Here is a 41,687-nt window from a genome sequence, read left to right as displayed (position 1 = left end):
AAAAACAATTATCAGTTGCAAATAAAACACAGATAACTTATTTAAGCGATGAGGGATAAACAAAGGTAAGTGCCGTGCGAAGAAATAGATGCTTTAAGATGATTTTTACGCCAGCAACTTATGGTGAAATGCAGATTTTTACTGCAAAAATTTAAATATATGGTTAAAAGAGAGAGGGTTAAGATAGTCATTGACCACTACATTGAGCTTTATATAAGGAAGGTTTCTGAATACACGACCCCTCATAACAGTTTTTCCATGGGAGAAAAGAAATGGTTGCCAGTGTAAATGCAGTAGGGTCGCTAACAATACAATACAAAAGGCTATGTCACCGTTAATTGTGGAAGCCTTAAATGACATGGCTTTGAGTAAAAGCCACAATCCGCTTTAAATAAGGTTTTGCGCCGAAAATAAAAATTTTTCAATAATTAACAGCGGCATAGCCAAACAAAAAGACCGTAGACGAACGCTAGAAATTGTCAGCAGCTTTCGATATTGAATGCTGTTGGCTAGTAGGAAGGGTAAGATAAGCGGTAGCCATTGAGACCACCGCTTGCTTAGCAAATAAAATATCTGCTTATATGCAGGTTCTGGCAGCCATTCGGTAAATATCCGGCTGGGTTAATGGCGTAAAATCAATTGTCAATCCAAATTAATTCGACCCGACGGTTTGCGGAGCGCCCGCCCTCTGTGCTGTTATCGGCAACCGGACGACTTTCGCCAAAACCTATCGCCCGCAATTTGTTGCTGACACCTTTACCCTTTAGGTAACTTACTACCGACTCTGCCCGCCGTTGTGACAATTTCATATTATGGGTATCAGAGCCTTCGCTGCTGGCGTGGCCTTGCACTTCAATAGCATTTTTTTGCGGATATAGGTTCAGGCTGGTCGCGACTTCATCAAGCAGTTGCCGAGCCTTAAACGTCAGCTCGGCCGAGTCAAAATTGAAATGTTCATTTTTCAGGATAAGCCTAATAGGGCAACCTGCATCGTCGACCTTACTGCTGGCAGGGGTGTTTGGGCAGCTATCCTGGCAGTTGTTAACGCCGTCCCCGTCAGCGTCAAGTGTCCTGCAGTCGGGAACGGGCGAGGCACTTACGATGGGGGGAGCGACTTGGGCGACTTGAGTGGGTTTTGCCCCCAGCGGAATGACAAAACCGAAATTAACGACCACGTCATGAAATTGGTCTAAACCCGATGAAGATGATACAGAGGGATTATTATTGTAGCGGTAACGCACGTCGCTACGCAGTAAAAAGTTATCGCTCATCTCGTAAGTGAAACCGGCGCCTAGCTCGGCAATGAAGCCTTTTGCCTCACTCCCGGAAGGAAAGTGCCTTATCATACCACCCAAACCAACTACCGTATAAGGAGCGAATTTGTTGCGGTTAAAGAAATACTGGGCATCGACTGTGCCGCCGCCCAGTTGCCAGTCACCGATATAGTGACCGCTTGGATTATAACTGCCAAACGCTTGGTAAAATCCTTTCACCTCGACATTAAAATGTTCATTGAGTGTCTTGCCGATACCCAGACCGCCGCCCCAACCATCTGCGGTGTTATGACCGCCTTCCGTCCTGACAAAAGAGCCGAACGGAGCGATATACCAACGTTTATCTAAAAATTCATCGGCAGCGTTGGCTAGCGGTAAAAAACCTAGGCCAGTCAATACGGCAATAGTGAGAGTGTTATGTTTCAACATAATAGTTACCTTCGGTGAAATAAAAAATAGAACTTCATAAAAGTGCATTATTGCGCCGCCTAAGCCGGACGCATCTGATGTGTTACCTGTCTAAAATCTTACCAATACCGACATCCTCATGCCCTGCTAAACAATTAATTTTTTCAATCAGTTGAAAAATAACCGCATTATTTGTTAAACGACAGGAAGACATGATCAGAAAAATGTCTATCTGTGAACGTAATACCTGAACAATCTGACCATAGCTTAAATCATAACAATAACGGGAAGCTTAAGTCCAATCCTCATGGCTAAAAATGCGGAATTTCTACAAAAAAGTGCTACAGTGATTGTCGGCCTAGTTTAACAACTCACCAGAAGAAGCAAGCAATGCTATTGAACTTAAATTCTGGATAAGAAACCAATACTGCGGACATAGGGACGAGCCCTGAGGTTGACGGTATTATGTAATGGGGGTATGTTTACTTTGACATAACTGATGGTTAACCAAAGGATGCGCCATCTAAGGTGTGCAACTGTTACGGCCATCAAAAGAAAAAGGAGGTTGTGCTGGGCCGCTTCGTTAGCCGATGCGATCGAAACATCTGATGTCACTGACGTTAGGCGGCAACATGCCTTACTTCCGTTTGCCTGCCGAATACCGCAAGCTTTGTCAGGATCAGCCAAGGGTGCGGCAAGGTGCGCACCCAAAGGGCATAAATACCCAAAGGGCATAAAGACAGGAAACCCTCTCTGACGAAACTCGAGGGGTATAAGAAGAAGCGGCAATCGGGCCGTGTAAATAGGCATGGTTATATCTAATAATAAGATAACTACATAACAATTTATCACTACCAAAAACCTATTAGACTGTTAGAGTAAGCACACAAGCTACCCGAAGACACCAATAAGGAAAGGCAAAAGCTATGGAAAGCCTATTCTCACTTACTTAACAATTGCACGATAGGTTATGTCAATTATGGATCATTATAAGTCCAAAAGCACCAGCAGCCCTGTTGCCGATTTTTACGGCGAACCGCTGATCACCTTACCGAACCCCGATGCCCACGCAACCTCCATCCGTGCCACGGCTTTGGTGTTTGCCGACCCAGTTTCCGTGCGTTTGCTGGAATATATCGCCAGGATTGCCCCTAGTGACGCGACGGTATTGATTATTGGCGAAACCGGTACGGGTAAGGAATTGGTGGCGCGGCAAGTGCATAAGCTCAGCCATCGCAAAGACGCACCTTTTGTCGCCTTAAATTGCGGGGCATTTTCCGAGTCACTGGTCGAAAGCGAACTGTTTGGGCATGAGCGCGGTGCGTTTACCGGCGCCTTAAACGCCCGTGGCGGCTGGTTTGAGGCCGCCAACGGCGGCACCTTGTTCCTTGATGAAATCGGCGACCTGCCCATCTCCACGCAAGTGAAGATTTTACGCGTTTTACAAGAACATGAGGTAGTGCGTATCGGTTCCAGAACTCCCATCCCTATTGATGTGCGGCTGGTGGCCGCCACCAATGTCAATTTGGCGGAAGCCGTCCAAGCGGGGCGGTTCCGTGAAGACCTCTATTACCGTCTGAATGTCGCCGCTTTGGATCTGCTGCCCTTACGCGAGCGTCCGGGCGATATTTTGCCCTTGGCAAAGCATTTTATGCAGCGCTATGGCATACGTTTAAAACTAAATAGTTTGGAATTGGCTAAAGATGCCGAACGCGCCCTATTACGCTATGGTTGGCCGGGCAATATCCGTGAATTGCAAAATGTCATCCATCATGCTTTATTGGTCTGCAAAGACGGGCGGGTAGGCCTTGAGGATTTACATCTTAATCCCCATTTTGGCAGTTCCTACAGTAATGCCAGCACAAGCGTTGCGGCTCCCGCTTCGCTGACATCATTAGAAAACGCCTTAGCGGCCTTATATGAACATCCGGCGGACAATCTGTTCGATACGTTGGAAGAAACGATTATCCGCACTGCTTATGACTATTGCGAGAACAACCAAGTACAAACGGCCCGTTTGCTGGGTATCAGCCGGAATATCCTGCGTCATCGGCTAAAACGCTATGGTTATTTGGTCTAACTACCATAATCCAACTGGCGGCATAATTCCCCTCCCCTACCACAATGATGATAGCCTAAATCTACTATAATTTTCTACCCTATCCGATAGGTTGGACGCTGGCAAGCTTCCATGCTAAATTGTGCAGATAAACTTTGCTAAAGCCTATTCCGGCCTGAAAACGATAAAATGGATTCATCTGCATATTGCTTGCACTTCGCGGCAGAATGCCTTTAAAACTATCGGTTTTCAGCCAGAAGGGGTTGACAAAGAATCATAAGCCCTCATTGTAGGAACGCGTCACAATGGCAGCAGTAGAACAAACGATATTGATTGTGGACGATGCCCCTGAGAACCTCACGGTTCTCAGCGAGCTGTTGCAACCTATCTATCGTGTACGGGTTGCCAAATCAGGCGAAAAAGCCCTGCATATCGCAGGTACTGAGCCATATCCCAACTTAATCCTGCTAGATGTCATGATGCCCGGCATGGATGGCTATCAGGTCTTTGCCAAACTGCGTGCCAATCCTGACACAGCGGATATTCCGGTTATCTTTGTCACCGCCATGGACAGTTCTGAGGCCGAACTGTATGGCTTAGACATGGGAGCCGTCGATTACCTGAGCAAACCCATTAAACCGCCGATACTGCTGGCCCGTGTCCGTATCCAATTGGAACTGAAACAGGCCCGTGATTGGCTACGCGACCAAAACACCTATCTGGAAGCGGAGATTGCCAAGCGTATGGCAGAAAATGAACTTATCCAAGAAGTAAGCATCCGCGCCTTAGCGCATCTGGCGGAAATCCGTGACCCCGAAACGGGCAACCACATCCTACGCACCCAAGGCTACGTTCACCAACTAGGACTTCTGTTACGCGCCCATCCTCGCTTCACTACCACTTTAAGCGAGAGGTATGTCAAGCTGCTGGCACGTTCTGCGCCATTACACGATATAGGCAAAGTCGGCATTCCCGATGCCATTTTGCGCAAACCGGGCGCATTCAGCCCCGAAGAATGGGAGATCATGAAAACCCATGCCAAAATGGGCAGCGATGCTATCGAAAAGGCGGAACAGGATACCGAGCAAACCGTGGAGTTTCTTCGTTTGGCAAAAGAAATTGCCCATCACCATCACGAAAAATGGAACGGCAGCGGCTATCCCGATGGCCTGAGCGGCGATGCTATTCCGCTGTCTGCGCGTATCATGGCCTTAGCCGATGTTTTCGATGCTCTGATTTCCCGGCGGGTTTATAAAGAGCCGATGCCTTACGACAAAGTTAGGGCCATTATTACCGACGGACGCGGGCAACATTTTGACCCCGATATAGTGGATACTTTCTTAACGCATTTCGAAATTTTTTGCGGCATTGCCGAGCGTTATAAAGACCCGCCCGCAGAGGTGACAGAGTAGGGCAAGCCTAAGGGTAAAATAGTAAAAAATGGATAAACCCCATATAACCTATTAATTTATATTTTTAATTATCTTTCCGGCCACTTGCCGACGTTAACCCACCCCTGCATTTACTTGTAAAGTCATTGGCAAAGCCGTTAACTCGTACATGCCAATTGGACAGCCTGCATTCTACAATGCTATTGATCATTTAAATTAAAAACATACACTACTATCGCAATGGTCACGCTTTCATCAAAACCTACCGCTCCAGTGAGATAGTTTTATAAAAAGTACGGACACCAGATATTCACTTAAAGACAAGAAGAAAGCCTGGAACACTATAGATAATCCAGCAGTAAAAGGCGCATTATGACGTTACTCGGCAAAGAGTTATTGCCTATTCTGACCCCAGATATGAACACCCAACCCACGCTCTGGCTACGCGTTGCGCAGTATGGCATGGCGGTGGCACTCACTCTTGCCACCTGCTTCCTGCGTGAGCATATCGCCGTCTCCTTCGGCCAACGGCCTTTGTTGATCTTATTTATGCTGCCCATCATTATCAGTGCCTTACTGGGCGGCTTAGGATCAGGCTTGCTGGCCACGCTGACGGCAGGCCTCTGTACCGCTTGGCTGATCCCACCTGCCGACAGCTTGGCCATAGCAGCCAGCTACGATATTTTGCAATGGGGAATGCTCCTGATCAACGGAATATTGGTCAGTTTGCTTAGCGGCTCCCTGCACCATATAAGACGGCAGGAATTGAGAAAATGGCAACAATTGGACGCTGTCCGGCAGGAATTGCAACAAAGCCAAGCTTTTTTAATATCGGCTTTTGAAGAGGCTGGCGTAGGCATGGCCTTAGTGGCCTTGGACGGGCATTGGTTAAAAGTTAACCCTAAACTTTGCGACATCCTAGGCTATAGCGCCGAAGAACTGTTGGGGCAGACTTTTCAAGACATTACCCATCCTGATGATTTGGCAAGCGATCAGCAGAACATGGCACAGCTCTTGGCCGGGGATATCCAAACCTATACCATCGAAAAGCGTTATATCCGTCCAAGCCAACGCTTACTATGGGTTAACCTCACCGTTGTGCTGGCCCGACACCCTAACGGTTTGGGCAATTATTTTGTCTGCGTTATCGAAGATATACAAGCCCGCAAACAAGCCGAATTGGCCTTATTTGCCAGCGAACACAATTATCGCTCCTTGTTCGATAATATGCTGAACGGTTACGCCTATTGCCGTATAGTGTACGACAATGGTCACCCCTGCGATTTTATGTATCTCAATGTTAACAAAGCCTTTACACACCTGACCGGACTCAGCAATGTCTTAGGGCGAAAAGTTAGCGAAGTCATTCCTACACTACATAAAACCTCTCCTGAACTGCTGACCGCGTTTAATCGGGTGGCTTTAGGCGCTCCCCCTGAATGCTTTGAGAGCTATGTCGAGACTTTGAAAATATGGTTTTCGCTTTCAGTTTACAGCCCGCAAAGGGAACACTTTGTGGTGATATTTGATGTCATTACCGAACGTAAACAAGCCGAATTGGCGCTACGCCAAAACGAGGCTTTCAAACGCGCCATTTTAGATTCTGTCAACGCGCAAATTGCCGTGCTTGACCTGCAAGGTATTATTGTCGCCGCCAATAGACCTTGGTTACAATTTGCCGAAACCAGTCGCCTGTTACCTGAAAAACCCATTAAATACGGCCAAATTGGCGACGACTATTTAGCGGCATGCCATCAAGGCACGGCTTATTATCAAGAATGCACCCCTAAAATACTGGGTGGCATCCAAGCGGTGCTAGATGGCCATATAAACTATTGCCATTTCGAATGCCCGTTCGGCTCAAACCCAGAGCAGCATTGGTTCTCGGTGACGGTGACACCGCTAGGCGACGCTAGGCAGGGCGTGGTCATTACCCATACCGACATTTCCGAACGTAAACAGGCCGAAGCAGCCTTAAATCAACTAACCGACGATTTATCGTCTACCCTGCAAGCTATTCCTGATTTGCTTTTCGAAATTGATGAAACAGGACGCTATATAAAAGTCAAAGCCACCCAAGAAAAGCTCTTAATAGCCCCCCCCTCGCATTTGCTGGGGCGAACGGTTAACGATGCCCTACCTTCCGAAGCGGCACAAACTGTCCTACAAGCTTTAGCGTCGGCAACCCAAACAGGTTTTGATTACGGACGTACCATTACCTTGCCCCTAATGGATGCCGAGCATTGCTTCGAACTGTCGGTAGCCCGCAAATCGGGACACGGCGGACAGCCGCAACAGTTTGTGGTCTTATCGCGCGATATTACTGAACGTAAGGCCGCCGAGGCTTCCTTACAACAAAAAACCCAAGAATTGTTGGAACGCAATACCGAACTGCAACGCTTTAATGATGCGATGGTGGGGCGCGAGCTGGATATGATCGCCTTAAAGCAACAGGTGAACGCCTTTGCCAGTCAACTCGGCCAAGACCCACCCTATCCGCTGGCCTTTTTGGCTCTGCCAGAATTCCAAGAGCCTTACCGCAAATGAAGCCCCCCCTATTATTATGGGCTATCCTGTTACCTTTTTTGACCTTGGCGGTACAATGGCTGCTATGGCCTTGGCTAAATCCCTATGTGTGGCTACTGTTCATACCAACGGTGTGCCTCAGTGCCAGGCTCGGCGGCTTTTGGGGCGGCTTGCTCAGTACCGCAATCAGTGCCGCCTTGGGCTGGTATGGCTTTATTTACCCACAAAATTTCAGCCCTCCCCTCAATTCGGCAACCGTCTCCACGGTTTTGTTTTTGCTCATCGGTTACATGGTTAGCTACACCCATGAACGCTTGCGGCGTAGCCAACAACAATTGGCGGCCTCTTTACAACAAATACGCCATGACAGCGAAATGCAATTGCAACGCTATGCCCAGATTGTCGCCACGTCCGGCGATATGTTGGCCTTTGTCGATACCGATTTGCGCTATTATGTGGTTAATCCGGCTTATGCGCGGTTGTTTGGGGCAACCCCAGAGGCATTACAGTATCGGCAAGTCGCCGAGGTTGTCGGCGCTGAGATCTATTCTTTCATCGCCCCTTATCTGGAACGGGCTTTAGCGGGCGAACCCCAACGTTTTACCACCCAACCGCTCTGCCCTGATGGCCAACAGCGGATATTTGATGTCGAATACCAACCGTTCCGCCAAAATGGGCTAATCTGCGGTATTGTGTGCAGTCTGAGGGACATCACCATCCTGAAGGCTTCGGAAGCTAAACTTAAAGCCAGTGAGGTCACTTTACGCGAAGCCCAACATTTAAGCAAAATCGGTAATTGGCAGTGGGATCTAACCACCAACAGCCACTATTGGTCAGAGGAAGTTTCGCGCATTTATGGGCTTGACCCGCTGTTGCCCGCTGTGGCTTATCCGCAAATCCGCCGTTTTTTTACCCCGGAAAGCTGGGGCCGCTTAGCGGTTTGCATAGAAAAGTGCTTGGTCAGCGGCATCCCTTATGAATGTGATGCCCAAGTGCTGCGCCCTGACGGCAACCCGTGTTGGGTTATTGCCAGAGGCGTGGCAATACGCGCGGCTGATGGCAGCATCAGCAAACTGCACGGCACGATACAAGACATTACCCAACGCAAACAAGCCGAAGAATGGCTGCGGGAAAGTGAAGAAAAATTCCGTAACGCCTTTGCCAATGCCGCCATTGGTTTTTCAATGACCACGATTGAAGGCGGCTTTATGGATGCCAACCCTGCCTACTGCACTATTACAGGCTATACTTTAGACGAACTGCGGACACTGAAATTTAGCGAAATTATCCATCCCGATGACGTAAAAGCGAATATGGCGTTGCTTGAGCGGATGTTAGCTGGCCAAATCAGCGATTTTGTTGTCGAAAACCGCTATCGCCGTAAAGATGGCGAAGCCATCTGGGTGCGTAAAAGCATTGCCTTAGTGTGTAAAGCGAACGGCGACTCACAATGGTATATCGCCTTAGTAGAAAACATCAGCAACCGTAAACAGGCCGAAGCACAACTACAACAACTGAATGCCGATTTGGAACGGCGGGTACTGGAGCGGACGGCGGCATTGACCACCGCTAACCGTGAACTCGATAGCTTTGTCTATGCGGTCTCCCATGATTTGCGGGCTCCCCTGCGTGCTATGAGTGGCTTTAGCGAGGCATTGCTGGATGATTATGCACGGCAACTCCCTGACACCGCTAAGGATTATTTGCAACACATCCGCCTGGCCAGCCAAAAAATGTCCGGTCTGATTGACGGCTTACTGAATTTATCGCGCTGCATACGCCGGGAACTACACCAAGACACGGTCTATATCAGCGCGGTCGCTGAGCAGGTATTGGCGGAACTACAGCATAATGATCCCGAACGGCAGGTCTCCATAAGCATAGAAGCGGGGTTACAGGTACGCGCGGATGCGCGGATGCTTGAAGCCGTGATGCGTAACCTTTTAGGCAATGCCTGGAAATATACCGCCTACACAGCGGCTGCCAACATCCGCGTCTATAGCCAAAACCAAGATGGCAGAATCTATGTTTGTGTCGCCGATAATGGCGCAGGTTTTGATATGGCCAATGCCCAGCACTTGTTCCAACCTTTTCAACGCCTGCATAGCGAAGAGGAATTTGCCGGTCTCGGCATTGGTTTGGCGACAGTACAACGCATTATCGATCGGCACGGCGGGGTAATTGATGGCCAAGGCGAGCCCGGCAAAGGGGCGGTGTTCCGGTTTAGCTTAAATGTTGGCTCTGACAATAGGCCGCCGCCCTTAAATGGAACAGAAAATAATGGCTAAGCCGATGCGGTTGCGGACGGGGGGTAATCGCCCAAAGGCAATGCCTAACAATGTAGCTGGACAGGCCGAACTCAATAGACCTTATTTGACGTATTACCATGAAAACTGTCTTATCAGAACATCAAACCGCCTTAGGTGAAGCGATGCCCACACCTTTAAAATTGCTGATTATTGAAGATAATCTGGCCGATTTTACCTTATTGCAACGGTATTTAAACCAGCAAGGCCTGAAAATGGAGTGCCGACGGGTCAGTAACAATAACGAATTGGAAAACGCTTTGCAAAGCGTATGGGATCTGGTGTTGTCAGACTATAAAATCCCCGGTATGGACTTTGCAGCCACCCTGCAACGCTTGCTCTCGCTGACTTACGAACTACCCGTCATTTTAGTGTCAGGCAGTATCGGTGAAGAAAAAGCCGTTGAATTGCTACACCAAGGCATCAGGGACTTTATCCTTAAAGACAACCTGACCCGCTTACTGCCCGCCATCCGCCGCGCCTTACATGATTGCCAAGAACGCCGCGCCCGCCAAGCCGCCGAAGCACAATTGCTGCAAAGCCAGCAAAGCCATAGTGAAGCCCAACAGCGGGCCAGATTAGCGGCACTTAACTTGATGGAGGATGCCCTTGCCGCGCGTACCCGCGCCGAAGCGGCTAACACCGCCTTACGCGAAAGCGAGCAACGTTTGCTGATGGCACAAGATGGCGCGCACGTTGGGATTTGGGAATGGGATTTGCCGACCAACCGCTATTATTGGTCGGCCGAATGCGAACGCCTGTACGGTGTGGAACCCGGCACGTTACGGACTAACCAAGAATGGATGGTGCGGGTGCATCCTGACGACTTACCGCTAATCCATGCCCAATGGCAAGACCATGTCGAACGCGGCGAGGACTTTGAAGTGGAATACCGTTTCATCAAACCTTCTGGGGAGCTTTGCTGGCTGGTCAGTAAAGGCCGCGCCCAATATGATGCCAACGGCAAGCCTATCCGCTTATCAGGCATTAATTTGGACATTACCTCGCGTAAAGCTGCCGAAGAGCAGTTGCGTAAGCTCGCGCAAGCTGTAGAACAAAGCCCTGAGAGCATCGTTATCGTTAATTTGGATAACAAAATCGACTATGTTAACAAAGCCCTCAGTAAAAACACCGGTTATAGCCGTGAAGAATTGTTGGGGCAGGATCCGCGCCTTTTGGAATTTGACCCAACCTCACCCAGCAACACTGCGGAAATTTGGCAGACATTAAATGCCGGGACAATGTGGCAAGGGGAGTTTCATAACCGCCGCAAAGACGGTAGTGACTATATCGAGTTTGCCAGAATCTCGCCCATCCGCCAACCGGACGGGCGCATCAGCCATTATGTGGCCGTCAAAGAAGACATTACCGAGAAAAAGCAACTTGCCGCCGAATTAGACCGCCACCGTTACCATTTGGAAGAGCTGGTGGCGACCCGCACGGCCGAACTGGACAATGTCATACAACGGCTCCAACTCAGTGAAGAACGCTTTGCTTTAGCCTTAGATGCCACCAACGACGGGATCTGGGATTGGAATATCCTGACGGGCAGCTGTTATTGTAGCCCCGCTTATTTTCACATGCTCGGTTATCAGCCGGACGAACTGGAATACAATGCCACCAGCCTGTGGGTTAACCTGCTGCATCCTGACGATAAGGAGCGTGCGGTCAGCCAAGTCCAAGCCTTACTGGCCACTAAGGGGGCTTACGAAATCGAATTTCGGATGCGGACTAAAGATGCCGGTTACAAATGGATACTCAGTCGGGGCAAATTGGTGATGCGCTATGCTAACGGCGAACCGGCGCGGGCGGTCGGCACCCATACTGACCTGACCCTCCGCAAGGAATTGGAAATCAAACTACGCCAAGCGAAAGAACAGGCAGAAATTTCTAATCGGGCTAAAAGCACCTTTTTAGCCAATATGAGCCATGAAATCCGCACCCCCATGAATGCCATCATTGGCCTGACCTATCTGTTACGGCAAAATAACCCGACCAGCGAACAAAGCAAACGGCTGGATAAAATTGATATTGCCGCTCAGCATTTATTGTCGATTATCAATGATGTGTTGGATTTGTCAAAAATTGAAGCCGGACGCTTGGAATTGGAACACACCAATTTCTCCTTAATTGCCGTGCTGAACCATGTCCATTCCCTAATGGCCGAGCAAGCCCAAGCCAAAGGCTTAAGCATCAGCATTGATATTGGTGATGTGCCGCCGTGGCTGCGCGGCGACCCGACCCGCTTAGGTCAAGCTTTGCTCAATTACACCAGTAATGCCGTTAAATTTACCGAACAGGGCGGTATCCAATTACGCGCCCGTTTATTGGCCGAAACCGAGCAGGGCTTACAGGTACGTTTTGAGGTTAAAGATTCCGGCATCGGCATTTCCAAAACACAATTGGCGCAATTATTTGAAGCCTTCACCCAAGGCGACGTGTCAACTACCCGCAAGCATGGTGGCACAGGTTTAGGATTAACCATTACCCGCCATCTCGCTCAGATGATGGGCGGTGAGGCCGGAGCAAGCAGTGTCCCGGGAGAAGGCAGCATTTTTTGGCTAAGCGTTTGTCTGCAACGCGGTTATGGCGTTACACCAGCTACCCCCAAACCTTCACCGGCACAGGCGGGTAGCCTGATACGGCAGCATTATAGCGGAGCACGGGTCTTGCTGGTCGAAGATAATCCGGTTAACCGTGAAGTGGCGTTAGAATTGTTACATGGTGTTGGTCTGGCTGTGGATATGGCTGAAAATGGTAAAATAGCCGTAGCGAAAGTTCGTAGTCAAGATTACGATATTATATTGATGGATATACAAATGCCGGAAATGGATGGCATGGCGGCTACCGCCGCCATCCGCGCCCTGCCAGATGGTGCCAAGTTGCCGATCCTAGCGATGACCGCCAATGCGTTTGACGAAGACCGCCTTGATTGCCTAGCGGTCGGCATGAATGATTTTGTCGCCAAACCTGTGGTGCCTAGTGTGCTGTATGAAGCTTTGTTACGTTGGCTACCCAATACCCAGCACAGTAAACCCACAAGACTACCCTTACCTGAAATCTCGTCGCCCCACAACCTACCCCAATTGCTGATAGCTATACCCGGCTTAATGCCAACCCCTAGTCTGGCCGTGTTTAAAGAAGACCCTGATAAATATTTACGGGTTTTGCAGCTTTTCGCCGATTTTCATGCTACTGATCTACAGCAGGTGCAAGAATTCCTTGCCAACGGCAATATCCAGAGTGCCCAAAGCGTAAGCCACGCCCTAAAAGGCGCGGCGGCCACGTTGGGGGCTTATCGGGTTGCCGATTTGGCGGAACGCTTGGATAGGGCTTTGCGTGAGCCTTCGCCAATCACCGAATGCACCGATTTGGCACAGCAATGCGGGCAAGAATTGGCGCAACTGATCGCCCATCTCCAAGTCCTACCGCAGACAATAGCCACCCCCGTCCCGTCAGACTCCGCCAATCCCGAACGTCTGCAAGGTATTGTCAACGAATTGGCGGCACTGCTCGCCGAAGACAATGCCGAAGCCACCCGCTTGGCACACGCCTCAGCCGATCTGCTCCGCACCAAATTAGGCTCACGTTATACAGACTTCAGCCGCCAGATTGAGTTGTTTGACTACGAACAGGCATTGAAGATACTGCGTGAAAATTGCTGATGGCATGGATTTAGGATAGTTTAAGCGACATATATAGAGCCCGAAGCTAGTTAAACGACGTAGGCTCTCTGCTAATCAAAGCCCGTTTTTAACTTATGCACTTATTATGTCGCGCGATCAGGTTCGGACTTTATATGTCCATCAATGGCAACTGATTAAAGGCATTAATCTCAACAATGTCCATAGATTTTTTTTTTTGGAATCATCGTTAAAAATCACCTAAAAAAAGTGAATAATTCTAAAAAAATGAAGAAGAGGGGGATTTTAACAAATTGTTTATAAATGATTGATTTTTATAAATGGGGGTGAGTAATTACAAAATTTAGTAAATTTAAAAATAGACTTTTCATCATTTTCATCATATTATAAATTCCGAAGCTGGTCATAAACGTATGAATAAGGACAGGCTTTAGTTGCTGGCAAGCTTATGTAGCTTAACTGGCTTCGCCCTCTATATAGAGTAGGGCAACCATAAAAATAATGGCCACTGCATTCAAAGTTCCCTACTTTTTACTAAAAAACTCCATAACCACGACAAAACCACTATTATCATTACAATATGCCTTGGAATACCCACATCAATACCGACATTCCGCTTATTGAAATCAGCTACTTAGGCTTAGTAAGCCGTTCAGAATTAGTCGCCGCGTTTACCCAGTCATTGACACTAGCTATTGAACATAACCTCAACTTGGTGCTGGCCGATTGCACGGAACTGACAATTGGCGGCCATTCGGTCGCTGACTTATATTTTCTCGCCGACGAATTGGCCCAATGCAGCCTAATGACAACACTAAAAGAGGCTATTCTGCTGCCAGCACAAATCGCCTCAACCGATACCATCCAATTTTGGGCAACCACTTGTTACAACCGGGGTATCAACGTACAAGTCTTTGACAGCCGCGACAGTGCCATGGCTTGGCTGTTAGCTTCATGAACTAACCGCCGCTACCGACATCATCCGCACTTATCGCCAATATTTCAAACACCCTCTGTTGGGCATTTGCCAAAATGGCGGCGACGGACGGGTGCTGGAGTTTGCGTTGGGCGGTGATTGCGTAGAAACGTTCATAAACCCCTTCAGCAGGGCCGATCATCTGCACCCCGTATTGGCTTTCGATTTCCTTAGCCACCGCCAAAGGCGAAAAAAACACCCCAACCCCTGCTGCACCAAAGGTTTTCAGCAAGGCACTATTCTCTACTTCCGCCTGGATGGATGGGCTTAATTCTTGGCTATCAAACCATTGGTTTAAAGACCGCCGTAAAGCGGTATTGGCCGTCGGCAACAAAAACGGCGCGCCATTAAGGCAGCGCGGAAAATTCTGCCGATACCGCGCCGCTAAAACCGGAGCGGCAAAAAGGCCTACGCCACATTCACCAAGAAAATGGTTAAATACCCGCGCCCCACTGGCAGGGGTGGCTGGCCTGTCAGCCAAGACCATATCAATGCTATGCAGGGCGATTTCGGCCAGCAGACGGTCAGTTTTATCCTCATAACAATGGATTTGCACCGTTTCCGGCTGCCGCAATAATGGTTCGAGCAAACGGTAGGCTATCAGCTTAGGCAACGCATCGGTAATGCCCAAATTAAAACGCAAGCCGCGCCCAGTGTCACGGCCTTTAAGGGTTTGCGTCAGTTCACGCCCTAACGTAAAAATCTCTTCGGCATAATTAAAAATAGTCCGCCCCGTATCGGTTAAGACCAGCTTACGCCCTTCTTTACGCAATATTTGCGTGCCTACCGATTGTTCAAAAACCGCCAACTGCCCACTGATTGTCGGCTGCGCCAGATGTAAGGCTTCGCACGCTTTGCTGATGGTGCCCAATTTAGCGACATGCCAAAAATAATATAAATGCTGATAATTAATGCGTTCCATGATGCCTTTAGTATCGTAAAAACCTATAGTAAAAATTGTTTTATTCTATTTTACTATTTTTTTGGTATGGCTTATTGTATTACTTAACCGAGTTAGCCTAATAAGACCGCAAAAATGGCTTATGCTGGCGGTTTGTAATATGCCCTTTCCTTAAATGCCGACTTTTTCTAACCTTATTGAGGTGTTTTCTATGTCCACGCCCCCTAACTACGATGACAAAGCCTTGCAGGCGAGCATCAAATCTTTAAAAGCGGTGCTGACCAAGGTACTTAAAAGCCAAGCAAACCCACAAATTATGGTGACTGTGGAACAATTGCAGCGGCAATTTTCTGCCTTACAACGGGATGGCAGCCCTGCCAAACGTCAGCAATTGCAAGCGATATTGCAGGACTTACCAGCCGATACCCTCACTGAGGTGATCCGTGCTTTCAGTTTGTATTTCAGCTTACTGAACATTGCCGAAGAAGCGACCAATTTGCGCCAACGCCGCCGCGAAATCGAAAGCAATAAACTGTTTTGGCCCGGCTCTTTCCACGACACCTTACAAAACTGGCAACAAGCCGGGGTGACGGCCAGCGATGTGCAGACTATTCTCAACGACCTGCAATATCTGCCGGTTATGACCGCCCATCCTACTGAAGCCAAACGGCGCAGCGTCCGCAGTACCTTGCGGAAAGTCTTTCTTAGTCATGAATTGCTTGAAGAGCAGCGGCTTAAGGGCTATTTCCGTGAACAGGCTTTAGAACGTTTGCACAGCCAAATCCAATTATTATGGAAAACCGACGAAGTGCGTACCCGTAGCATGGGCGTAATCGACGAGATTGAGGCCGGGCTGTTTTATTTCCCGCTGTCCTTGTTTGAAGCCACTGCACGGATGTACCGCAACTTCCAACGCGCCCTACACGATGTGTACGGGGCCGAAGCGGTGCGTGATATACAAATCCCTAACTTTTTGAGCTTTGGCTCTTGGATAGGCGGCGACCGGGACGGCAACCCCAACGTCAAGCCGGAAACCACCGCCCTGGCCTTGCGTCTGCAAGCACGGACAATTATCCAAGAATATATCCGCCGCCTCGACCTGCTGCGTGACCAATTGGCTTTTTCTTATGGCTTATGCCAGCCTAGCCCGGCGTTTTTTGCCAGCTTAGACAGTGACCGCCAATTGCTAGGCAGCGTGTCGGTAAGATTGGAGCGTAATTATCCGCAAGAACCTTACCGGCAAAAACTGGCTTTAATGAAATATCGCCTCGAACAACGTTTAGCGCAAATTGAGCAACGCATCGATGGTTATAGCGGCCAACTCGGCAATACCGCTTATCTGGGAGCCAGCCAATTTCAGGCCGACTTACAAATCATCCAACAGTCGTTGGTAAACCATGGCGATGGGGCCATTGCCGATTTGGAATTGCAAGACTTAATCCGTCTGGTCGGTACGTTCGGTTTCCATCTGATGCAATTGGACGTGCGCCAAGAATCGACCCGCCACAGTGCGGCGGTGGCGGAAATCCTCAAGGCGGCTTTAGGCTTGGACTATGAGGCTATGGACGAAAACCAACGCCTGGCGGTGCTGGCGGAAGCTATCGGTATACCCGGCGGTTTGGTCTACGACGCGACGCATTTATCCGCCGCCACTACCGAAACCTTAGCCTTGTTCGGAGTCATGGCGGACATGCGCCGCGAAATCGGCAACGACTGTTTCAGCAAATATGTCATTTCCATGACCCATGCCGCCAGCCATATTATGGAAGTGCTGTTGTTAGCGGCGCAAGGCGGCTTAAGCGGGCGTATCAGCGGACGATGGTTTTGCCATATCGGCGTTAGCCCCTTATTTGAGACTATCAACGATTTGAGCCACATCGACAGCGTGTTGCGCACCTTGTTTGCCCAACCTGTCTACCGCGCCTTATTGCAAGCGTCGGGACAGCGCCAAGAAATCATGCTCGGCTATTCCGACTCCTGCAAAGACGGCGGTATTTTAGCTTCGGCATGGGGCCTATACCGTGCCCAACAACAGGTAATGGCAATCGCCGATGCCGAAGGCATACCGTGCCGGCTGTTCCATGGCCGGGGCGGTACAGTCGGACGTGGCGGCGGCCCTACCCATCAAGCGATTTTGGCGCAGCCGCCCGCTACCGTACGCGGCCAAATCAAGTTTACCGAGCAGGGGGAAGTGCTGTTTTACCGCTATAACAATATGGAAACCGCCATGTACGAACTCACTATGGGCATAACCGGTTTGCTGAAAGCCAGTTTAAGCCTAGTGCGTCCGGTGCCGGAAGACCGACCCGAAGATTTGGCCCTGATGACGGAATTGGCGGACATTGGCGAACGCCGTTACCGGTTGCTGACCGAACAAACGCCGGGCTTTTTGGACTATTTTTACGAGGCCACCCCAGTATCGGAATTAGGCTTGCTGAATATTGGCTCACGGCCTTCGCACCGCAAAAAACAAGACCGTTCAAAAAACTCAGTCCGTGCCATCGCTTGGGTGTTCTCTTGGGCGCAGTCACGGCAGACCTTTCCGGCGTGGTACGGCATAGGCTCCAGTCTGGAAAGCTGGTGTGCAGGCAAACCCGAACGCCTGCAAGCCTTACGCGAGTTATACCAGCACTGGCCATTTTTCCGTAATTTGCTCAGTAACGCGCAAATGGCCTTAAGCAAATCGGACATGAATATTTCTAAGGAATATGCGGCCTTATGCGTCGATGAACAAGTGGGCAAATGGATACACGGCATGATTGAAAGCGAATACCACCGCTGTGTGGAGTGGATACTGGAAATCGCCAATACGGATCGGCTGTTAGCGGATAACCCGGAATTGGCGGTATCTTTATATCACCGTAACAATTATCTGGGGCCGCTGAACTATATCCAAGCCAGTTTGCTGAAAGCGGTGCGTAGCGAAACACTAGCGGAAGGTGAGGAAAATCCGTGGCTAAAACCGTTATTGCGGACGATTAACGCCATCGCGGCGGGGATGCGTAACACAGGTTAAGGGCATAGGGAACATCGTTTGTGACGGGCTTGGCCTCCGCCTTAATAACTGAATTTGGGGAAAAGCAGTTTTTTCCTTATGGCGTTTTTATGCGCTGGCCCTGCTCCGTCAACACGGATGAGTTTAACTTTTTACAATGGGATATTTATGGAATTAGCCAACCTTGTTTATATAAGCAGCACCAAAAATGACATGTCAGAAGATGATTTGCTGGACATTTTGCACGAGGCGAGAACCTTTAACAGTGCTTGTGGCATCACCGGGTTGCTGTTGTATCGGGATTATTTCTTTATTCAAGTTTTGGAAGGGGATTATCAGGCTATTGAAGCGCTGTTCGAACGCATCAGCAAAGACAGTAGGCATTCCCATATTCTTAAACTCTACACCGCCCCGATTAGCGAGCGCAGATTTAGCCAGTGGGCCATGGGCTTTGCATCGCCGAATGAGATGAGACTACAAGACATTGAAGGTTTTGCGGCATTTTTTGCTCACCAACCGACACCTACCTCTGCGGAGGTCGCAAAAGAAGTCGAGGATTATGTGGAATTTGTTTTAGAACAGTTTCGGCAACCGATAAGCATTGAATATTCTCTGAACGATCAAGTTTTCGGTTAATCCGTTCGTGGTGAGCCCGTCCCACAGGGACTTCCGCTGGTCGTCGAACCATGGGCGGATTAACCGTCCAGCCTTCGAATCTCAGGCCGAACGGTTAATCCTAAAATCGAAAACTTGACCGTTTGAAGTATACTTGTTTTTTTAGTGACGCTACCGTCGTCCATCACTAAAAATACGGTGCTTCTTGCGGGCATCTTGCCCGCAAGAAGTAACCAACAACCTAATGCCCCAGTTTATTGTTAAACCATTCTAAAGCCGCTTCGTACAGGCGTAAATCAAAGCTGTTCATGGTTTTTGCCAAATGCAGTTCTTCATCGGAAAAATCACTGCTGTTTAGCTCGTAGCGGATGGGAGTCAGGGTGGCGAATAGCGTCCTGTCCCAGTCCATCACTTGACATAAAAGATCATAAGATTCAGTAGGCTTCTCATTAATGCCGATATAAATGAAGTGGTTTTGTAGGTTACCGATAGCAATAGCTAACAACTCTTCGGTACATTGCCCAAATGCTACGGCAAAGCCGCCAGATAGCATACGGGTAAAATAATTATCCAACACCTTATGGCCGACTTTAAAAACATCGCTGATGGTTAAGGTTTGGCCTTGGTGCGCGGCCATTAACGTCAATTCTCTGGCGTGATAACACACCCTAGGCAAAGGGGCGCGTAACCAGATCAGGTAATCCCCCGGCAACCCTGCCTTTTCGGCGCTGCCAAACGGAAAAGTCCCATAAATCAATTGCCGTTGCAAATAGTCCACGGGATATTGGCGCAATTCCAACACCTTATCTTCACCTGCACCGACCGGGAAAACATTGCCTTGCGTCGCCATTTTGACATGCAGCCGTAAATCATAAGTGACACTATAAGAAGGCTCGATAAAATACCGGATGGCAGGCTGTTGGCCAGTCGCCAATAGCGTTGGCAAACGTTCGGCAATAAATTGATAAAAGCTTTTTTTATCAATTGAATAGCTTAAATAATCATGACGGATATCGGCATGGTCGGCCAGATCGCTAATATAACCTTGCGGTAACAGGTAAACATGGGGATTAGGGTGGATATGCATGGCATAGCGGAGCGCGACTTCCGAGAAAGTCCGGCTTAAATGGCCAAACCCCGGTTTCGCCAGCAACCTGGAAATATGCAAAGACCCGGTGGCAAAATTACTGATGAAAAAGTCGGCTTTATGCCCGACTACTAGCTTGGTATTACTGGTTTCGCCGACCACCGACACATAACGCGGCTCAAACGTCAATTGTTTGAGGATATTCTGCACGACTTGATGGTCTTTTTCGGCTTCGCTGAGCGAGGCCTCGGAGGGGGTAAACGGCATAGTCCAGCCGTCGAAAATTACCCCTAAATTCGGGTAAGTAAGGCTAAGTTGGTTAAGGATATAAGCATAGCCTTCCACTTGTTCCAGCCAGCAACGCTTTTGGCCTTCTACGCCCAGCCAAACAATAGGGTAACACCCGGTAAGGCTGGCGGTTTTCGCTAAGGCTTTGTCATCAGGCGCTTGCAGTACGGTATCGAGCAAATAATGGTCGGCAAGCTCATAAGCAAAGCGGCTGCTCAAATGCTGATGCCGCCCGATATGGGTAAACCATTTATTTTCGCCGCAAGCAATCTGCCCGATTTCTGCTGAATCGAGCACTTGATATTTATCGTAGGAAAACAACAGGCTGGGATCATTAAAGTCATGATCCTTACGCATAATAATAGTCGGCAAGTTCTCTAATACCGGCGCTTCCTTCGCTAACTCAAACAGTGCCGGCCAGACATCATAATAAAAATGCGAAGGTCGGCTATGGGAGGCAATAACACCCGCAAACGTATTGCTTGAGGTGGCATAAGCGACATTCTTGGCGAAATCTTTCATCAATTTTTCTTGCAAACGTTTGACATGTGACTCGTTAATATGGGCAAGCACCAAAAAGACATTATCCACCGGAAAATACAGCGCGTCGGCTGTAGATAGCAATTGCACCAGAAAAAATACCTGTTTGCCATCAGTAAAGCGTAGGCAATTAAGGTCTGGGGCGACTTCATAACTTTCTTGGCAATAAGCCCGGTTTGGTGAAAAGGGGCTGGGCAAGCTGACCGCCCCATCAAAGGCCTCGTTTACCAACCGACTTCCTAATTGTGGGTCTTTGCAAGCAGCAAGTAAAGGTTGCAAATCACAAGGTATACCCGATAAGAGAGTCGGCAGGACTGTGGGATGAATTTTTTTCGGTTCTTGTAATAAGGCGATGGAAGCCGTTTGTGCCAGCATCCACAGTTCTGAGGGCGCTGTTAAGTGCAAGTCGGACAAGCGCCCATACTGGTTGCTGAAATAATAATAGGCCGCTTCCAAAGCAGCCAGAACAAGCACTGGGCTATTGGCCTGTTCAGCTAATGCTGCCAAACCGGAAGGCGCAAAAAAAGCGTCCTGAAAGAGCTGTTGGGCAGGTTCGTATTGCGGCCACTCCAACAGCCGCAGCCGCTGGGAAGCGCTTAAGCTCTCCTGATAAATGCGGGCAGCCTTTTGCTGTTTAGAATTGATAAAAATAATCGGGATATGCCGGGTCGCCAAATCTTCGCCTAAGCTCCGGTAACTGGCATAACCATCGAGACCCGGCATGGCACTCTCCATAAAAATGATGTCCGGCTGCTCTGCTTTAGCAATACGGATGGCTTCTTCACCCGTATACGCGGTTAACAAGAGACAGTCGGCCCCCCCTAAAACCTGTGCCACATAAGCCAAATCGGCGGGTGATTCATCGCAAAGTAAAATTTTTTCTAGGGGCATAATCCTTTCCAAAATGGATGGGGTGATAAAGAAAATTACTGGCCATTAGCAAGCCAGCCTAAGGGCAAGCTATCATGGCAGGCAACGCTTGCAAGGCTGGTAAAAGGCGGTTGGTCAAACGTCTTGCCATCCCCTACCACCCGTGGGTCCCCGGCATTTTTTAACCGGGCCAACAGTTGCCCGGCCAATTGCGCCTTCACCGTTGCATAAGCCGGTTTATTGGCGACATTGGTGATTTGCCCGGGATCGTTGCTCAGATCAAACAACTCTTCCATAGGCCGTTTGGCAAATCCCCAAGTATAAAAGTGGGCGCCAGCCGGCACGTTACGGTTATTAATGATCCAGTCTTTAGTCGGACTGGGATCCATATCCACAAATACCCATGGGGTTGGCGTGGGTGCGGGTGAAATAAGCGGACATCCCATAGGCCAACGTTCAGGGGCAAAGTTACGGATATACAGATAATTGGCGGTGCGTAAGGCACGGGCCGGATAAGGCAAGCTTTGTTCTGTCGCCATACCGACATGGCGTTCTTCACCTGTAATCACAAAATTGCGTTGGGGGTCAACTTGGCCGCTGTTAGGCGATGTTAGCACGGGCAACAAGCTCTTACCGTTCATGTCCGCTGGAGTCGGCAAGCCTGCTACGTCAAGAAAGGTCGGCGCCAAATCCATCAAGGTCGTAAAATCGTCAACTACCCGCCCCGCTTTGCTATTGGGCAACCAAATGGCTAAAGGCGTGGCAACACCAAAATCATATAAATTCCATTTGCCATGCGGAAAACCGCCAGGGCCGTTGTCACCAGTGACGACAATCAACGTTTTGTCCAATTCGCCAATATCTTCCAATTTTTTCAGCAAAACACCGACATAAGCATCTAACGCCTGTATTTCGCCCAAATAATCGGCCATGTCCTCGCGTATTTCCGGGACATTCGGCAAAAAAGCGCGTAATTTATTTTTCAGATTGTCAGGGTCTATGCCCCATAAAGCTTTGCCTGAACCTTTAACCCAAGAACGGTGGGTGTTAGTGGGGCCAAACCAATATAAAAACGGCTGGCCGGGTTTGCGGGCTTTGATGAAGGCGCTAAAATTGCCGTTAACCTCATCCAACAGCGTTTGTTTAGCTTGGTCAAAAGTCATACCTTTAGCCATTAAAGCGGTCACAGTGCTGCTAAAGCGGTTAGCAGAGGTGCCGGACTGCTGGTATTGATATGTTTTTACGCCACCAAACGGGGCATCTATTGGCACGCCGGGCGCCCAAGTCTTATAAGTTTTGCCGATATGGTAGCCGGCATCATGCAGCAATAGCGGGAAACTTGGAATGGTCGGGTCCCAAGTCCCATATAAGAATGCCCCACCGCCCGTATTAAAAAAATAGCGGCCGGAAAAAATGGAACTGCGTGAAGGCGTACAGGAGGGGGCATTGACATAGGCGTTTTTAAACAATACGCCATTACGCGCAATACGGTCAATATTAGGCGTTTTGACGGTGTCGCTAGGTAAGGCCCGCCCGTAAATGCCCGTGTAAGCGCTGGCATAAGGCCCGCCCCAATCATCCCCGACAATCACGACAATATTAAGGCGGTTGTCCGCCCAAGCAATCAGGGGTAAAAATAACAATAGGACGGACAGGAGCCGTTGACGGATAGCCATTTTCATATAAACCTCTATTAAACCTTCAAATGAAACCACGGCACACCACAAATAAGTGTTATGCCACTGTTTGAAAGTTAATAGTCAATTTATGTGCCACACATTAACTTCATGAATTTATTGAAAAATAAAATCCACTCTCAAGTATGGCTGCTGATATAGCAACAGCCTATACACAATTACTGCTTATTTACTTAAACCCGGTCAACATACCAAGGCGCTATTACGCAAATTTAAAAGAAGGTAAACGCAAATAATCTTCATACCGCAACGAGGAAAGCGAGGAAAAACACTTGGCAACGGATTATTTAATTAAAATAGTAAATTGCTTTCTACTTGAAAAAAGTCAGTTAGCAATGCCCAGAACTCTGTTGCCCCGGAGTAACGCTGCAAACTGTTCGGCGGGGATGGGCTTGCTAAAAAAATAGCCTTGGATTTCATCACACTGTTGCCCGCGTAAAAAATCCAGTTGTTCTTGTGTTTCCACCCCTTCGGCAATGGTTTTAAAGCCTAGGCTTTTTGCCATGCCAATGATAGCGGTGACAATCGCGGCATCTTCAGGGTTGCGTCCGAGGTCACGGACAAAAGACTGGTCGATTTTTAGCTTGTTGATCTTGAAACGCTTAAGGTAACTTAAGGAAGAATAGCCGGTGCCAAAATCATCAATAGACAGCGCGACCCCCAAAGCATGGAGCTGGTTCAGTACGCCGATGGTACGTTCGGTGTTTTCCATCGCTATACCCTCGGTCAGTTCCAATTCAAGCAGGGTAGGGTCTAATTTGGATAAACGCAACGCCTGAACCACTTTCTGGTACAGCGTATCTTGGCGGAATTGCACAACCGAAAGGTTGACCGCGATCGGAACAATGCCAAGCCCGGCAGCTTGCCAAGCGGCGGTTTGCTGGATAGCGGTCTGCAACACCCAATCGCCAATGTCAATAATCAGGCCGCTTTCCTCCGCAATGGGGATAAAGCACCCCGGCGGCACCATACCCTTCTGGGGATGCTGCCAACGTATCAGCACTTCTGCCCCGACTATTTTACCCGTTTTTGCATCCACTTGGGGTTGGTAATATAGCAGCAATTCGTTCTGCTCCAAGGCGCAGCGTAACTCGTTCTCGATCTGGAGCGTCTCTTGGGCCTGCTCGTGCATTTGCCGGGTAAAAAATTGAAAATTGTTACGGCCATTTTGCTTGGCACGAAATAGCGCGGCATCCGCAGATTGCGCCAATTGCTCAAAAGTGTCGCCGTCTTCGGGGAATTGGGCAATGCCGATGCTGACCGTCAAGGTCAACCTATGCCCACCAACAACAAACTCCTGGGCAACGATGTCGAGTATTTTTCTGGCAATATGGGCGGCATCTTCGGCATCGGTGTTGGGCAGCAAGAGGATAAATTCATCGCCACCCTGACGGCAGAGCGTATAATCAGAATCCAATTGGGTATCTAAGCGCACCGACAAGTCCTTAAGCAATTGGTCGCCGATGCTGGGGCCTAGCGATTCATTAATCGTCTTAAAGCGGTCAAGATCCAGATACATCAAGGCGACAGAAGCATTAATCCGCTTGGCGCTGGCCAGAGCCAATTGGGCACGGTCTTGCAATCGCGCCCGGTTAGGCAGTTGGGTCAACACGTCGAAATTACTGAGAAATTGGATGCGCTCTTGGGCGGAATGGTGTTCGGAAAGGTCACTTAAAATGCCAATGTACTGGAAAATCTCGCCATTTTGGTTCCTGATGACACTGACAGAAAGCCATTGCGGATACAGTTCGCCGTTCTTACGGCGGTTGACGACCTCGCCTTGCCAGCACCCGTCAGCGATAATACTGCGCCACATCGCCGCATAAAACTTTTTGTCCTGTTTTCCAGACGAGACAATATTGGGCGGTTTGCCCAGCACCTCTGCTAGCGTATAACCGGTAATATCCGTGTAGGCCTTATTAACCGAAACGATCTTATTATCAGCATCGGTGATGAGGATACCATCCCGGCTGGATTCAAAAACTTGCGCACTAAGGCGTAGCTGATGTTCTGCCTCCAGGCGTTGGGTCACATCTTGGGCTAAGACAATCCTCGCCGTCCGGCCTTCAAACGCCAGATTATGCCCGGTCATCTCGGCCCAGAGTAAACTGCCGTCTTTCCGGCGATGCCGCCAAATACCGGATAAGCCATAGCAATCGGCTTGGACGGATTTCTGCTGGGCGGTTTCTTGTCCGTCCGGCGGGCTGAGGTCGGCTATGCCCATCGTATAAAATTCTTCGCAACTATAGCCATAATGCGCAACTGCCGCATCGTTAACGGCAATGAAAGCGAGGGTATTGATGTCATAAACCCACATCGGCACAGGATTCTCGGCAAACAATAAGCGGTAGCGGGCTTCATTTTCACGCAACGCGGCCTGTGCCTCACGCTGGTCTTCAAGCACCCCTAATAAGGCGGCTCGGACACGCTCCGCCTCTTTGATATGGCGTTTAAGCTCAGTTTCAGTATTTTTCCTCTCGGTGATGTCAAAAAACGTCACCAGCAAGCTATCGCCAATAATAATGCCGGAAATCAGCATAATGCGTAAATCACCACTTTTACAGCTCACACAATATTCGTGGGCGGGAATGTCGGTATGCTGTTCTGTAGCCGCCTGCACGGCGGCATTCCAAGTATCCACCACCTGCCGCCGATAATTAGGCTCTGGATAGGCGAGTTGCCACCATTCTTTTATGGTGGGCAAATCGCTAGGGCAATAGCCGAACGTCTGCTGGAAACGGGCATTCAAATCGAAAACGTCCCCTTCTTGATTAATAAAGGCAAGCGGTACAGGAGTCAGATTAAACAATTGCTGAAACCTGACATCACTGTCATGGCGGGCATTACGGACACGGGCATTGTCCACTTCACGTTGCACTGCCGCAGCCAGCCGCTGAAGGTTATTTTTCAGTAAATAATCACTGGCACCGGCCCGCATCAACGTCACGGCAACATCGTCACCGATATTGTCTGAGACCACAATAAAAGGCATATTCTGGTCATATTCACGGACAATGGCCATGGCAACAGCCGCGTCTATTGCCGGCAAATTAAAGTCTGACAGGACAATATCCCACTTTTGCTTTACCAAAGCGGTATGCAGTTGACCGGCGTTTTCGACACGCTCGTAGCCGACCTCAAACCCGCCTTTATGCAGTTGCCGAACCACCAGTTCGGCATCGCTAACCGAGTCTTCGACAAGCAAAACGCGTAGCGGGGCACTACTGGCAATAGGCATTGTGGATCAGACAGATAAAGCCCATAACGGTATCGGACATAATGTTAAGCTTCCAAGTCGGAGGCGGGGTCGGCGTAGCGGGGCGGCTCACCTAAACGCCCCAGCAATTTATTGATTTCCGTTTTCAGTTGCATCACCCGCTCTTCGCGGCCCAAGGTGATGTCAAACCATTGGCGTAACTCCTTGAGCTGCTGCTGGAGTTGCGCTTCTATTTGCTTACGTTCGGTGATGTCGGTCGAAATGCCGCACAAAGCATAGATACTGCCATCAGTATGACGTAAAGGCATTTTAACGGCCCAATAAGTCGCTGTCTTACCTGTTTTGGTTGCCGTTCCAGTTTCTTCGCCCCGGAGAATCTCGCCCGTCATAAACAAATGCCGGTCATCAGCGCGTATTTTTGCTGCCAGTTGGTGATCAAACAATACCTCATCCGTAACACCGATCACGTCCGCCATCGTTAACCCCCACAACTCAAGGCACGGGCGGTTCACATATAGATACCGCCCTTCCTTATCCTTTAAATAAATATAGGCGCTGACATTTTCCATAATCAGCGACAATTTTGCCTCATTCTCGGCCAAGGCTTTCTGGGCGGCCTGACGCTGGACATCCCGGTCAAAATTATCCAAAGCAAAAGTAATATCGCAGGCCATTTCCTTAAGAAGCTCTATGGCTTCCGTGTCAAAAGCGTTAATTTGATTATGATAAACCGTGAGCACAGCAAAAGGCTTACCATTGCGCCGGATAGGAAAAGTCCCCGCCGCCCCCCAGGCAAAGTGCTTGGCACGTTCATGCCAATGGATGGTCATAGGGTTATTAAGATAATCATTAATAATCACCGGACGATTTTCCCGCAATGCTGTCCCTGTAGGCCCTAAGCCTTCCGCAACATCGGCAGATGCGGAAATGACCAGACCGTCAAGATATTCTTGGCCGACACCATAGGCAGCGACAGGTACGATCACTAAATCCGCTTCGTTAAGCTGGCCAATCCAAGCCATTTTCATGCCACCAAAAGCCACCGCACAGCGGCAGACCAGCGGAAACAATTCTCTGGCGTTATCCATACGCACGATGGCTTGATTAGTTTCGCTTAAGGCCTGATAAAGTTGCGTCAACCTTAGGATACGCTGCTCGGCTTTCTGGCGTTCGGTACGGTCACGCAAAATGGCGAAGTACCGCTGCCCGTCTAAGCGGCGGACGCTGACCTCGGACGGAAATTCCGTACCGTTTTTACACCTATACCGCCATTGCTCTAAGGACACCGCACCGCTCTCCGCCATACTAGCTAATGCGGGTAGGCTGACGTTTTCAACCGTCGCCAAAATAGCCGGTAAATGCAACGATAAAAGCTCGGCGCGGCTATAGCCCAACAGAGTCAAAGCCGTGTTGTTGGCATCTAAAATCAGGTGGTCATCATTTAAGATAAGTATGCCCTCACCTGCTTGCCTGAACAACTGCCGGAAATGGATTTCGGCAGTTTGTCGGCTCCTGGCCAATTGCCAAGTCAGTAAAGTCAGCAGCAACGTCAAAGTGACGCTGGTAGCAAACACTAATTCAGGCCGATAGCGGTATATGGCTCGATTTTCAAAAGCCGGAGCCGCCACCATCCGCACGACCCATTGCCGTCCACCCACCACTATCGAACGGCTAGTCTGCAAACCATCCGCTACCCGGCCTTTCTCCCCAAGGTTTATACCCGATTGGAACAGGCGCGTTTGTTCGGATAGGGTAATGCCATCATAAATTTCCAGACTAATGTCTGTAGGTAATTGGCGGCGGATCCCCGCTATCAGATCGTTGATGCGGAATGGCACATCCACCCAGCCGATAATAGCCGCCCGCCGTTGCGCCAACGTGGCAAATTCCGCGCCTTTTTTATACAGCGGCAGATACATGACGAAAGAATAGACATAAGGCTTATCGGCATCTTGTATCAAAGCAATTCGGGAGGTGATACGGATATCATCGGCATCACGGGCTTGCTCCATAGCGCTAAGGGCGGCGGGTACGGTTAACGGATCAAACCCGAACGCTTTAAGATTATCGCCGGCAAACGGTTCTATATAAATGATTGGCGCGTAGTAATCGCGCTGTCCGTCCGGTTTGATTTGGTAATCCGCCGACTTCTGCTGACGCATGGCTTGGATATGCCGGGCTTTTTCGGCATTGCTCACCAGCATGACTAAACCTATGGCTTGTACCCCCGATTTTTCATACAAATGCAATGCTTGCACATAAGTGTGGAATTCGTTAAATGAAATGGCTTTGCTGCCATTGAAAAAACCTCGGACACCCCGCATAACGACGGCATAAACATTAAAACGGTCATTGATATTATCTATGGCCATATCCGCTGCCGACTCGAATGCCGCCCGCAGACTGTCGGCATCTTGTTGTTTTGCTTGCCAGCATAATCCGCCGCTAATGCCCAAACCAACCAACAGCACTGCCCCTGACACAAATGCGGGAAGCAACCAAGAACCAGTTAAGCCAGAAAAGTAATTCCTGGAAAAAATAGTCATTTCATATACCATTTCATAAAGAGATGCCGCATTCCATGAAGTGCTGAAAATAGCATCACGGGATACCCTTTGACGCTCAAAAGACTCCCCCTAATGTTTCAAAACCTACCAAGTTAGCCTCGCGCCGCTTTGCTCCGGCTTATGACAGGTCTGCCAGATAATCTGTGGGGCCGAAAGCCGTATCCCCAGTTACTTTACCATAAAGGCATTAATTGTGAACTATCGCCTGCATTTGCGGGTCAAAGAAACGCAACGTATTGCGGCCTGAGGTTTTGGCGTTATACATGGCGATGTCGGCATTTTTTAACAATTCTTCTACGCTTTGCCCATAAGCGTTGAAAACCGTCGCGCCAATACTGGGCGTACTGCTGTAATCATACTCTGTCAACCGGAAAGGCTGGTTAAGCGTAAGGAGTATCTTATGGCCGACAGCGGCCGTTTGTTGTACTGCCGCATCACCCTCGTCGTCCAAATCTTGCAGCATCACCACGAATTCATCCCCCCCTAGCCGTGCCACCGTATCATTTTCACGGACACAAGCGCTCAAACGCCCAGCCACTTGTTGCAACAGCAAATCCCCCATGTCATGACCCAGAGTATCATTCAGCGTTTTGAAATTGTCCAAATCAATAAAGAGTAACGCCCCTTTGCGGCTATTACGGTGGCTGGCGGCCAAGGCCGATTTTATCCGGTCATACAACAGCCGCCGATTAGGCAAGCCAGTGAGCGGATCATAAAAAGCTAACTTTTCAATTTCCTCGGCGGCGGCTTTTTTTAAGGTGATGTCAGTCAACGTACCCACATAATGGCTGACCATACCGTCTTGGTCTTTAACTGCCGTGATGGTAAGGTATTCAGGATAAGTTTCGCCATTTTTGCGGCGGCTCCAAATTTCACCTTCCCAAGCCCCCGTGGCATTAATTTTTGCCCACATGCTGGTATATACACTATGGTCTTGCCTATCCGCTTGGAGGATACGGGGGGTTTTGCCGACCGCTTCTTCGGCAGTGTAGCCGGTAATGTCAGTAAAGGCCTTATTAACCCTAAGAATGATTTGATCGGCATCCGTCACCATCATGCCTTCTTGTGACTCAAAGACAGTGGCGGCGATTCGCAGTTGTTGTTCAGCCCGCTTACGTTCGGTAATGTCACGGGTAACCGCTAAATGCACCACAGAGCCATCGCTCTCTTTCATGGGCACGGCATGGGTCTCCAACCATCGGCAGCCGCCTTTAAAGCCCGTGATTTCATATTGCATTTGAGCGGTATGACCTGCCAAGACCTGCTCGTGCAGTTCGGTATAAGCTTTACGGTATTTGGGGGCAATGGCACTCAGCACCGTTTTGCCAAGCACCTGATCCAAGTGCTCGGCCTCCAACATAGCCAGCCCCGCCGGATTCATCATGACGATCAAACCTCGTGCATCAATAATTTTGATGCATTCCGGCTCATTGTCAATAATGGTACGCAGGCGGTATTCACTGCTGATAAGCTTAGCTTCAATCTGCTTACGTTCGGTAATGTCACGGGCGGCGGCAAACACCCCCAACACCTTACCGTTACCGTCATGGTATACCGTGGCATTATAAAGCACATCGGTGACTTTGCCGGAGGTATGGCGGATGGCCAACGGGTAATCGGTCACGGCCCCCTGTGAAAAAACCTGCTGATAGCCCCGGCGGGCCTGTTCAGGGTCGGTGAAATAGTCGGCAAAATCACTGCCGATCAGGCTATCACGGGGCACACCCGTCACCTGCTCCGTGGCCGTGTTGACATCGGTGATTTTACCCTCGCCATTGATAGTCACTAAAGGGTCAAGGCTGGCCTCAATCAGGCTGCGGGCATATTGTGCGGCTAACTGGCTGGCTTCTTCGGCTTTTTTCCGTTCGCTAATGTCAACAAACGTAGCAATTGCGCCGATCATCACGCCGTCGGTAATAATCGGTTGCGACCAGTATTCGACGGGTACGGCAGTGCCGTCCTTGCGCCAAAAAACTTCTTGTTCAACATGTATTTCTTGGTTACGCTTATAAGCGGCGTACATCCGGCATTCACTGGCAGGGTAAGGACGGCCATCAGGATAAGAATGGTGGATAAGTTCATGGATATGTTTGCCGATAATTTCATCGGTATTTTCATATCCCAAAATCCGTAAAAATGCCCGGTTGACGAACGTGCAGTTGCCGTGGGTATCAACCCCATAAGCCCCCTCGGCAATGGAATTAAGCAGTGAATGGAGTAACTGGTTCGATTCACGCAGGGCTACCTCAGCCCGTTTGCGCTTAGTAATGTCGTGCATAACGGCTAGCACATGCGCCCCGTCAGCATCCTGGGCACACAGGGTAGTAAAGATTTGCACTGTCCGATGGCCGCCATCTTTATGGGTAATTGTCCATTCTTCGCCTTGAATGTGTTCACCTTGGCGCATACGCTCCATACGCTGCTTCGCCCGCTGTTGCGTATCGGGATCGATATACACCGTCTGATACCAGCCTAAGCGGTTAATTTCTTCCAGGGAAAACCCGGTGATGCTTTCCATACTGGGATTCCACACCGTAAAGTGGACATAAGGCGGTTCAGCGATGCTATGGCAGACGGCGACGCCATCGACTTCCGCGTCAATCACTGCCTGGGTAAACGCCAATTGTTCCGCTAAACGGCGTTCAAGCCGCTTGCGCTCGGTAATGTCTTCTTTGATAGCCAGGTAATGTGTGACCACCCCATCTGCTTGGCAAACTGGGGAAACCAACGCCAATTCGATATATTCGCTGCCATCCTTACGCTTATTGATAAATTCGCCTTGCCAAACTTCCCCGCGCAGCAATGTATCCCACATATTCAGATAAGTCTGTGGCGGGGTTTTACCCGATTGCAGCAAATTTGGATTATTTCCTTGTGCTTCGGTGCGGCTATACCCGGTTGCTTTAACAAAAGCTTCATTGACAAATTCAATGTTAGCATTAAGGTCGGTGATGACAATAGAGCTGGGGCTTTGCTCTACGGCCAGCGAAAGTTTTCTCAATGACTCCTGATCACGCCGACGCTCCATTAACTCCCTCATCAAAGCCAAGGTGTTGGTTGAGAGACCTTCATAAATGGACTGAATGATGTCAATTAGCGTCCCCGTTGTCCCTTGCATTTGTCCATCAGCCTGCTGCTTGGCGACTTCTAATGGTATGCCTGCCTGCATAGCCAAAACAATCATGGCAAGGTAACGGTCATTCTCCAAAATATGCGCGACCAACCAGCGGCTCAGGAATACCAAAACCTCATTGATGACTTTTTCTGGCGATTTGTTAGCTTTATCTTCCTTTAGCTGGCAAATCGTTTCTATAAAGTGCCTGTGGGTCGCTTTGTGACCAAGCTCTAAAGCATCTTCAGGAAAATATCTGTGCCAAATGGCTTCTTCTGTGTCAAAGTGATAAACGGCATAGTTTGCCAACTCATCAAAAATAGCATTCAATGCAGGAATATCGGACTGGAAAGCCACATGACTGGCAAGCCTATTAATTAACTGGACTAACTTCTTATGCTGTTCGTCAATGTTAGGCAACCCAGTCTTAAAATTGTCATTCCACGGAAATATATCAATCGAATCCATGCTTATCCTCTTATAATTGAAAGCCTGTCTATCGCATTTTTTGGTGATATGGACAGAAAGGCTCAACGCTGGCAAACTGCGCACATTTTTCTCCCTACCACCGTATAAAAAAATGCTGTGATACGCGGAAATCGAAAAATGAAGTTTAAATAGACAACACCACCTTACCAGTGGTGTGTCCTGCCTCAAGCAAATCATGCGCGGTGCTGGCTTGCGCTAATGGCAAAACGTGGCTGACATGGATACTTAATTTCCCTGCATCAATAAACTTCGCACATTGTTTAAGTATCGCAACATAGCGGTCGCGAGCGGCGGGCAAATCACGCAGCATAGGCGTTAACATCAGCTCAAAACCCAACAATAAATTGCGCACCCGCGCTTCGCCCAAATCAACGGCTTTAGGCTCCAGTAAAGTGACTAGGCGACCATAATAAGCCGTTAGTGGAATACTGGCCTTAAACGTATCGCCGCCAATGGTATCGAACACCAAATCCGCACCCTGCTGAGAGGTCAACTGGCTGACGGCATCGGCGACATCGGTCTGGCTATAGATAATGGCTTCATCCGCACCCAGAGATTTGACAAATTCGGCTTTTTCAGCGGAACTGACCGTCGTAATGACCCGCGCCCCAGCAAGCTTGGCTAACTGCACGGCTACATGGCCGACACCGCCTGCCCCCGCTTGCACCAACACCGTTTGCCCGGCTTGCAAGCCACCCCGCGCAAACAAAGCCCCAAACGCCGTGATCAGCACCAAGGGGGCAGCGGCGGCCTCGACATAACTTAAGTCCGCTGGCATCCGGCAAGCCCAACGCTGGTCAAGTACGGTATATTCGGCGTAATTGCCCTGCTCCCGCCCTAAACCGCCATGACAAAACCACACTTTATCGCCCACCTTAAACTGGTCGGCATTCGGACCGACCGCCACCACCTCGCCCGCCCCATCAAAACCCAATACGGCGGGCAACAGGGCGTTAGGGTATAACAGGCCGTTCCGGCGGATTTTGGTATCGACCGGGTTAACCCCGGCAGCATATAGACGTACTTTAATATCGGTAGCGTGGCTTATTTGCGGCTCGGCAATCTCTTGCAAGGCCAACACGCCGCTGTCACCAACTGCTGTCATAACTATGGCTTTCATTAAAATATCCTAAATTAACGTGATATGGAAAAAAACTTATAATATCCCTTAACTAAAACCTATCGGGGCATTGACCTTCCGGCTAAAGAAATTTACGCCCACCAGATAAGATTGGCAAATCATTAATGCCAAAAGGATACTTTTGTAATCTAGCTAGAAATGGGCATGAAGCATTCTAAGGGTATTTAAGCCCCCCGCTTTGCTGTAGAGATAGTGCCCAAATCATCAACCCGTTAAATTTTAAGTCCATTTAAAAAGCCGGACATCGTGTAAAACCTGTGACGTAACGTTCTTTAGCGGTTTTTCAAAAAATCTATAGCCTATGCTCTAAAGCAACAAACGATACCATCGCCTTTGGTTTGAATTTACAAAGTTTAAAATAGTCATCATCAATAACCCTAAAAAATGCTACCCTTTTAGGCCTATCCTTACCACCCTTTGGAGCCACGATGGATTTGCATTATTTAAGCCGTTTTTTCACCCCCAACAGTGTCGCTATTGTCGGCGCGTCTGAACGCGAAGACAGCGTAGGCTACCGCTTGTTGCTCAATATGCAGGAAGCGGGCTTTAGCGGCGGTTTATATCCGGTCAACCATAAGCATGACACCTTGCTGGGCTTACCTGCCTACGCGGATGTGTTGGCAATCCCCGAAGACCTTGATTTGGTGGTGATCGCCACCCCAGCCGCCAGCGTGCCCGGCATTGTCCGGCAATGCGGCGAAAAGGGCGTGGGGGCCGTGATTATCATTACCGCCGGGTTCGGCGAGCTAGGCGAAGAAGGCAAACGCTTGCAGCAAGAAGTGCTGGCGATTGCCCACCGTTATGGGATACGCCTTATCGGCCCGAATTGCTTAGGAGTTATCCGCCCTAGCGGCCAATTGAACGCCACCTTTGGCGATGGGGTCGTTAAAGACGGCACATTGGCCTTACTATCGCAATCGGGGGCGGTGTGTACGGCCATTTTAGATTGGGCAAAAGCCCAAGACATCGGCTTTTCCACCGTGGTGTCGATGGGCGGGGCGGCGGACATTGATTTTGGCGAAGTCTTGGATTATCTGGCGACCGACACCCACACCACAGGCATTTTGATGTATGTCGAAGGCATACGCGATGCCCGCCGCTTCTTAAGCGGCCTAAAAGCCGCCGCGCGTCTTAAGCCCGTCATTTTAATCAAATCGGGCCGCCATGAAGCGGGCTGTAAAGCGGCCATGTCACATACCGGGGCGATGGTTGGCGGTGATAATGTCTTTGATGCCGCGATTGCCAGAGCGGGTGTTGTCCGCGCTTATAGCATCACCGAATTATTTTCGGCGGCGCGGATTTTGGCAAACAATTATAGCGTTAACGACAAACGCTTGGCGATTATCACCAATGCTGGCGGGCCCGGCGTGATGAGCACCGACCGCGCCGAAGATGTCGGCGTGAAAATGGCGGAACTGAGCACAGCCAGCCTTCAGGCCTTAGACCAAGTATTGCCGCCGCATTGGTCCCATGCCAATCCGATTGATATATTGGGCGATGCCACCTCGGAACGCTACCAAAAAGCCTTGGATATATGCTTGGCGGATGACAATATCGACGGCATTTTGGTGATTCTGACTCCGCAAGCCATGACCCATCCGACCCAAGTCGCCCAGAGCATTATTGCTGGTGCCAAAGCCAGTAACAAACCCGTTTTGGCGACGTGGACAGGCGGGGCGCGGGTACAGGAGGGCCGTAATCTGTTTGCCAACAGTAATGTCGCCCACTTTAACACCCCGGAAGTGGCGGTGGATGCGTTTGCGTTTTTGGCGCATTACACCGAAAACCAAATCCTGTTAAAACAAATCCCCTCACCCACCGATGATTTGGCCGTTCCTGATATAACGGGTGCGCGGCTGATTATCGAACGGGTGTTGGCGGAAGGCCGCCAAGTGCTGACCGCCCAAGAAGCCAAAGCCATTTTGGCGGCTTTCCATATTCGGGTGACGCAGACCATTAACGTCAGCAATGCCAAAGAGGCAATGATCGCCGCCGAAACCATGGGCTTTCCGGTGGTGCTAAAAGTCAATATGGCGGAATTTAGCCATAAGTCCGATATTGGCGGGGTACGCCTGAATATCACCAGCGCCCAAGAACTGGCCGGACACTTTGGCGAGATGACCGCCGCCATCCGGGAAAAATATCCAGAAATAACAAGTGTCGGCATGACGGTCGAGCCGATGTTCCGCTCGCCCAGTGGCCGGGAAATTATGATCGGCGTGGTCAGGGATCCGGTCTTCGGGCCGGCCATCAGCGTCGGTTTAGGCGGTACGATGGTGGAGATTTTAAAAGACAGCGCCGTCGCCCTGCCGCCGCTGAACGCTTACATGGTCGGACAAATGCTGGCAAAAACCAAAGCCGCCAAGTATTTGCAGGCGTTCCGAAACTTGCCGCCCGCCAATATCCAAGCCTTAGTGGAAGTGTTGCTGAATGTTTCAACAATGGTCAGCGAGTTGCCGGAAATTTTGGAACTGGACATCAACCCCTTGATTGTCGATGCCCACGGGGCCGTTGCCGTCGATGCGCGGATTAAAGCCGAAGTCGCACACCAAATGAGCCGTTATGCGCACATGGCGATACACCCTTATCCGCACGAGTTGATCCGCCATTATCAGTTAGCCAATGGCCTGAATATCAGTATCCGTCCGATTCGCCCCGAAGATGCGGTGATGGAAGAGCATTTTGTCAGCCGCTTGTCGGCCAAAACCAAATACTTCCGCTTCCGGCAAGCCTCGCAAGAACTGACCCCCGATATGATTGTGCGTTTTACCCAAATCGACTATGACCGGGAAATGGCTTTTGTCGCCGTCACCGAAGCGGAAGGTATGCCGCGTGAGTTAGGGGTGGGGCGCTATATCAGAAACCCTGACGGCCATTCGGTGGAATTTGCCTTAGTGGTCGCCGACGATTGCCAATGCTTAGGTATAGGCTCCAAGCTGATGAACAGCCTGATGCAAACCGCAAAAAGCCAAGGCAATACCTTGTTTGCCGCCGAAGTCCTGGCGGAAAATACCGCTATGTTGTCGTTACTGAAAAAATTGGGCTTTAGTATCCTGACCGTAACGGGCAATGACGCGGTGGTGCAGGTCGAGAAAGATCTGCGGCTATAGGCTTAACGCTTAGGCTGCAAACTACGGAAAAACCCCTACGATTTTTGCGCAATACCTGCAAAAATTGTAGGGTTATGTTCTATAAATACATGATAACTAATTGTTTATAATAATAATATTAAAATGGCATAGGCTGTGCTTTAAGGAGCGTTATATCCACAACATAAATAGGAAGCCTCCTAATGAAAAAATTACTGCCGCTACTGTGCCTTTATGCCTTAAGCCCTATGGCGCAAGCCAGTACGGCTTATGGTTCCTTGAGCAATTTTGATGCGGTTAACGATACCGGGGAAGATACCCACGGCTTTGAAATCGAAATCGACGATGTCCACAGCACCCAAATCCAATACACTTACGATTGGAACCATTACGGCCATCCGACCATTACCGAAGATAACAGCGACCCGGCGCACCCGAAAACCTTTGTCCGTTATGAAAGCAAAAAAGATGCGGCAGGCAATTATTTAAGCTATACGGCCATGCCCGCCGGGCCATTCCCACCCACCCAAGGCCATCAGTGCACCAATCCGGCTGTAAATATCGGCTGCGAGCATTTCGGCGTGTCTTATTCTGCCCCAGGCATCATTAAATACCATTGGCTGATTGACAACCCCAGTGCCCCCGGCAATTTGGTCTTAGGGCCAGAAGTGCTGATGTCGGCACCGTCTTGGACTTATCAGCCGCCTGTTGCCGCCCAACCGGCAAAAGTGGTAGCTGTTATCCCTGCCCCACCTGTACCGCCCGTTAAAGAATTTGGCGTACCGTCTTGGGTAAAAGTGATTAAAACCCAACTGCATAGCAACATCAAACTGCCTTTGGATGATTTGAGCAGCGCCGATAAAAATGGCGACGGCAAAGCGGATTGGACGAACGGCGAACCCGCCCAAGTAGAAACCGAATGGTATTTGCTGCAAGCGCAAACTAACGGCCTTAATAAAGCAAAATTACAGTTACCCGGTGCAGCCGAGCCATTGAATAACGGTGACGAACAAATCACCCGCCGTTATGAGTTTTATAAATACGCCGGAGAGCCTTTATCTTTAGATGGCGAAACGGGCGAAGCGATGTGCGACGTGGTCGCTAAAGACGGCCTGCATGGCGTAGGCAAAGTAGATGTTACCGATGCCAGCGGCAACAGCTATACCTACACCTGTAGCACGGATGTCGTCGTCGGCGATTATACCGGCGCACAAATGGTCGGCTTTGATGTCGCCGCCCCGCTGGGCCTGATCGAACATATCGAAGACGGCAAAATCAATGTGGCCTATACCAAACGGACGGTGGTCGCTGGCGGTAACACGCCTTACGTTACGACCGTCAGCGGCGGTGCCTTGCCACAAGGCTTAGCTATCGATTCGGGTACAGGGGTCTTATCGGGTAAGCCTACCGAAGCAGGCGTGTTTACCTTCACCGTTAACGCCACCGATGCCGATAATGCCGTCATCAGCAAAAACTATACGATTAGCATTATTAACCCCTTGGCTTTGCTGCCAGTGATCAGCACCACCGTTTTACCTGCCGCTACCGAAGGGGCTGCTTATAGCAGCCAGTTAACAGCAACAGGCGGTTTACCGCCGTATACTTGGACCGCGACCGCCCTGCCTGCTGGCTTACAGCTCTCGGCTTCCGGTTTATTGTCGGGTACGCCAGCCGTAGGGTCGGCAGGAGCCAATATCGCCACTTACACCGTGACCGATCAAGCCGCCAAAACAGACAGCAAAGCCCTCACCTTAACCATTTCTTCGGTGGGTAATCCTGCCTGTAGCCAAACCGATGCGCCCATCAAATCGATAGGACGCAAGTTTCTGGTCATCAATAGCGGTTTACTGGCCTCAGACCATGTTTGGTATACGCCGACCCCTGCCGGAACAACCTTTACTGGTGGTACGACAACTTTCCTGACCGGAGAACTGGTGACGTTTTCGGGTACGCTGGACGGTATCGGCGCTTGCCATGCCACAACAATGGTGGTGAAGCCTAAGCCTAATTACAGTGTGGCAGATGCCGGACACGCCAAAATCAGTGCTTTTGGCAGCAATTACATTATGGTAGGCGCCAAGAAAATCATTTGGAACAGCAAAACCGCTTATCTGCTGAATGCCCCAGCGATCCAAGTCGGTATGAAAGCCGTTTGGCGCGGTAAACTCGACACCGCCAGCAACACGGTGTTAGCGACTAAATTGACCATCAACTAATACCCTTCGACCTTAAAAGCCCGGCAAGCTATGCAATAGCTTGCCGGGCTTTTTTTTGCCCGATCATCACGTTTTTAACATTCGGATAAATAGTTCAGCTACCCGATATTAAAAAGTTGAACATCAAGCCCAAACCCTGTAAATTCCAAGATCAACAGGCTCGCCTTTCCGCTTCATTTTCAACCCTATTGAGGAAAACCAGCATGGGATGTACCCAACATATCCGCCTAATGGCCGAGTACAACGCATGGATGAACATTAAAGTGTTTGCAGCGGCGCTAACCTTGCCGGAAACGGAACGGGTCGCCGATAAAAAAGCCTTTTTCGGTTCGATAATAGGCACTTTAAACCATTTGCTGGTTGCCGACACGCTTTGGCTGAAACGCTTCGCCGGACACCCTGCTTTGTACACCGCCTTAGGGCCGGTTGCCCGCTTACCCACCCCGACCGCGCTAGACCAACAGCTCTTCACCGATCTACAAGGCCTCTACGAGCATCGGCAATGGTTGGACACAGTGATTGTCGAATGGGCCGAAGCCATCACCGAACCGGACTTAACGCATATCCTGCATTATGTCAGCACCAAAGGCATACCCGGAGATAAAGACTTTTTCAGCCTGATCATGCACTTTTTCAACCACCAAACCCATCACCGGGGCCAAGCCACCACCTTATTATGCCAAGCGGGCGTGGATGTGGGGGTTACTGACTTAGTTGCGTTAATACCCAACGCGCTGTAATGGCCTTGCAACAACAGTTAACCGAACAGGGTTTTGCCATTGTCCCGAACAGGCTAGACAGCGGACAACTCGCCACCCTGCACCAGCTACTGGCACAACCGCCCGACCATAAGCCCGTACCCGGAATACGCGGGTTATTGGACAAATATCCGCCCTTGCGGCAATGGGTCAACTCTCCGGCTATCCGGGAACTGGTCGAACCTATCTTAGGGCCGGATGCCGCCATCATCCGCTCGGTGTTCTTCAACAAAAGCCCCGCCGCCAATTGGCAAGTCGCTTGGCATCAGGATTTGGCGATTGCCGCAAAGGCACAGCACGAGGTCGCAGGCTTTAGCGGTTGGTCTTGTAAAGAAACAATCCCCCATGTGCAACCGCCCATCGCCATTTTACAAACTCTGCTCACCGTCAGAATCCATTTAGATGCCGCCGACGACAGCAATGGCGCGTTATGGGTCGTCCCCGGCTCGCATACCCTAGGCCGCTTGCCCGCCCAACAGGCGGCGAGCGTAGCAAAGGCTAGGGGCAAGCAGTTATGCGCCGTGCAAGCGGGTGATGTGATGCTGTTCAGGCCGCTGCTTTTACATGCCTCGAAAAAAGCCGTGTCGGACGGCCAGCGGCGGGTTATTCATTTGGAGTTTTCGGCTACGCCGTTGCCGGAGCCGTTGGTTTGGGCGGAGTGGGGGATTTAATTTGATGGCCTTGTTTATCGATACGCGAATTAAATGGATAATAACCGATTATCTACAGGTTTCGACGCGTTGCAGTTATTCAAAATGAAGTATTTTTAACAGAAGAAAATAAATTCCGATTTCCTATTCCCACCTGATATTATTTTGCAAGACCTTATTTTTTCAAAAAATAAAAAAGTACAGTACAAGAGCCTAATGCACATTCTTATACTGGGCTACTTAACAGTTCTTCAAATGTAACCATTTCTGATTTTAGAAAATTTTCTCCAGATTTTCTCCAAACTTTAACGTAATTAAGTTTATAAGGAAAATTATCCTCATTTGCTAAATCAGCTAACGTCAAAGAATCCATTTTTTCGATATTTACATACCTTGTCCAAGAACCAGGATTAAAATATTTTTTGTTTCCATAACCTCTAGAATCAGGCTGATGCGTATGCCCAAAAACGACTATGTCTACCTTGTCATTTAACAAGCCCAACGCTTTGTTAAAAAGGTCATCTTTTATATCAGTCATTCCGGCTTTAAAAATTGATAACGTATATTTTCTATTCGGATTCACAGATAAAGTAGTTTTTGTCGGCCAAGCATTCATGACCTCTAACCATTTGTCTGGCGTAGATTTAACGAAAATCTCATTAAGAAATTCAAAAAGCTTAGTGTCATCGTTAAGTTCATTTTTTACCTCAATTTCAGTTTTGTTAGTACCTAAAACCTCATTATAAAGTGATGTAATTTTTTCTAGGATTTTGTCAATTGCAATGCATTGTTGTATTTGCTTAAAAACATCTTTTGGCTTGTCCTTTGCGGGGACACCCAAAGTTGCTGTTGGTTCAGTCCCCATAAATTT

Annotated in this window: 21 protein-coding genes; 12 read left to right on the top strand and 9 right to left on the bottom strand. The window is 49.4% G+C overall.

Annotated elements, in window-relative coordinates; all coding sequences use genetic code 11:
* Nucleotides 1-635: 635 nt before the first annotated feature.
* A complete protein-coding gene (locus AADEFJLK_RS11550; RefSeq protein WP_103974365.1) occupies nucleotides 636-1,703 on the bottom strand; it encodes an OmpA family protein in 1,068 nt (355 codons plus the stop codon).
* 958 nt (nucleotides 1,704-2,661) lie between these two features.
* On the opposite strand from AADEFJLK_RS11550, the gene AADEFJLK_RS11545 reads away from it, so the two are divergent.
* From AADEFJLK_RS11545 to AADEFJLK_RS11520, 6 genes are all read left to right on the top strand, one after another.
* Entirely contained in the window at nucleotides 2,662-3,762 is a 1,101-nt protein-coding gene (locus AADEFJLK_RS11545; RefSeq protein WP_198328473.1) for a sigma-54 interaction domain-containing protein, read from the top strand.
* A gap of 284 nt (nucleotides 3,763-4,046) precedes the next feature.
* Nucleotides 4,047-5,153: an HD-GYP domain-containing protein gene (locus AADEFJLK_RS11540; RefSeq protein WP_103974364.1), complete on the top strand. Its 1,107-nt coding sequence runs from the start codon at nucleotides 4,047-4,049 to the stop codon at nucleotides 5,151-5,153.
* A gap of 351 nt (nucleotides 5,154-5,504) precedes the next feature.
* On the top strand, nucleotides 5,505-7,679 hold the full coding sequence (locus AADEFJLK_RS11535) for a PAS domain S-box protein (protein WP_103974363.1): 2,175 nt from the start codon (nucleotides 5,505-5,507) through the stop codon (nucleotides 7,677-7,679).
* Entirely contained in the window at nucleotides 7,676-9,946 is a 2,271-nt protein-coding gene (locus AADEFJLK_RS11530) for a PAS domain S-box protein (protein ID WP_103974362.1), read from the top strand. The genes AADEFJLK_RS11535 and AADEFJLK_RS11530 overlap by 4 nt, the downstream gene beginning before the upstream one ends.
* 98 nt (nucleotides 9,947-10,044) lie before the next feature.
* Nucleotides 10,045-13,629 carry a PAS domain-containing protein gene (locus AADEFJLK_RS11525; protein WP_249028025.1) on the top strand — a complete coding sequence of 1,195 codons (3,585 nt, stop codon included), beginning with the start codon at nucleotides 10,045-10,047 and terminating at the stop codon, nucleotides 13,627-13,629.
* 559 nt (nucleotides 13,630-14,188) lie between these two features.
* Entirely contained in the window at nucleotides 14,189-14,566 is a 378-nt protein-coding gene (locus AADEFJLK_RS11520; protein ID WP_103974361.1) for a hypothetical protein, read from the top strand.
* Nucleotide 14,567: 1 nt separating this feature from the next.
* Here the strand turns inward: AADEFJLK_RS11520 and nhaR are convergent, their stop codons facing one another.
* Nucleotides 14,568-15,506, bottom strand: a complete 939-nt coding sequence (gene nhaR / locus AADEFJLK_RS11515) for a transcriptional activator NhaR (protein ID WP_103974360.1) — start codon at nucleotides 15,504-15,506, stop codon at nucleotides 14,568-14,570.
* A gap of 190 nt (nucleotides 15,507-15,696) precedes the next feature.
* Between nhaR and ppc the strand changes: the two genes are divergently transcribed.
* Together ppc and AADEFJLK_RS11505 are read left to right on the top strand one after the other, a co-directional pair.
* The gene (gene ppc / locus AADEFJLK_RS11510; RefSeq protein ID WP_103974412.1) at nucleotides 15,697-18,501 is read left to right on the top strand and encodes a phosphoenolpyruvate carboxylase; all 2,805 of its coding nucleotides are present in this window, start codon (nucleotides 15,697-15,699) and stop codon (nucleotides 18,499-18,501) included.
* Nucleotides 18,502-18,648: 147 nt separating this feature from the next.
* Complete coding sequence (locus AADEFJLK_RS11505) at nucleotides 18,649-19,116, top strand: BLUF domain-containing protein (RefSeq protein ID WP_157678919.1); 468 nt, start codon at nucleotides 18,649-18,651, stop codon at nucleotides 19,114-19,116.
* A 220-nt stretch (nucleotides 19,117-19,336) separates the two neighbouring features.
* On the opposite strand, the gene AADEFJLK_RS11500 is transcribed toward AADEFJLK_RS11505, so the two are convergent.
* The 6 genes from AADEFJLK_RS11500 to AADEFJLK_RS11475 all read right to left on the bottom strand — a co-directional run bounded on the left by AADEFJLK_RS11500 (nucleotide 19,337) and on the right by AADEFJLK_RS11475 (nucleotide 34,082).
* Entirely contained in the window at nucleotides 19,337-21,901 is a 2,565-nt protein-coding gene (locus tag AADEFJLK_RS11500) for a response regulator (RefSeq protein ID WP_103974358.1), read from the bottom strand.
* Between the two features lie 35 nt (nucleotides 21,902-21,936).
* Complete coding sequence (locus AADEFJLK_RS11495; protein WP_103974357.1) at nucleotides 21,937-23,562, bottom strand: sulfatase family protein; 1,626 nt, start codon at nucleotides 23,560-23,562, stop codon at nucleotides 21,937-21,939.
* Between the two features lie 340 nt (nucleotides 23,563-23,902).
* The gene (locus AADEFJLK_RS11490; protein ID WP_103974356.1) at nucleotides 23,903-26,815 is read right to left on the bottom strand and encodes an EAL domain-containing protein; all 2,913 of its coding nucleotides are present in this window, start codon (nucleotides 26,813-26,815) and stop codon (nucleotides 23,903-23,905) included.
* 44 nt (nucleotides 26,816-26,859) lie between these two features.
* A complete protein-coding gene (locus AADEFJLK_RS11485) occupies nucleotides 26,860-29,340 on the bottom strand; it encodes a CHASE domain-containing protein (RefSeq protein ID WP_170065092.1) in 2,481 nt (826 codons plus the stop codon).
* A gap of 208 nt (nucleotides 29,341-29,548) precedes the next feature.
* Nucleotides 29,549-32,941 (bottom strand): bacteriohemerythrin, encoded by a 3,393-nt coding sequence (locus AADEFJLK_RS11480; protein WP_170065091.1) that lies wholly within the window; start codon nucleotides 32,939-32,941, stop codon nucleotides 29,549-29,551.
* A 145-nt stretch (nucleotides 32,942-33,086) separates the two neighbouring features.
* Complete coding sequence (locus AADEFJLK_RS11475) at nucleotides 33,087-34,082, bottom strand: zinc-dependent alcohol dehydrogenase family protein (protein ID WP_088617721.1); 996 nt, start codon at nucleotides 34,080-34,082, stop codon at nucleotides 33,087-33,089.
* Nucleotides 34,083-34,531: 449 nt separating this feature from the next.
* On the opposite strand from AADEFJLK_RS11475, the gene AADEFJLK_RS11470 reads away from it, so the two are divergent.
* The 4 genes from AADEFJLK_RS11470 (at nucleotide 34,532) to AADEFJLK_RS11455 (ending at nucleotide 40,837) form a co-directional block, all read left to right on the top strand.
* Entirely contained in the window at nucleotides 34,532-37,213 is a 2,682-nt protein-coding gene (locus tag AADEFJLK_RS11470) for a bifunctional acetate--CoA ligase family protein/GNAT family N-acetyltransferase (RefSeq protein ID WP_103974353.1), read from the top strand.
* Between the two features lie 182 nt (nucleotides 37,214-37,395).
* Nucleotides 37,396-39,408, top strand: a complete 2,013-nt coding sequence (locus AADEFJLK_RS11465; RefSeq protein ID WP_103974352.1) for an Ig domain-containing protein — start codon at nucleotides 37,396-37,398, stop codon at nucleotides 39,406-39,408.
* Between the two features lie 203 nt (nucleotides 39,409-39,611).
* The gene (locus AADEFJLK_RS11460) at nucleotides 39,612-40,148 is read left to right on the top strand and encodes a DinB family protein (protein ID WP_103974351.1); all 537 of its coding nucleotides are present in this window, start codon (nucleotides 39,612-39,614) and stop codon (nucleotides 40,146-40,148) included.
* On the top strand, nucleotides 40,148-40,837 hold the full coding sequence (locus AADEFJLK_RS11455; protein ID WP_103974350.1) for a phytanoyl-CoA dioxygenase family protein: 690 nt from the start codon (nucleotides 40,148-40,150) through the stop codon (nucleotides 40,835-40,837). Before AADEFJLK_RS11460 ends, AADEFJLK_RS11455 begins: the two co-directional genes overlap by 1 nt.
* 205 nt (nucleotides 40,838-41,042) lie before the next feature.
* Here AADEFJLK_RS11455 and AADEFJLK_RS11450 read toward each other — a convergent pair.
* Nucleotides 41,043-41,687, bottom strand: a 645-nt coding sequence (locus AADEFJLK_RS11450) for a metallophosphoesterase family protein (RefSeq protein WP_211299201.1), incomplete at its 5' end; no start/stop codon positions are given.

Origin of the sequence: Methylovulum psychrotolerans (genome assembly GCF_002923755.1) — a bacterium.
Lineage (GTDB): Bacteria > Pseudomonadota > Gammaproteobacteria > Methylococcales > Methylomonadaceae > Methylovulum > Methylovulum psychrotolerans.
Note: the sequence above shows the minus strand (reverse complement) of the source record. Positions and strands in the feature narration are given on the sequence as shown.

Bases quoted from the DNA above. Each gene is read 5' to 3' on its own strand.
- AADEFJLK_RS11525 (WP_249028025.1), top strand. From the start codon at position 10,045: ATGAAAACTGTCTTATCAGAACATCAAACCGCCTTAGGTGAAGCGATG.
- AADEFJLK_RS11535 (WP_103974363.1), top strand. From the start codon at position 5,505: ATGACGTTACTCGGCAAAGAGTTATTGCCTATTCTGACCCCAGATATG.
- AADEFJLK_RS11500 (WP_103974358.1), bottom strand. From the start codon at position 21,901: ATGCCCCTAGAAAAAATTTTACTTTGCGATGAATCACCCGCCGATTTG.
- AADEFJLK_RS11470 (WP_103974353.1), top strand. From the start codon at position 34,532: ATGGATTTGCATTATTTAAGCCGTTTTTTCACCCCCAACAGTGTCGCT.
- AADEFJLK_RS11540 (WP_103974364.1), top strand. From the start codon at position 4,047: ATGGCAGCAGTAGAACAAACGATATTGATTGTGGACGATGCCCCTGAG.
- AADEFJLK_RS11520 (WP_103974361.1), top strand. From the start codon at position 14,189: ATGCCTTGGAATACCCACATCAATACCGACATTCCGCTTATTGAAATC.
- AADEFJLK_RS11550 (WP_103974365.1), bottom strand. From the start codon at position 1,703: ATGTTGAAACATAACACTCTCACTATTGCCGTATTGACTGGCCTAGGT.
- AADEFJLK_RS11455 (WP_103974350.1), top strand. From the start codon at position 40,148: ATGGCCTTGCAACAACAGTTAACCGAACAGGGTTTTGCCATTGTCCCG.
- AADEFJLK_RS11485 (WP_170065092.1), bottom strand. From the start codon at position 29,340: ATGACTATTTTTTCCAGGAATTACTTTTCTGGCTTAACTGGTTCTTGG.
- AADEFJLK_RS11475 (WP_088617721.1), bottom strand. From the start codon at position 34,082: ATGAAAGCCATAGTTATGACAGCAGTTGGTGACAGCGGCGTGTTGGCC.
- nhaR (WP_103974360.1), bottom strand. From the start codon at position 15,506: ATGGAACGCATTAATTATCAGCATTTATATTATTTTTGGCATGTCGCT.
- AADEFJLK_RS11460 (WP_103974351.1), top strand. From the start codon at position 39,612: ATGGGATGTACCCAACATATCCGCCTAATGGCCGAGTACAACGCATGG.
- AADEFJLK_RS11490 (WP_103974356.1), bottom strand. From the start codon at position 26,815: ATGCCTATTGCCAGTAGTGCCCCGCTACGCGTTTTGCTTGTCGAAGAC.
- AADEFJLK_RS11465 (WP_103974352.1), top strand. From the start codon at position 37,396: ATGAAAAAATTACTGCCGCTACTGTGCCTTTATGCCTTAAGCCCTATG.
- ppc (WP_103974412.1), top strand. From the start codon at position 15,697: ATGTCCACGCCCCCTAACTACGATGACAAAGCCTTGCAGGCGAGCATC.
- AADEFJLK_RS11530 (WP_103974362.1), top strand. From the start codon at position 7,676: ATGAAGCCCCCCCTATTATTATGGGCTATCCTGTTACCTTTTTTGACC.
- AADEFJLK_RS11495 (WP_103974357.1), bottom strand. From the start codon at position 23,562: ATGAAAATGGCTATCCGTCAACGGCTCCTGTCCGTCCTATTGTTATTT.
- AADEFJLK_RS11480 (WP_170065091.1), bottom strand. From the start codon at position 32,941: ATGGATTCGATTGATATATTTCCGTGGAATGACAATTTTAAGACTGGG.
- AADEFJLK_RS11505 (WP_157678919.1), top strand. From the start codon at position 18,649: ATGGAATTAGCCAACCTTGTTTATATAAGCAGCACCAAAAATGACATG.
- AADEFJLK_RS11545 (WP_198328473.1), top strand. From the start codon at position 2,662: ATGGATCATTATAAGTCCAAAAGCACCAGCAGCCCTGTTGCCGATTTT.